General features: G+C 69.3%; 38 protein-coding genes and 1 pseudogene. 19 read left to right on the top strand and 20 right to left on the bottom strand.

Features of this window, described 5'->3' with window-relative positions:
• Nucleotides 1-948: polysaccharide pyruvyl transferase family protein (locus ACLD7X_RS08305; protein ID WP_411423084.1), on the bottom strand; the 948-nt coding region annotated here is incomplete at its 3' end.
• 197 nt (nt 949-1,145) lie between these two features.
• Here ACLD7X_RS08305 and ACLD7X_RS08300 point away from each other — a divergent pair.
• The 7 genes from ACLD7X_RS08300 to ACLD7X_RS08270 all read left to right on the top strand — a co-directional run bounded on the left by ACLD7X_RS08300 (nt 1,146) and on the right by ACLD7X_RS08270 (nt 11,615).
• Entirely contained in the window at nt 1,146-2,198 is a 1,053-nt protein-coding gene (locus tag ACLD7X_RS08300) for a polysaccharide biosynthesis/export family protein (protein WP_412006691.1), read from the top strand.
• A 7-nt stretch (nt 2,199-2,205) separates the two neighbouring features.
• On the top strand, nt 2,206-3,723 hold the full coding sequence (locus tag ACLD7X_RS08295) for a GumC family protein (RefSeq protein WP_412006692.1): 1,518 nt from the start codon (nt 2,206-2,208) through the stop codon (nt 3,721-3,723).
• Nucleotides 3,724-3,904: 181 nt separating this feature from the next.
• Complete coding sequence (locus ACLD7X_RS08290; RefSeq protein ID WP_412006693.1) at nt 3,905-5,077, top strand: O-antigen ligase family protein; 1,173 nt, start codon at nt 3,905-3,907, stop codon at nt 5,075-5,077.
• Nucleotides 5,078-5,148: 71 nt separating this feature from the next.
• Nucleotides 5,149-5,715, top strand: a complete 567-nt coding sequence (locus tag ACLD7X_RS08285) for a heme NO-binding domain-containing protein (protein WP_425625129.1) — start codon at nt 5,149-5,151, stop codon at nt 5,713-5,715.
• A gap of 15 nt (nt 5,716-5,730) precedes the next feature.
• Nucleotides 5,731-8,289 carry a response regulator gene (locus tag ACLD7X_RS08280; protein ID WP_411423078.1) on the top strand — a complete coding sequence of 853 codons (2,559 nt, stop codon included), beginning with the start codon at nt 5,731-5,733 and terminating at the stop codon, nt 8,287-8,289.
• Between the two features lie 45 nt (nt 8,290-8,334).
• Nucleotides 8,335-9,528, top strand: a complete 1,194-nt coding sequence (locus ACLD7X_RS08275) for a PP2C family protein-serine/threonine phosphatase (RefSeq protein WP_411423077.1) — start codon at nt 8,335-8,337, stop codon at nt 9,526-9,528.
• The gene (locus ACLD7X_RS08270; protein WP_411423076.1) at nt 9,525-11,615 is read left to right on the top strand and encodes a hybrid sensor histidine kinase/response regulator; all 2,091 of its coding nucleotides are present in this window, start codon (nt 9,525-9,527) and stop codon (nt 11,613-11,615) included. The genes ACLD7X_RS08275 and ACLD7X_RS08270 overlap by 4 nt, the downstream gene beginning before the upstream one ends.
• Before the next feature lie 90 nt (nt 11,616-11,705).
• Here ACLD7X_RS08270 and ACLD7X_RS08265 read toward each other — a convergent pair whose 3' ends face one another.
• Entirely contained in the window at nt 11,706-12,020 is a 315-nt protein-coding gene (locus tag ACLD7X_RS08265) for an STAS domain-containing protein (protein WP_411423075.1), read from the bottom strand.
• 288 nt (nt 12,021-12,308) lie between these two features.
• On the opposite strand from ACLD7X_RS08265, the gene ACLD7X_RS08260 reads away from it, so the two are divergent.
• Nucleotides 12,309-12,656 carry a PAS domain S-box protein gene (locus tag ACLD7X_RS08260; protein WP_411423074.1) on the top strand — a complete coding sequence of 116 codons (348 nt, stop codon included), beginning with the start codon at nt 12,309-12,311 and terminating at the stop codon, nt 12,654-12,656.
• 6 nt (nt 12,657-12,662) lie between these two features.
• Nucleotides 12,663-12,851 (top strand): annotated as a pseudogene (locus ACLD7X_RS08255) (PAS domain-containing protein); the annotation flags it as partial.
• Nucleotides 12,852-13,010: 159 nt separating this feature from the next.
• Here ACLD7X_RS08255 and ACLD7X_RS08250 read toward each other — a convergent pair.
• Nucleotides 13,011-13,265, bottom strand: coding sequence for a hypothetical protein (locus tag ACLD7X_RS08250; protein ID WP_412006707.1), 255 nt, complete (start codon nt 13,263-13,265; stop codon nt 13,011-13,013).
• Between ACLD7X_RS08250 and ACLD7X_RS08245 the strand changes: the two genes are divergently transcribed.
• Entirely contained in the window at nt 13,182-14,303 is a 1,122-nt protein-coding gene (locus ACLD7X_RS08245) for a response regulator (protein ID WP_412006706.1), read from the top strand. The two genes, ACLD7X_RS08250 and ACLD7X_RS08245, sit on opposite strands and share 84 nt — an antisense overlap.
• On the top strand, nt 14,300-14,953 hold the full coding sequence (locus ACLD7X_RS08240) for an HAD family hydrolase (RefSeq protein ID WP_411423072.1): 654 nt from the start codon (nt 14,300-14,302) through the stop codon (nt 14,951-14,953). The genes ACLD7X_RS08245 and ACLD7X_RS08240 overlap by 4 nt, the downstream gene beginning before the upstream one ends.
• An 83-nt stretch (nt 14,954-15,036) precedes the next feature.
• Here ACLD7X_RS08240 and sds read toward each other — a convergent pair whose 3' ends face one another.
• From sds to ACLD7X_RS08215, 5 genes are all read right to left on the bottom strand, one after another.
• Complete coding sequence (sds, locus tag ACLD7X_RS08235) at nt 15,037-16,008, bottom strand: solanesyl diphosphate synthase (RefSeq protein ID WP_411423071.1); 972 nt, start codon at nt 16,006-16,008, stop codon at nt 15,037-15,039.
• 23 nt (nt 16,009-16,031) lie between these two features.
• A complete protein-coding gene (gene murI, locus ACLD7X_RS08230) occupies nt 16,032-16,856 on the bottom strand; it encodes a glutamate racemase (protein ID WP_411423070.1) in 825 nt (274 codons plus the stop codon).
• Nucleotides 16,856-17,938, bottom strand: coding sequence for an N-acetylmuramoyl-L-alanine amidase (locus ACLD7X_RS08225; protein ID WP_411423069.1), 1,083 nt, complete (start codon nt 17,936-17,938; stop codon nt 16,856-16,858). The genes murI and ACLD7X_RS08225 overlap by 1 nt, the downstream gene beginning before the upstream one ends.
• A 4-nt stretch (nt 17,939-17,942) precedes the next feature.
• Nucleotides 17,943-18,761: a carbon-nitrogen hydrolase family protein gene (locus ACLD7X_RS08220; protein WP_411423068.1), complete on the bottom strand. Its 819-nt coding sequence runs from the start codon at nt 18,759-18,761 to the stop codon at nt 17,943-17,945.
• A 61-nt stretch (nt 18,762-18,822) separates the two neighbouring features.
• On the bottom strand, nt 18,823-19,578 hold the full coding sequence (locus tag ACLD7X_RS08215) for a 2-phosphosulfolactate phosphatase family protein (RefSeq protein ID WP_411423086.1): 756 nt from the start codon (nt 19,576-19,578) through the stop codon (nt 18,823-18,825).
• 117 nt (nt 19,579-19,695) lie between these two features.
• On the opposite strand from ACLD7X_RS08215, the gene ACLD7X_RS08210 reads away from it, so the two are divergent.
• From ACLD7X_RS08210 to glmU, 5 genes are all read left to right on the top strand, one after another.
• Nucleotides 19,696-21,282 carry a UbiD family decarboxylase gene (locus ACLD7X_RS08210; RefSeq protein WP_411423067.1) on the top strand — a complete coding sequence of 529 codons (1,587 nt, stop codon included), beginning with the start codon at nt 19,696-19,698 and terminating at the stop codon, nt 21,280-21,282.
• A 12-nt stretch (nt 21,283-21,294) separates the two neighbouring features.
• Complete coding sequence (locus tag ACLD7X_RS08205; RefSeq protein ID WP_411423066.1) at nt 21,295-21,729, top strand: Rrf2 family transcriptional regulator; 435 nt, start codon at nt 21,295-21,297, stop codon at nt 21,727-21,729.
• An 82-nt stretch (nt 21,730-21,811) separates the two neighbouring features.
• Nucleotides 21,812-23,137, top strand: coding sequence for a 3-phosphoshikimate 1-carboxyvinyltransferase (aroA, locus tag ACLD7X_RS08200; protein WP_411423065.1), 1,326 nt, complete (start codon nt 21,812-21,814; stop codon nt 23,135-23,137).
• Nucleotides 23,112-24,050 (top strand): tRNA (5-methylaminomethyl-2-thiouridine)(34)-methyltransferase MnmD, encoded by a 939-nt coding sequence (locus ACLD7X_RS08195; protein ID WP_411423064.1) that lies wholly within the window; start codon nt 23,112-23,114, stop codon nt 24,048-24,050. Before aroA ends, ACLD7X_RS08195 begins: the two co-directional genes overlap by 26 nt.
• Nucleotides 24,051-24,076: 26 nt before the next feature.
• The gene (gene glmU, locus ACLD7X_RS08190; protein WP_411423063.1) at nt 24,077-25,465 is read left to right on the top strand and encodes a bifunctional UDP-N-acetylglucosamine diphosphorylase/glucosamine-1-phosphate N-acetyltransferase GlmU; all 1,389 of its coding nucleotides are present in this window, start codon (nt 24,077-24,079) and stop codon (nt 25,463-25,465) included.
• Here glmU and ACLD7X_RS08185 read toward each other — a convergent pair.
• The 6 genes from ACLD7X_RS08185 to menD all read right to left on the bottom strand — a co-directional run bounded on the left by ACLD7X_RS08185 (nt 25,462) and on the right by menD (nt 32,490).
• Nucleotides 25,462-26,871 (bottom strand): UDP-N-acetylmuramoyl-tripeptide--D-alanyl-D-alanine ligase, encoded by a 1,410-nt coding sequence (locus ACLD7X_RS08185; protein ID WP_411423062.1) that lies wholly within the window; start codon nt 26,869-26,871, stop codon nt 25,462-25,464. The genes glmU and ACLD7X_RS08185 overlap by 4 nt on opposite strands.
• Nucleotides 26,871-27,605 carry a hypothetical protein gene (locus tag ACLD7X_RS08180; protein ID WP_411423061.1) on the bottom strand — a complete coding sequence of 245 codons (735 nt, stop codon included), beginning with the start codon at nt 27,603-27,605 and terminating at the stop codon, nt 26,871-26,873. Before ACLD7X_RS08180 ends, ACLD7X_RS08185 begins: the two co-directional genes overlap by 1 nt.
• 9 nt (nt 27,606-27,614) lie before the next feature.
• Nucleotides 27,615-29,087, bottom strand: a complete 1,473-nt coding sequence (glgA, locus tag ACLD7X_RS08175; RefSeq protein ID WP_411423060.1) for a glycogen synthase GlgA — start codon at nt 29,085-29,087, stop codon at nt 27,615-27,617.
• 90 nt (nt 29,088-29,177) lie between these two features.
• Nucleotides 29,178-29,852: a L,D-transpeptidase gene (locus ACLD7X_RS08170; RefSeq protein WP_411423059.1), complete on the bottom strand. Its 675-nt coding sequence runs from the start codon at nt 29,850-29,852 to the stop codon at nt 29,178-29,180.
• 5 nt (nt 29,853-29,857) lie between these two features.
• A complete protein-coding gene (menB, locus tag ACLD7X_RS08165; RefSeq protein WP_411423058.1) occupies nt 29,858-30,703 on the bottom strand; it encodes a 1,4-dihydroxy-2-naphthoyl-CoA synthase in 846 nt (281 codons plus the stop codon).
• Entirely contained in the window at nt 30,700-32,490 is a 1,791-nt protein-coding gene (gene menD / locus ACLD7X_RS08160) for a 2-succinyl-5-enolpyruvyl-6-hydroxy-3-cyclohexene-1-carboxylic-acid synthase (RefSeq protein ID WP_411423057.1), read from the bottom strand. Before menD ends, menB begins: the two co-directional genes overlap by 4 nt.
• Nucleotides 32,491-32,532: 42 nt before the next feature.
• Here menD and lepB point away from each other — a divergent pair, with 42 nt between their 5' ends.
• Both lepB and ACLD7X_RS08150 read left to right on the top strand, forming a co-directional pair.
• Nucleotides 32,533-33,171, top strand: coding sequence for a signal peptidase I (gene lepB, locus ACLD7X_RS08155; RefSeq protein WP_411423056.1), 639 nt, complete (start codon nt 32,533-32,535; stop codon nt 33,169-33,171).
• A 6-nt stretch (nt 33,172-33,177) separates the two neighbouring features.
• Nucleotides 33,178-33,567 (top strand): DUF760 domain-containing protein, encoded by a 390-nt coding sequence (locus tag ACLD7X_RS08150; protein ID WP_412006694.1) that lies wholly within the window; start codon nt 33,178-33,180, stop codon nt 33,565-33,567.
• Between the two features lie 22 nt (nt 33,568-33,589).
• Here ACLD7X_RS08150 and ACLD7X_RS08145 read toward each other — a convergent pair whose 3' ends face one another.
• The 6 genes from ACLD7X_RS08145 to ACLD7X_RS08120 all read right to left on the bottom strand — a co-directional run bounded on the left by ACLD7X_RS08145 (nt 33,590) and on the right by ACLD7X_RS08120 (nt 40,292).
• Complete coding sequence (locus tag ACLD7X_RS08145) at nt 33,590-34,771, bottom strand: DUF4336 domain-containing protein (protein WP_411423055.1); 1,182 nt, start codon at nt 34,769-34,771, stop codon at nt 33,590-33,592.
• Nucleotides 34,771-35,592 carry a metal ABC transporter permease gene (locus ACLD7X_RS08140; protein ID WP_411423054.1) on the bottom strand — a complete coding sequence of 274 codons (822 nt, stop codon included), beginning with the start codon at nt 35,590-35,592 and terminating at the stop codon, nt 34,771-34,773. The genes ACLD7X_RS08145 and ACLD7X_RS08140 overlap by 1 nt, the downstream gene beginning before the upstream one ends.
• Nucleotides 35,593-35,610: 18 nt before the next feature.
• Entirely contained in the window at nt 35,611-36,384 is a 774-nt protein-coding gene (locus ACLD7X_RS08135; RefSeq protein WP_411423053.1) for a metal ABC transporter ATP-binding protein, read from the bottom strand.
• Nucleotides 36,381-37,301: a metal ABC transporter substrate-binding protein gene (locus ACLD7X_RS08130; RefSeq protein ID WP_412006695.1), complete on the bottom strand. Its 921-nt coding sequence runs from the start codon at nt 37,299-37,301 to the stop codon at nt 36,381-36,383. The genes ACLD7X_RS08135 and ACLD7X_RS08130 overlap by 4 nt, the downstream gene beginning before the upstream one ends.
• A gap of 238 nt (nt 37,302-37,539) precedes the next feature.
• Nucleotides 37,540-38,628, bottom strand: a complete 1,089-nt coding sequence (gene psbA, locus ACLD7X_RS08125) for a photosystem II q(b) protein (protein ID WP_411423051.1) — start codon at nt 38,626-38,628, stop codon at nt 37,540-37,542.
• A 251-nt stretch (nt 38,629-38,879) separates the two neighbouring features.
• Nucleotides 38,880-40,292, bottom strand: coding sequence for a DUF697 domain-containing protein (locus tag ACLD7X_RS08120; protein ID WP_411423050.1), 1,413 nt, complete (start codon nt 40,290-40,292; stop codon nt 38,880-38,882).
• A 93-nt stretch (nt 40,293-40,385) separates the two neighbouring features.
• Between ACLD7X_RS08120 and ACLD7X_RS08115 the strand changes: the two genes are divergently transcribed.
• Nucleotides 40,386-40,753 (top strand): cation diffusion facilitator family transporter (locus ACLD7X_RS08115; RefSeq protein ID WP_411423049.1); only part of this gene is annotated, 368 nt, incomplete at its 3' end.

Below are 40,753 nucleotides of genomic sequence, written 5' to 3'. Positions count from 1 at the left end.
GGGGTCGAATCCGCCGAGGTCACAGCCGGGCAGCTCCAGCCGCTCGCAGAGGTCCCGGCCCTTGTTGGAGTAGTGGAGATGGAAGGGCACCCGCCCGGCCGCCAAGGCCAGCACCGCCGTGTGGTACCGCACGGCAATGATGTGCCGCGCCCGTTCGAACACCGCCATGGCCAGCTGCCAGCTGGGGATCGGCGAAGCGTCGAGGAAGGGATCCACAATGGCCGTACCGGGCACCCGGCTGACCAGCGCACGGGCCACATCCAGGTCGTGGTCGGCACCGTAGGCCCGCGACTGAATCAGCACCACCGGCGTCAGACCGGCGGACACGACATGCCGGCAGAGCCCTGCCATCCGCTCCACGAAGGAAGCCGTGTCATGCAGGTACATGCTGTCGAAGGCCCGCACCGACAACACGGCTGAGCGCGCCAGGTCGAGCCCCTGGGCCTCACAGAGGCTCTGGGCTGCCTGGCGGGCGGCATCACTGCCTTCCAGCACGAAGGCCGTGTCGAAGGACAGCCTCACGTCAACGCCGGCCTGGCGGAGCCTGCGGTGGCTCTGGGCATCGCGTACACAGACCGCGGCAAGGTTCAGGAAGCACTGGCGCAGGGCCAGGAAGCTGAGACCATGGCAGGAGCGCGGAATCGACTGCCCGAACAACACGGTCTGCCGCGAATGCCGGGTGAGCTCAGCAAGGTTGAGCAGAAAGTTCTTGGTGATGAACCATTCCCTGGCGTTGTTGAAGATGTCCCCTCCGACGCTCACGTAGCCATCACAGCCACTGGGCCGCCGGTTCTGAAACTGGATCCCTGCAATCGGCTCAGGCCGCTCGTCTCGAACAGAGGCGGTGATCTGGGCTGCAGGCAGGAGCTTGCGAAGAGCGCTGTAAATGGCGGCATCGCCAAGATTCAGGGTGCTGTAGGCATTGATCAGCCCGATGTGCACGGTCATGCCGCCGCTTCGCTGCTCCATTGTGCGGCACTGCTCCGTGGGCACCCACCGGGTCCAGCAGGGGGCGATCCGGCGAGCCCCCAGCCAGGCCGAGCTCCCCGGTTCAGCAGCGCTAAAGTGCCCGCCAGGTGGACGGCCGGTGATGCGCGCCCTGGGGTTGAACTGGCTGGGGCATGCCGCGTGAACGGTGAACGGTCGTGAGCAGCCTCGCAAGGGTGTGTGCAGGAGTCCTGGCGCTGTTGGCGCCACTGGGCCTTCCCTTCACGGCGTTCGCGCTGCCCCTCTCCAGTGGTGATCGTGTCAAGGTCACTATTCCTGAAGGCGAGGAGTTCAGTGGGATCTTTGAAGTCAATCTTTCCGGAGAACTAGAACTGCCCTATGTGAGGGGCCTTCAGGTCACCGGCCTGGAGCCCCACCAGGTGGAGCAGCGCATTCACCAGGCCCTTGTCGGCCAGGGATATTTTCAGCCCTCGTTTCTCAAGGTCAGTGTCAATGTCGTGCAGTGGGCACCGGTCGAGGTCTTTGTCAGCGGTTCCACCTTTCAGCCGGGGAGGGTGCTGATCAATGAATGGAGCGATGCCGAGCAGACCCAGACACCGGTCCAGCAGTCCGGTCAGGCACCGTTCAACCGCCTGCTCTCATCGGCCATCCGTCAGGCGGGGGGCGTCACCCCGACAGCGGATGTGACGGAGATCGCCCTGATTCGAGCGGGCAGACGGCAGACGGTGGATCTCTCCGGCATCCTGACTGGACAACCCTTCAAGGACATCCCCCTGATCGCCGGCGATCAGGTGGTCGTACCCGACAGTGGGAGCATCAATCCACTGCTGGTGCGCCCCTCCCAGATCACACCGGTTGGCGTGAAGATCTTCATCTCCAATCTCACCGTGCCGGCAGCCGGAAACGCGGTTGCCGGCATCGGCAGGGATGCCACATCCTTCCCCTATGGATCCCGGTTCTCCCAGGCTGTCGTGTCGGGCAACTGCGCCGGGGGGGCCCTGTGGACCAACGCGAGGCGGAAGGCTGTGCTGGTACGAACGAATGCGGAGACCGGTGAGACCAAGGTGCTCGAACGGCCCGTCGAGGATCTCCTGAGGCGCTCCACGGACAACGACAACAACCCCTACCTGATGGCCAATGATGCCGTTGCCTGTTATGACTCCGGGGTCACCAATTTCCGCGATGTGCTGGGTGTGATCAGGGATTTTGTCGTTCCGGGCGCCCTGCTCTACGACGTCATCTCGCCTTGAAGAGCCAGTGAAGCGCGGTTTTCTCAAGGACAGACCATCGGCTGACAAGGGGCGCTTTCCGATCATCCCTGTCGACAAGGCAGCGCGGCTGTTTGCCGAGCAGATCAGAAACATCCCGCTGCCCCGGGTGTTTCATCCGAAGACCTGGTGGAGCAACCTCGACCGCAGGGACAAACGGCGCTGGAGCCGTTACATCGTGGTCAGTGGGGGCACCAACCTGTTCATCTGGGGCTCGACACTGCTCATTCTGGCCACAGCAAAACCGAGCTACACGAGCACATTTGCCCTCATTCTTCCCGGCAGCATCAACTCGGTCAACGTCAATCTCCCCGAGATCGGGCAGACGTCAGCGTCCAGCGGATCAGCCGGCGTCGCCACATCAACCTATGACCCCAGAGCCAACTACCAATACATTTTCACGAGTGAACAGGTTCTCAAACGTGCCGCCAAGCTGGCCAGGATTGGCCCCAAGGACTTCGACAAGCCCCGGATCAAGAGCCTCGATAACACCACCCTGATGGAGATCGAGATGAATGGTCCATCGGCAGCAGTGGCCAGGGAGAAAGCCTTCGCCCTTTACGACGCGATCGTGGAGCGGCTCAACCAGCTGCGCGTCAGCGAGATGGACCAGCGTGAGGGCCCCACCCAGAAGATTCTGCTGCAGACCCAGCTCAAGCTGGAGGAGGCCCAGAAAGCTGTTTCGGCCTACAAGCTCCGGTCGGGTCTGAATTCCACGGACCAGGTGGAGACCATCTCCACCAACATTGAACAACTCCGGCGCCAGCGGGCCGAGTTCGCCGCAGCAGAGTCGGCCGCCACCGGACGCCTCAGCACACTCCGCTCGGACCTGGGCCTCAGTGCCAACGAAGCCGCCGAGGCCTTCAAGCTGCAGGCAGACCAGATTTTTCAGAAGAACCTCACGGATTACAGCGAGGCCACGGCCATCCTGGAGGTCCAGTCCTCGAAGTTCGGGCCCAACCATCCGCGCATCACCAAGGAGGTCAAGCGCCAGAAGGCGGCTCGAACGGCCCTGCTCGCGCGGGCCCGCAACCTGCTGGGCCGGGAACCTTCCGGGACCACGCTGATCAAACTGGCGCTCTCCACATCCGGGAGCGGACGCGACACCCTGTTCCAGAACCTGGTGACCCTCCAATCCGATGCCACGGGGGCCGCCTCACAGGTTCGACGCCTCGATCAGCAGATTCAGGAGCTGGAGGCCAGGTTGCAGCGGATGTCCCAGCGGCAGCCGACTCTGGAGAGCCTCAAGCGGAATGAAAAGATCGCCGAGGCCGTCTTTGCCTCCACCCTGGCCAAGCTCGACCTGGGCCAGGCTGATGTCTTCGCCGCCTTCCCGCTGATCCAGATGGCCGTCGATCCCAGCCTGCCGGCACGGCCCACGACGCCGAAGAAGGGCCTGCTCCTGGCCGGGGCAGCCTTTGGATCGGTGCTCACCAGCGTGGGGCTGTGGATCCTCTGGATTCGCAAGCCCTGGATCCAGAGGCTTTCCAAGTGGATCTCGACCTGATCAGAACCTCGGAGCGCGCATGATTCGCCGATGGCTCAAGCGGTTCGAGGATTCTGATCTGAAGCCGGAGAATCTCCCTGAGAGATTGATCTGGTATTCGATTGTGTTCACCTATCCAGTCTGGGTGATTGGTGGCCTCTATGTTGTTGGATCCGTTCTTGGTTGGCTCCTGCTGGCGTGTGTGCTGATCAAGTGGCTGGCACGGCTGGATCACCCCGAAGAGAATGAGCCCCTGGCCATCTCTCCTGTCATCTGGCTTTGGATCGCCGGCATGCTGGTGATGGAGGTGTCGCTGGTGATGGGTCACGTGGATTTCAACCTTGGCGTCGCCATGATCATCAAATCCTCGATTGGCTGGGCCAAAGGGTGGGCGGCCCTGGCGCTCTATCCCCTGGCGGGCTGTCTGCCGATCCGCAGCAAGATCATCAGCAGAGCCATCTGCATCGTTGGCCTGCATACCCTGATCATCACCCCCCTTCTTCTGCTGACTCCGAATCTGGGGCTCCCCCAGGTGCTCTATGTGTCCCCTCTGCGGGCCATCGGCGGTCCAGGAAACGAATTCTTCGATGTCCCCCTCTATGAAATTGATGGCAGCACGGGTGATCTGCGCTGGCGGCTCTTCACGCCCTGGGGCCCTGCGCTTGGCTTTGTCGGCAATGTGAACTTCATGATCAGCCTCCTGGAGAAGAACACCAGGTGGAGGATCTGTGGAATCACAGGCTCAATTCTGATGTGCCTGATCTGCAAGTCGCGCCTTGCCCAGGTGAGCATCGTGCTCATCCCTGCCATCATCTTCCTCGTCTCCCGCATCCGCAGACCCCTGACCCTGATCCTGCTGGGGTTCAGTGCCTACCTGGCGGGGATCATTTCGCCGATGCTGCTCCAGTGGCTGAGCGACTTCTGGGATGGCTTCAAGGGCGCCCGCGCCGGTTCGACGCGTGTGCGCATGGCCCTCAAGCGGATCGCCATCGATCGCTGGGAGCGGGAAGCGCCCATCTGGGGCCATGGCATCGTGGAGCCGGGTCCCCATCTGGTCGAGGCCATGCCGATCGGCTCGCACCACACCTGGGCGGGCCTGCTGTTCGTGAAGGGGATCACCGGGTTCGTGGCTCTGGCCGTGCCCATGGCGGCCACCCTGCTCGACCTGCTGCGAAGAGCCTCCAATCCGCGCTATCAGCTCGGCGCCACGGGGCTGGCCATGATCGTGATTCTGCTCATGTACACCTTCGGGGAGAACCTTGAGATCCTCGTGTACCTCTACTGGCCGGGCATGGTGATCATGGGCATGGCTCTGCAGGAGCGGAAGCAGCCCCTGGACGAACCGGGGGCAGCCGCCGAAGCCCAGCCTGCCTAGCCTCGCCGGCCGCAGGGGGACCCCAGGAGGAGCTGCCGTGGGTAGCTTGAGACTGACCTGCCCTGGCCTCGATGTACGGACTGGTGAACCGGGCCATCCAGCAGATGGTCTGCACCCACCACGGAGAGGAGCTCTGGCAGCGGATCAAGGAGAGGGCGGATCTGGCCGACCTCGATTTCTTTTCCACCTACCAGGCCTATCCCGACGACGTCACCCACCGTCTGGTGGCGGCGGCGTCCGAGGAACTCGGGTTGACCCCAGCCGAGATCATGCAGGCCTTCGGTGAGTACTGGATCACCTACACCGCCAGCGAGGGCTACGAACAGCTGCTGGAGAGCACCGGTGAAACGCTGCCGGAATTCCTCGACCACCTCGACACCCTCCACGCCCGCGCCGGACTTGCCTTTCCCGAACTCAAACCCCCTTCCTTCCGCTGCCAGCACGGCGAGGACCAATCCCTGGATCTCGAATACCGCTCCAGCCGCCAGGGCCTCGCGCCCATGGTCGTGGGCCTGCTGCATGGCCTGGGGCGACGCTTCCGCACCCTGGTGACCGTGGAGCAGACCGCCGCCCGCGCGCAGGGGGACCAGCAGGACCTCTTTCACATCCGCTACCACGACGACAAGCCCGAGGGCTGAGTTCAGAATCAGCTGATGGGTGCCCCCCTCGAACTCTCCGACGATCTCCTCCACCGCCTGTTTCCCTTCCACCTCCTGGTCGATGCGCGGCTGCGGCTGCTCAGCATCGGCAGGGTGCTGGGCCGTCTGCTGGGGCAGGCCTCCCTGGAGGGATCGCCCCTGCACGAGCATTTCAGGCTGCAACGGCCCGAGGCGGGCCTGAGCTACAGCTCGCTGCAGGAGAGTGTGGGCCAGTTGGTGATCCTCCAGGCCCAGGCCCTGCCTCTGCAGCTGCACGGGCAGGTCTGCGCCCTGGACCAGGCGGGCAGCCTGCTGTTCGTGGGCACCCCCTGGCTCACCGAGATCGACGATCTGCGCCGGCTGGGCCTGAAGGTGAATGACTTCGCCCTCCAGGACTCGCTGGTGGATTACCTGTACCTGCTGCAGGCGCGCAACGTGGCCCTGGCCGAAAGTCAGCAGCTCAATGCGATCCTCACCACGCAGCGGGCCGAGCTGCGCGAGGCGAAGAAAGCTGCGGAGGAGGCCAGCTCGGCGAAGGATGCCTTCATGGCCACCATGAGCCACGAGATCCGAACCCCCATGAACGCGATCATGGGCATGGCGGGACTGCTCCAGGAAACAACCCTGGGCCCGGTTCAGAAAGAGTATGTGGACATCATCAACAGCAGCACCGATTCCCTGCTGACCATCATCAACGACATCCTCGACTTCTCGAAGATCGAGGCGGGTTCGATGGAACTCGATCGCCAGCCCTTTGACCTCGCCATCTGCCTGGAGGAGGCCCTGGATCTGATGGAGGCCAGGGTGATGGACAAGCAGGTGGATCTCATCCTGGACCTCGACCCGGCCTTGCCCACGGCCGTGATCGCCGATCGCACCCGGCTGCGCCAGATCCTCTGGAACCTGCTCAGCAACGCCACCAAGTTCACCGCCCGGGGAGAAATCGTGGTGACCGTGGCCCTGGCCGATCCCCCAGGGACCGCATCCGCCGCCCCCAGCCTCACCTACCGCATCGATGTGCGCGACACGGGCATGGGGATCCCTGCGGAGCGGCTGTCCCGTCTATTCGAGCCGTTCAACCAGGGCGATCCATCCATGGCGCGGCGCTATGGAGGCACCGGGCTGGGACTGGCGATCACCCGGCGGCTCTGCGAGCTGATGGGTGGCACGATCGAGGTCACCAGCCTGGAGGGCGAAGGCAGCTGCTTCAGCCTCCGGCTTCCCCTGGAGCCCGATTCAGCGGCCGCTCGTGGGGCCGCCCCCTCCCTCCCGGCCGGCGGGGCGCCGCTGCCGGCCGGTGCGCCCATCCTTCTGCTGGCCCCCAGCGCCACGCTCCGCCGCGTGCTCCAACGCCAACTGGAATCCCTGGGGCTCCGGGTCATGGCAGCCGATCCGACCCAGCAGGATCCCGCGGGTCTGCCCCCGCTCCCCGGCGCGGAGGGGTATGCGGCCGTCGTGGCCGACGGCCAGCCCTTCATCGCGAGCGGCGACCCCCGGCTGCAAGCCTGGCGCGAGGATCCCCGCGCCACCAGGGCACCCTGGATCCTGCTGCTCAACCGCCTCGAGCAGGGTGCCGGTGGGCAATGGCCCGGTGGGGCCCGAGCGCAGATCATCTCGAGGCCACCGCGCTTCCATCAGCTCCAGCGGGCCCTGGCGCGGCAACTGCTCGCCGATCCGGCCCCCCCGCCGGCAGTGCCGCATGGCTCAGCCGGGGGGCTCGTGTCTGCCGAGGCTCTGCTCTCTGGAGCCAGCCGGGCCGAGCGCCAGCCGTTGCGGATCCTGGTGGTCGATGACATTCCGGTGAACCAGAAGCTGGCCGTCCAGCTGCTGAAGCGCCTGGGTTACCAGGCTGAGGTGGCCAGCAGCGGAGACGAGGCGATCAGGACGGTGCAGGATCATGCCGTCGACCTGATCTTCATGGATGTGCAGATGCCGGGGATGGATGGCTACGCCACCACACGGACGATCCGCGCCCTCGACACCCTGCCGCGGCGGCCCTGGATCGTGGCCATGACAGCCCACGCCCGCGCGGAGGATCGGCAGGCGTGCCTGCAGGCAGGCATGGATGACTTTCTGAGCAAGCCGATCGCCCCAGCCGATCTCGCCCACGCCCTCGATCACTACTGCCCCCCCAGCGGAACCCCAGCCCCAGCCCCGATGCCCCTCCCCCTCCGCCCCACAGGCAGCTCCCCGGCCAACGATCCAGGGCCGGATCCGTTCCGGACCATTGACCCTGACGCCTGGGAGGAGCTCCGCAGCGTGCTCGGCGACGAGGCCGATGCGGGCCTGCGCGAACTGATCGATCTGTTTCTCGAGGATGCCCTCGAGCTCGTCTCGGCCGTGGTGGTGAGCCAGCAGAACAGCGATGCCACCGGGATGATCAGGGCCGCCCACGCCCTGCGCTCACCGAGTGCCAGTCTGGGAGCCAAGGAACTGGCCGCTCTCTGCAGCCGCGTCGAGGATGGACTGCGAGCCGAGAGCGCCCCATGGCCCCAGGAGAGCATCGACAGCCTGTTGCTCGAGGCTGGCAGGGTCAGTGAAGCCCTGCGCCGACTGCGTCCAGCGGAGAGCTAACACAGCCCCCTGGCCATCCCACCGCCGATTCCCCGCTCGTCCCTGATGGCGTCGTCCGCCCCGATCCCGATCCTCCTGGTGGACGACGACCGCATCCACTCCCGCCTGCTGCGGGCGAGGCTCGAGCGCGAGGGGTACGCCGTGCGGATGGCGTCATCCGGCGAGGAAGGGCTGGCCCTGGCCCGCCAGGAGCGACCGGTGGTGATCCTCTGCGACTGGCAGATGGAGGGGATGGATGGCGTGGCGGTCTGCCGGGCTGTGCGGGCCGAGCCTGAGCTGGCCTCCATCTATTTCATCCTGCTCACCTCCCGGAGCCGGGTCGAGGATCGGGTGCAGGGACTCGACTCGGGTGCCGACGACTTTCTCAGCAAACCGGTGGACCAGGAAGAACTCCTGGCACGGGTGCGCTCCGGCGTGCGGCTCCACCAGGCCAACGAGCGGCTCCAGGCGACCGCCGACGAACTGCAGCGTCAGAAGAATCGCCTCGATGCGGAGCTGGCCGAGGCAGCCGGCTATGTCCAGTCCCTTCTGCCCGCACCCATCCCCCGCGAATCCCAGGCGAGCATCACCGTGCAGACCCACTTCGTTCCCTGCCATGAACTCGGGGGCGACGTGTTCGATTACTTCTGGATCGATGAGGATCACTTTGCGATCTATCTCGCCGATGCTTCGGGTCATGGCCTGGCGGCGGCCTTTCCGACCATTTCGGTGCACAACGTTCTGCGCTCCCGCTCCCTCGGGGTCGATCTGCGCCGGCCCGCTGCCGTTCTCGCGGCCCTCAACGGAACCTTCGAAATGGAGCGTCAGCAAGGGCGCTACATCACGATCTGGTACGGGGTCTATGCCAGGCGCGCCGGGATCCTTCGCTTCGCCAGTGCAGGCCATCCGCCGGCCCTGCTCTGGTCTGAGGACTCGGAGCTCCTCCTCAGCAAACTGTCAGGCCACGGCATGGGACTGGGACTGTTCGAAGATGCCAGGTACGTCGCCACCAGTGTGGAGCTGAAAGGGCAGGTGTCTCTGCTGCTCTACAGCGATGGCATCTATGAAGTGCCCACGTCGGATGGATGCATGTGGTCCCTGCCGGAGTTCATCGCGCTCGTCAACGAGTGCCGTCCTCTGCTGGGCTCGGATGCAGGCCTGGGCCATCTGGTGGAGCAGGTGAGCCTCCGGACGGGTCACCAGGGTTTCGCCGACGACTACGCCCTGGTGCAGGTGACCTTCAACCCACCGTGCGCATGAACCGGGCCGACCCCCTGGAGTGCGGCGCCAGGGCCAGCCAGGACGACACCGTGCTGCTCTCGACCCAGCGCATCCGCCGGGAAGCGCTGCTCACGGGACTGGCGATCTTCGCCATCAGCGCCACCGCCCTGGCGGTGACCTACACCGCGGCCCAGCGCTCCCTGATCAGCCAGGTCCGCACCCACCTGCGCGATCTGGCCGGCCTGGCGGCCACCACGCTGGAGACCGAGGCCGAGGAGAGCGCTCTGGCTCCGGGGCTGCTGGGGAGTGCCAGCTATCGCAGGGCCACCGAGCCCCTGCTGCGCCTGCGGCGCCGGGTACCGGATCTCTACTACGCCTACACGTTGGTTCCCTCCGACACGGGATTCCGCTTCGGCGTCGACAGCTCCGCCTTCATCCGCAACCCGGGTGATGACACCCCGATCGCCCTCCCGGGCGAGCTCTACGACGATGCGCCGCCAGGCGTTGAGAAGGCCTGGCGCAGCCGCAAGGTGGTCGTCAGTGCCACCCCCTACACGGACAAATGGGGCACCTTCATCAGCTCGTTTGCCCCCCTGCAGGACCGCAACGGGAGGGTCGTGGGGCTGCTGGGCCTCGACCTGTCCATCGCCAGCCTGGATGGCTACCTGCGTCCGCTGCGCGTCACCATGGGCCTGGCGCTGCTGGCCAGCGGTGCCCTCGCCTCCGTGGTGGGCTTCAGCACCTGGCGTTCTCTGCGCGCCCGGAGCACCGCCTTCGCCAACATCGCGGCGGCGGAGCGCAAGGCCCGTGAGGCCGCTACCGCCTCGGAACTGGCCAACCGCGCCAAGAGCAGCTTCCTCGCCAGCATGAGCCACGAGCTCCGAACGCCGCTCAACGGTGTGATCGGTCTCTCCGACATCCTCCTGGGCACCGCCCTGACGGACCGCCAGCGCGAGTGCGTCGAGACCGTGAAAGGCTCAGGCGAATCGTTGTTGCGGCTGGTCAGCGATGTGCTCGACATGGCACACCTCGACTCTGGAGCCCTGGAGCTGGAGAGCAGACCGTTCGACCTCACCGGGCTGCTGCGGCAGGAAGTGGACCGGCTGCGCCCCATGGCGGCAGCCAAGGGGCTCACGCTGACCCTGGCGGCCAGCGCCGATCTCCCCGTCAGCGTGATCGGCGATCCCCTGCGCCTGGCCCAGATCCTGCGGCATCTGCTGGCCAACGCGATCAAGTTCTCTGCCCACGGCGCGGTGCGGATCAACGCCACGCCAGCCGAATCGGACCAGCCGGAAGCGACAGCGCTTCTGCTGGCGGTCGAGGATTCAGGTCCCGGCATGGCCCCAGAGGCCCTGGAGCAGCTGTTCCAGCCCTTCGGCCAGCTGAATGGGGATGGGGCCACCACAACGCGGACGCAACAAGGGGCCGGACTCGGTCTGGCCCTCTGCCGCGGACTGGCCGAAGCCCTCGGCGGTGTGCTGCGCGTGCGGAGCACACCCGCCGCGGGCACCACCTTCACCCTGGAACTGCCGCTGCGGCCATCGGATCCGGCGCCCCAGCGGCATCCAGACCAGCCCAGCACTGCCCTGGAGCCGGGCAGAACGGCCAGGCCCCTCGCCGTCGGGCATCCCCTGCGCATCCTGATCGCCGAGGACAACAGCGTGAATGCCCGGGTGTGCACCCTGATGCTCGAGCGCCTCGGCTACACCGCCAGCCTGGCCTGCGACGGCGAACAGGCGGTGCTGCTGCAGGGCCGGCTGGATCCCGACGTGATCCTCATGGATCTGCGCATGCCCCATCTCGATGGCCTGGAGGCGACGCGACGCATCAGGGCAAGCGGAGCAGCATCGCCGGAGCAGCCCAGCCGCCGGCGCAGACCATGGATCATCGCGATGACGGCGAACACCCAGAGCAGCGACCGCGAGGCGGCGATGGCCAGCGGCATGGACGACTTCCTGACCAAGCCGATGGTGCTGGATGACCTGGCGACGGCCCTGAGCCACGCCCATGGGGCCTTGGCGATGCCGGAAGCCTTGGCGGTGCCGGAAGCCTTGGAAAAACCAGGATCGGTACCGGAATCAGGTTCTGGGGCAGCGGAGGGGGGAGGGGCTGCTCATGGGGTGTGAGCGTTGCGGGCGGCCCTCAACAGCGGCCGTGGCGGCAGCGGGAGCTGATCGCAGACTGAACCTGGGGAGAAAGCACCCCTCGAAGCACACCTAGGAGAGATGGGCAAGGGCGTCGTCGAGGGTTGGGAAGATCGGAAAGACACGATCGGTGCCTGTGAGCTCGAAGACAGCACGCAGCTGGCTGTTGATCCCGCTCAGGCAGAGCTGATGGCCCTGTTCACGCACCCGCTTCAGGGCCGATACCAGACAGCCGAAACCACTGCTGTCCATGAATTCGACATCCTTGCAGTCGATCACCACATCACGGGGTTGCTCAACCAGAATCGAGATGATCCGATCCCTGAGGTCAGAGCCGTTCTGGGCATCAATGAAGCCACGGGGAGAAAGGATGTAATAACTGCTCATCGAGATGGGCTCGGCCGGGCAATTGAGAGCTTGGCAATCAGCCTATCACTGGCTGACAATCACACCAACAATCACATCATCGATCTGAGCTGGCCACGGAGCGATCTGAGCTGGTCACGGAGCGATGGGCCCAACCCCAAGACCCCTGGCCCCCACCGACCCACCGGCAGCCATCGCCAGCCGCGCTGGACTGCGCGGTCCCACCATCCCGGGATGCAGACGGCAGCGGGCCCAAGGAGACGCCCATGGCTACAGTCAACACTCAAGCGGATAGCGAGGTCCGGCGCCATGATGAGCATCGAGGATCTGCGTCAGCAACCGCTCCCGTTCGTCGCTGCCGATCGGGAAGGCTTGATTGTGGAAATCAATGATCATTTTCAATCTGTGTATGGCTGGGACATTGAGGACCTCAGGGGTCAGTCAATCTCCATGATTCTGCCTGAAAGCTTCAGAGACTCACACCATCTCGGATTTTCACGCTTTCGAATCACCGGTGAGTCACAGATTCTCAACCACCCCCTGAAACTGGCCACGATCTGCAAGGATCAGCGTCAGGTGATGTCCGAACATTTCATCGTTGCACAGCGCCAGGGTGAGGCCTGGATCTTCGCGGCAACCCTTCGACCTCTCGAGTAGGAGGGCATGAGCGAAGAGAACCTGGTCAACCAACTGCGGCATACCCTTGGCCGCATGGAAGCGGCTCTCGGAGCCGTGGAAGAAGGCCTTGCCGTGACGAACGAGCAGGGGATCGTGGAGTGGACCAACCGGTCCTTTGAGCAGTTTGTCGGCAAGAACCGCCTGCAGTGCCTGGGCCGCTCTCTGCCGGATCTACTGCCGACGCGCTATCAGGATGGCAAGATCGCACCAAAAGATTGCATCCAATTCTGGTCACACCTCTTTCCAGGCAGGGCCATCTGGGAGCTGTCTGCCGCACCACCGAGAGCTGTTGTCGAGATCAGCTGGGCAAGCGTCGCTGCATCCAATCCACCATCACTCATCTTCACTTTCAAGGATCAGAGTGCCATTGTGCAGGCTCAGGACAGCCTGATTGAAGCGCGCGATCTGCTTGAGCAGAAGGTGAAGCAACGCACAGAGGAGCTGCAGCAAGCCAGGGACGAAGCCCTTGCCGCGAGCGAAGCGAAGACTCGCTTTCTCGCCAACATGAGCCATGACATCCGAACGCCTCTGAATGCCATCATTGGCATGATCGACCTGCTGAAGGACAGTCATCTCGATGCCGGTCAACGAGAGATGGTCAGCACTGTTCAGTCGAGCGGCAAACACCTCCTCGGGTTGATCAATGACGTGCTGGACATCGCCCAGATCGAGACGGGAGTCGCCTCACTGAACGAGACCAGATTCAACCTCACGACACTTCTCGAGGCCTGCGTGGCCCAGTTTCAACCCGAGGCACGGCGCAAGGGGCTCAACCTCCAGCTGCAGGCACCACCAAAGGATTCGGCCTGGCTGACGGGTGATGACCTGAAGCTCTCCCAGATCATGAACAATCTGGTGGGCAATGCCCTGAAGTACACCGTGGATGGCTCGATCCACATCGCGGTGGAGCTCGCTCCAAGGTCGGATGCCACGGTCGAGGCGACCATCGCGGTGGCCGATACGGGGATGGGGATCGAGGCCGACTTTCTCCCCAAAGTGTTTGAGGAGTTTTCGCGCGTCAGGCCCTCGGAGCGGTCGGTCGAGAGCACCGGCCTCGGGCTGGCCATCTGTGCAAGGCTCTGCAAGACGCTGGGCGGCGCGATCGCTGTGGCCTCCAGGGCGGGCGAGGGAAGCCGCTTCACGGTGCGGATCCCCTTCACCCCCGCCGCTGAAGAGCCCAGGGAGGCCACGGCAGCGCCCCGTGCGTTCAGCGGGGATGGCCAGCTGCGCATCCTGATCGCGGATGACAACCGGGTGAACCAGCGGGTGCTCCAGCTGATGCTCGAGCGGCTCGGGCTTCACGCCGACGTGGCGAACGACGGCCAGGAGGCCGTCGACCGCATCAGCCAGGGGGAGTCCATGGATCTGGTGTTCATGGATCTCGAGATGCCGAGACTGGATGGGCTTGCGGCCACCCGCACGGTTCGGGCCCAGGGCCTGCACCGCCCGTACATCATTGCGCTCACGGCCTACTCGTTTGACTCCCAGCGACGGGACTGCGAGGAGGCCGGCATGAATGACTTTCTGACCAAGCCCCTGCGCAGGGAGGCTCTGACGGCAGCCATCACCCGCTTCGAGGCGTGGCGGCAGGACGGCGCAAGCCAGGGCCAACCGGAGCAGCCATGACCCGGACACCGCAACGCCCCGCCGCCTGCCTGTTCGACCTCGACGGCCTGCTGCTCGACACCGAGCCCCTGCAGGGGCGGGCCTGGCAGGAGGCCGCCCGCCAGTTCGGCGCCGAGCTGAGCCCGGGGCAGTTGCGGGCCTTGCGGGGACGCCGGCGGCTGGACTGTGCGGCGGAGGTGCTCCGGGTGCTGCCCGACGGGATCAGCGTGGAGGACCTGCTGGCGGTGCGGGAGCCGATCGCCGCCAGGCTGCTGCCCCAGGCCCCGGCCATGCCGGGAGCCCGGCACCTGGTGGAACGCTGCCGGGATCTGGCCATCCCCACCGCCCTGGCCACCAGCAGCGCGGCGGCGGCCGTGGCCATCAAGGCGGCCCCCCATCCCTGGCTGGACCTGATCACGCTGCGGGTAATGGGGGATGATCCCGAACTCCTGAAGGGCAAACCGGCCCCGGATATCTTTCAGATCGCCCTGGAACGGCTCGGCGTGGAGGCCCCAGGGGCCTGGGCCTTCGAGGACTCCGTGGCGGGAAGCCAGGCCGCCCACGCGGCGGGGTGCCGGGTGCTCGTGCTGGCCCCGCCGGATGCCGACCGCGCCGCCTATCCCGCCGGCGTGGTGTGGCTGACCTCGCTGCGCGAGATCGACCTGGGCTGAACCCCGGCGGACCTCACCGCCAGTCTCTCGCTGCGCCGTGAAGCCGGCGCTTCGTCGAGGCGGGGCTTCGTGGAGGCAGCCGATCAGTAGAGGCGACTGAGCACGAAGTCGGGCAGTGCCCGCAGCCCACTGCGGGGTTCCGATGGGGGCAGCCACTGCAGGGCCTGGGCGGCCTCGCGGGCGAACTGTTCCGCCAGGGCCCGGGAGCGGGGGATGGCCTCACAGCCCCGCACCAGCTCCAGCGCCTGCTCGAGATCACCGGCCTGGTTGAACTCGCGCTCGATCAGTCCCGCCAGGGCGGGCCGCTCCTGCAGGGCGTAGAGCGCGGGTGCGGTGAGGTATCCGGAAGCCAGGTCGCTGGCGGCGGGCTTGCCGAGCACCTGGTCACTGCCGGTGAAGTCGAGGATGTCATCGACCACCTGGAAGGCGAGCCCGAGCTGGCGACCGAAGCGGTAGAGCTCGTCGAGGTGGGGCCGTTCCAGGCCCGAGAGCACGCCGGCCGCGCGGGCGCTGTTGGCGATCAGGGAGGCCGTCTTGCAGTAGCTCTTCTCGAGGTAGGTCTCGAAGCTCTGGGTGGTGTCGTAGCGGAACAACCCCTGCTTCACCTCGCCGTCCGCCAGATCCATGATCACCCGGCTGAGCAGCTTCACGACCTCGAGGTCATCGAGGTTGGCCAGGTGCCAGCTGGCCTGGGCAAACAGGAAATCCCCGGCCAGGACGGCCACGCGGTGGTTGAAGCGGCTGTGCACCGTGTCCACCCCGCGTCGGGTGGCCGCCTCATCGACGACGTCGTCGTGCACGAGGGAGGCCGTGTGGATCATCTCGGTGATCTCGGCCAGACGGCGATGCCGCGGGCTGAGCTCCCCATCACTGGACACCGCACGGGAGAGCAGCAGCACGATCCCGGGGCGCAGGCGCTTGCCGCCGGCCGCGAACAGATGCTCGGCGGCGGCCTGGAGGATCGGATGGCCGGCGCCGATCAGGCTGCGCAGGTCGGCCAGCAGGGCATCCAGATCAGCCTCCACGGGCTGGAGCAGCTCTGCAACCGTTGCCACATCACCTCCGCCGTGACGCGATCCTAGAAGGCGCAACACTCCGACCGCAGCGCCACATGCTCGACCACGGGCTGGTGGCCCAGCCAGCTCCGGGCCCCGGCCGCGAAGGCCTCCGGGCAGCCGGTCACACACAGGCGTGTGCGACGGCCAATCGGCTCGATGGCCTCGCTGCGCCGCTCCACTTCCGGGGCCTCCCCCAGGCTGCCGAGCAGAGGCCCGAGCCGCTCCACGGTGGCTTCGGCAGGATCCACGAGGGTGATGTGGGCCGGCAGGAGCTCCGTGAGCAGGGGGCGCAGCATCGGGTAGTGGGTGCAGCCCAGCACCACCGTGTCCACACCGGCGGCCAGCAGGGGGGCGATGTAGGCGAGGGCGACCTCCCGCAGCTCGGGGGAGGTGCGATGGCCGGCCTCGATCAGCGGCACGAAGCCCGGACAGGCCACCTCGGTCACCGTCGCTGTCGGGCGGCTGGCGTGGATCGCCCGCCGGTAGGCCCCACTGGAGGCCGTGGCCGGCGTGGCCAGCACCCCGACATGGTCGCTGCCGAGCACGGGCGCCACGCTGTCGATCAGCCCCAGGACGGGCACGCCGGCCTCGGCCACCGCCACATCGAGGGCCAGGGCATTGGAGGTGTTGCAGGCCATGACCAGCACCCCGACGCCCTGTTCCCGCAGCCAGTGCACCACCTCGGCGGCGATGGCGCGGATGTCCTCCGGCGTGCGGGTGCCGTAGGGGACGCGGGCCGTGTCCCCCAGGTACAGGCAGGGGGAATGGGGATACCGCTGGATGAGCTGCCGCAGCACCGTCAGCCCTCCCAGGCCACTGTCGAACAGGCCGACCAGCAGGCTCATCAACGCCCCCCCAGGTACTGGAGCACGCCCGCCGCCAGGGCGAGGGCGAGCCGGCGCCGATGGGCCGGATTGGCCAGACGCGGCGAATCGAGCCCGCCGGTGACGAAGCCCATCTCCACCAGGGCCGAGGGCATCACCGTGCGGCGGATGACGAAGAAGCGCCCCGCCTTGACCCCCCGGTCCGGACTACCGGGCGAGACGGCCAGCATCTGGCCCTGCAGCGAACCGGCCAGGCGGCGGGAGGAGCTGCTGGAGAAGTAGAAGGTCTCGATGCCGTTGACGTCCGGACGGGCCATGCTCAGGGCATTGGCATGGACGCTGACGAACACATCCGCCCCCACCCGGTTGGCGAGGGCGACCCGGGGCGGCAGGTCCACATCCACTTCCGAGGTGCGGGTCATCACCACCTGCACGCCCCGGGCCTGCAGCAGCCGGGCGACCTGCAGCGACACATCGAGCACCACATCGGTCTCGCGCAGGCCGCCGATGCCCACCGCTCCGGGATCCGGCCCGCCGTGCCCCGGATCGATCACCACCTTGAAGCGGTCGCGGGGCACCACCGGCAGCCCATCGGCGGACAGCGGGGCGCCGGAGGTCGGGAATGGGGCGGGAGGGCTGTAGGCCACCGTCGCACTCCCCTCGATGTCGCCCTCGCCGAGGCCCAGCAGCACCGGCCGGCTCAGTCCCCTGAGATCCATGCGCCAGCGGTCGGCCGCGGTGCCGACCAGCCGCAGATCCGCGGGGTTGAGCTCCGTGCCGGGGCGGAATTCGAGCACCAGGCGGGTCGTGTCCGGGGTGGGGCGGCCGATGCGCACTTCGCGCACATCGCCACTCCCCCGGATCGAACGGGTGCGCGAGGGGGCTCCGGGCAGGTCCACCCAGACCCGGGGACCGCGCAGGCGGGTGCCCGCCTCGAAGAAGGCCTGCAGGGACACGTTCGGGCTGGTGCGCAGCTCCAGGGCCCCCTGGCGGGTGATCCGCCAGGCCGCCAGGCTCGAGGCCAGGGCCGGCAGGTCGGCCAGCAGCAGCGCCAGACCCACCAGGCCATGCAGCAGCAGTCGTCGGCGAGGCCTGCGCTCCATCGAATCAGAACAGGGCCGGACGCCGGTGCTGCAGGCTCGGCATCTGGGCCCGCACCCGCTGGACGTGGCTCGTGTCGATGGGAGCCACCGCCAGCCCCGGGGCATCGCCCGCATCGGCCAGCACGGTGCCCCAGGGGTCGATCACCAGGGCGTGGCCATGGCTCTGGCGGCGGCCGTAGTGGAGCCCGGTCTGGGCCGGAGCCACCACGTAGGCGGTGTTCTCGATCGCCCGGGCCTGGAGCAGCACCTGCCAGTGGTCCTTGCCGGTGAAGGCGGTGAAGGCCGCCGGCACCATCAGCACGTCGGCGCTGGCGCCGGCCAGATGGCGGTAGAGCTCCGGGAAGCGCACGTCGTAACAGATCGAGAGACCGATCCGTCCCAGGCCCGGCACCTCCACCACCGGGGGCAGCTCGGTGCCTGGCTGCACGGTGGCGGACTCGCGGTAGGTGTTGCCATCCGGGAGGTCCACGTCGAAGAGGTGGATCTTGTCGTAGCGGGCCAGAAGCTGGCCCTCGGTGCCCACCAGCTCGGCCCGGTTGACCGTGTGGCCCTCCCCACCCGGCACCGGGAAGCCACCGCCGAGCAGGGTGACCTGATAGCGCCGCGCCATGGTCACCAGGAACCTGCTGCAGCGGCCGGCCAGGGCCGGAGCCAGCTCCAGCCGCAGCGCGTCCTCGCCCATGAAGGCGAAGTTCTCGGGCAGACCGACCAGATCGGCACCGCGGCGGGCGGCCAGTTCGATCTGCTCCTCGGCAGCGGCGAAGTTGGCGTCCGGGTCCGGCGTGCTGGTGATCTGCACCGCTGCTGCCAGAAAACTGCTCACCAGTGGCCAAAAAACAACCGGCGAACTGTAGGGGACCTGCCAAGGCCTACCCAGTCCCGACTCAGGCCGCCTTCAGGACCCCCGGCTCGGTCTGCACAGGCACGAGCGTGAGGGTGTCCACGGCGCTGCAGCAGCGGAAGTCGGAGTCGTGGTCGCCGAGGCCGATCAGCCGCTGGCCATGGCTGGCGGCGCGCAGGCATGTCTCCGTGTCGGTGTGCCACTGCTGCCACAGGGCCAGGGCCGCGAGCATCTCGTCGTTGCCGAAGCTCACCCCCCGGTGGGGGGCCACGGCCAGTTCCGTCGCCGCCGAGGCCACCGCACCGGCCGCCAGGCTGTCCTCCAGGGAGTAGTCCCCCTCCCAGCCGCTGCCCACGATCCACACCCGCTCCGCACCTCCCTGCACCAGCCGCCGGGCGACGGCGGTGCGGTTCGGCAGACAGGCGGTGAGCAGCAGCGGCACGGTGCGCACAGCCTGGAGCGAGCGGGTGCCGTTCGTGGTGCTCATGAAGATGCGCTTGCCCTTCACCCGCTCCGGCGTCACGGCCAGGGGGGAGTTGCCCAGGTCGTAGCCCTCCACGCGCTCCCCGCCGCGCTCACCGGCCCGCAGGGTGCGTGCGGCGGGCCAGGCGGCGGCCGCCGCATCCAGGGCGGCCAGGTCGGCGAAGGCCTCGATGGCCTCGGCGCCGTTCTGCAGCGACCAGGCGATCGTCGTGGTGGCCCGAAGCACATCGATGACCACCGCCGCATCGGGACCTCCCTCCTCCGGGGAGCGCACCGCAGGCACACATTCCGAGGTGTGGAAGTAGGAGATCTGCACGGACGCCGCAGCGCTGGGAAGATCAGCGTAGGGAGCGGTTCGGCAGCGGTTCGGCTGCGGTTCCGGCAGCGGTTGGGTGGGCGCCTGCGTCACAGTGGCGCCAGCACGGCAGCCGTGATGTCCCAGTCCGAGGCCCCCACCGCCATGGGCCGCCGCAGCCGCCGCGATCTTCGCGGTTTCCTGGCGTTGCTCGAGGCCCGCGGTCAGCTGCGGCGCGTCCGAGCACCGGTGGACCCCGACCTCGAACTGGCGGCGATCGCCGATCGCGTGCTCAGCAGCGGCGGGCCGGCCCTGCTGTTCGAGAACGTGATCGGCTCGCCGATGCCGGTGGCGATCAACCTGCTCGGCACCCAGGAACGGGTGCTCTGGAGCATGGGCATGGAGCGGCCGGAGGAACTCGAAGCCCTGGGGGAACGGCTGGCGATGCTGCAGCAGCCCCGGCCCCCCAAGGGCCTGCGGGAGGCGACCCGCTTCGGGGGGGTGCTCTGGGACGTGGTGAAGGCCCGCCCGGACCTGGATCTGCTGCCCCCCTGCCACCAGGAGGTGTTCCGCGGCGACAGCGTGAATCTGGACAGCCTGCCGCTACTGCGCCCCTGGCCGGGCGATGCGGGCCGGATCATCACCCTGGGCCTGGTCATCACCAAGGACCCCGAGACCGGCACGCCGAACGTGGGGGTCTACCGGCTGCAGCAGCAGTCGCTGAACACCATGACCGTGCACTGGCTGAGCGTGCGCGGTGGTGCCCGCCACCTGCGCAAGGCGGCCGCCATGGGCAGGAAGCTGGAGATCGCCATCGCCATCGGCGTGCACCCGCTGCTGGTGATGGCGGCCGCCACGCCGATCCCCGTGCAGCTGAGCGAGTGGCTGTTCGCCGGCATCTACGCCGGCGAAGGGGTGCGGCTGGCGAAGTGCAAGAGCGTGAACCTGGAGGTGCCCAGCCACAGTGAGGTGGTGCTGGAGGGCACGATCACCCCCGGCGAGGAGCTGGCCGATGGGCCCTTCGGCGACCACATGGGCTTCTACGGCGGTGTCGAACCCTCGCCCCTGGTGCGCATCCAGTGCGTCACCCAGCGGCGCGACCCGATCTACTTCACCACCTTCAGCGGCCGGCCGCCCAAGGAGGACGCGATGCTCGCCATCGCCCTCAACCGCATCTACACCCCGATCCTGCGGCAGCAGATCCCCGAGATCGTGGATTTCTTCCTGCCGATGGAGGGCCTGAGCTACAAGCTGGCGGTGATCGCCATCGACAAGGCCTACCCGGGCCAGGCGAAGCGGGCGGCGATGGCGTTCTGGACGGCGCTGCCCCAGTTCACGTACACGAAGTTCGTGGTGGTGGTGGACAAGGCCATCAACATCCGTGATCCGCGCCAGGTGATCTGGGCGATCAGTGCCCTGGTGGATCCCCAGCGGGATCTGTTCGTGCTGCCGGACACCCCGTTCGACAGCCTGGACTTCGCCAGCGAGCGCCTGGGCCTCGGCGGGCGGCTGGCCATCGACGCCACCACCAAGCTCGGCCCCGAGAAGCGCCATCCCTGGGGCGAGCCCCTGGCCAGGTCGGCCGAACTGGAGGCCCGCCTGGATGCCCGCTGGGCCGAGCTGGGCCTGGCGGACCTCGACAGCGGCAGCCCCGACCCCGCCCTGTTCGGGTACACCCTGGAGCACGTGCTGGAACGCCTGAGCCAGGCCTCGGCGCGCCCCTGAGCGACGGGCGCGATGCTGCAGAAGAGCACCACCGATGCCCTCAAGGCCCTGCTGGAGCTGGCCGGTGCCCCCCAGCAGTGGCGCTCCACCCGGGAGCTGGCCCTGGCCCAGCAGCTGCCGGAACCGCGCCTGGAGCAGCTGCTGCTGCGGCTGCGCCGGGCCGGGGCGCTCGAGGCCAGGCGGGGGCGGCTGGGGGGCTACCGGCTCGCCCGCACCCCCCGGCAGATCCGGGTGGCCGAGGTGATGGCGGCGGTGGAGGGGCCCGCAGCACCATCGCCACCCCCGCCGGCGCCCTCCGCGGCCGATCAGGTGACCCGGGCCCTGGAGCAGCGGCTGCAGCGCTCGATCCGCCAGACCCTGGAGGAGCTGAGCCTGGAGGACCTGCTCTACGACCTGCGCAGCGCCGAGGCCTGCCGCGACGGTGACACCGGGCTGCTGCTGGGCTAGCGGCGCAGGTCCTGCCGGTTGTTCTCCTCCCGGCGCGATCCATAGGATCGACCGACTGGGAGACGTCCCCTTGGTTTCGCCCATGGTTTCGAACAGCGCCCCGTCCACCCCGCGCCTCCTGCCGTCCGGGGGAACCCTGCGGGGCACGGTGCGGGTGCCCGGGGACAAGTCGATTTCCCATCGGGCGCTGCTGTTCGGCGCCATCGCGGAAGGGGAGACCCGGATCGAAGGCCTGCTGCCGGCGGAAGATCCGCTCAGCACCGCCGCCTGTCTGCGGGCCATGGGGGTCGGCGTGTCGGCGATCGAGGTCGGCCGCACCGTGACCGTGCAGGGGGTGGGACTCGATGGGCTCAGCGAGCCGGGGGATGTGCTGGACTGCGGCAACTCCGGCACGACCATGCGGCTGATGCTGGGGCTGCTGGCGGGGCGGAGCGGCCGCCACTTCGTGCTCAGCGGCGACCGCTCGCTGCGGGGACGGCCGATGCGGCGGGTCGGAGCCCCGCTCGGGGAGATGGGTGCCCAGATCCACGGGCGCAAGGGCGGCAACTTCGCGCCCCTGGCGGTGCTGGGCCAGCCGCTGCGCGGCGCCACGATCCACACCCCGGTGGCCTCCGCCCAGGTCAAGAGCGCCATCCTGCTGGCGGCCCTCACCGCCAACGGCGAAACCACGGTGATCGAGCCGGCCCAGAGCCGCGACCACAGCGAGCGGATGCTGAAGGCCTTCGGGGCCGATCTGGAGGTGCAGGGGGAGGAGCGCAACCGCGTGTGGGTGCGCCCCGGGTCGCGGCTCAGCGGCCAGAGCGTGGTGGTGCCGGGGGACATCAGTTCCGCCGCCTTCTGGCTGGTGGCCGCCGCGATCACCCCCGGGGCCGAGCTGACCGTGGAGAACGTGGGGCTCAACCCCAGCCGCACCGGCATTCTCGAGGTGCTGGAGCAGATGGGGGCGGCGGTGAGCGTTCACAACCGGCGGGATGTGGCGGGAGAGCCGGTGGGGGATCTGCAGGTCCGCCACGGCCCCCTGCGCGCCTTCGAGATCGGCGGGGATCTGATTCCGCGCCTGGTGGATGAGATCCCGGTGCTGGCGGTGGCCGCCTGCTGCGCCGAGGGCACCAGCCGCATCCGCGATGCCGCCGAGCTGCGGGTGAAGGAGACGGACCGGCTCACGGTGATGGCCCGCCAGCTGGGGGCCATGGGTGCCCGCATCACCGAATACGACGACGGCATGGCCGTCAGCGGTGGCGTGGAGCTGCATGGGGCCGAACTGGACAGCGAGACCGACCACCGCGTGGCGATGAGCCTGGCGGTGGCGGCCCGGATCGCGCGGGGGGACAGCACCCTGCACCGGCCGGAGGCGGCGGCGGTCTCCTACCCCGGCTTCTGGGATGACCTCCAGCAGCTCGGCACTTGAGCCCCAGGCCGGCGCCGACGGCAGTTTCAGCCTCTACAGCAGCGGCTTTGGCGAGGGATTCCACAGCCCGCGCGGGGCCCGCACCGAGGCCCGCACCACCTTCGTGGAGCCCGCCGAGCTGGCGGCCCATCCCGCGCCACTGCTGACGGTCGTGGATGTCTGCTTCGGGCTGGGCTACAACAGCGCCGCCCTGCTGGAGGCGCTGCCGCCGGCCGGCCTGAGCCTGGACTGGTGGGGTCTGGAGCTGGATCGGCGGCCGCTGGAGCTGGCCCTGGCCCAGCCCGCCTTCCGCCGCCAGTGGTCGGCGCCGGTGCTGAGGGTGCTGGAGCAGCTGCGCAGCGGGTCCGGCTGGGAGGGCCCCCAGGGGCATGGGCGGATGCTCTGGGGGGAGGCGCGGCGCCACCTGGCCGAGGTGGAGCAGGCCCGCAGCGGTCGCTGCCACCTGCTGTTCATGGATGCCTTCTCCCCCCGGCACTGCCCCGAGCTGTGGACCGCGGAGTTCCTGCAGCGCCTGGCACGGCTGCTGGCGCCGCAGGGGCGGCTGATCACCTACTGCTCGGCCGCCGCCGTGCGGAACGCCCTGGCACAGGCGGGCCTGCATCTGGCCGCCATCCGCGCCCCTGCGCAACCGGAGGGGGCCGGCGGACGGGCGTGGAGCCAGGGCACGGTCGCCAGCCCATCGCCCCTGCCGTCCTCACGGCGGCTGCGTCCCCTCTCGGCCATGGAGCGGGAACACCTGCAGACCCGGGCCGCCGAGCCCTACCGCGACCCGAGCCAGGCGGCCAGCGCCGCTGAGATCCTGGCGAGCCGCGAGCGGGCCCAGGCGCGCAGCGGCGCCCCCTCCACGGGAAGCTGGCGCCGGCGATGGGGCCTGGAGCACCGCCGCGTCGATGGCCCAGGCCACGCCACGTAGATTCCGCCCCAGCCGCCGCTCCGCCCATGCTCGCCGTTGCCGTGTTGGCCGCCGGGAAGGGCACGCGCATGAGGAGCGATCTTCCCAAGGTGCTCCAACCTCTGGCGGGCAGCACCCTGGTGGAGCGGGTGCTGGCCGGCTGCCGCCACCTCGAGCCCGAGCGCCAGCTGCTGATCGTCGGTCACCAGGCGGAGCGGGTCCAGGCGTCGCTGGCCGCCTGGGACGAGCTGGAGTACGTGCTCCAGCAACCCCAGAACGGCACGGGACACGCCGTGCAGCAACTGCTGGAGCCGCTTCGGGACTTCAGCGGGGAGCTGCTGGTGCTGAACGGCGATGTGCCCCTGCTGCGGCCCGAGACCCTGGAGCGGCTGCTGCGCCTGCACCGTGAGCGCGCTGCGGCCGTGACCCTGCTCACCGCCCGGATGGAGGACCCCAGCGGCTACGGGCGGGTGTTCGCCGACGCCGACGGGTCGGTCAGCGCGATCGTCGAGCACCGGGACTGCTCGGAGGAGCAGCGCCGCAACCCCCTGATCAACGCGGGGATCTACTGCTTCGACTGGCAGCGCCTGGCGGCGGTGCTGCCGAGGCTCTCGACGGACAACGACCAGGGGGAGCTCTACCTGACCGACACCGTGGCGATGCTCAGCCCGGCCATGCACCTGGAGGTTGCCGACGGCGAGGAGATCCACGGGATCAACGACCGGCTGCAGCTGGCCCACTGCGAGGCGGTGCTGCAGGAGCGCCTGCGGCGCCACTGGATGGCGGAGGGGGTGACCTTCGTCGATCCCGGCAGCTGCACCCTCAGTGAAGGCACCCGTTTCGGCCGCGACGTGATCGTCGAGCCCCAGTGCCACTTCCGCGGCAGTGCCGAGATCGGCAGCGGCTGCCGCATCGGGCCGGGCACGCTGATCGAGGACGCCCGGCTGGGGGATGGCGTGCAGGTGCTGTACGCGGTGGTCCGGGATGCCGAGGTGGGGCCGGACTGCTCGGTGGGGCCCTTTGCCCAGATCCGTCCGGGATCGCGCCTGGCGGCCCAGTGCCACGTGGGCAACTTCGTCGAGGTGAAGAACAGCAGCCTCGCCAGCGGGGTGAAGGTCAACCATCTCAGCTACATCGGTGATGCCGACCTGGGCGAGCGGGTCAACGTGGGCGCGGGAACGATCACCGCCAACTACGACGGCGTGCGCAAGCACCGCACCGTGATCGGGGCCGGCAGCAAGACCGGGGCGAACTCGGTGCTGGTCGCGCCGATCCAGCTGGGGGAGAACGTGACGGTGGGTGCCGGCTCCACCCTCACCCGCAACGTGCCGGCGGGTGCGCTGGCCCTGGGTCGGGCCCGGCAGCTGGTGAAGGAGAACTGGTCGGGACCCCAGAACGGCCGCCCGGAGACCCCTGCCCCCCCGCCGGCCCCCTAGAGCGCCCCCACCGCCGAGGTCGGCAGCAGGGGGATCAGCCGCTCCAGGGCAACCCCACGGCTCGCCTTCAGCAGCACCGTGTCCCCCGGGGCCAGCCAGCCCCGCAGCACGGCGGCGGCCTGCTCGGGCGTCGCGACCCGGGCCAGGCGGGCCATGCCGGCGGCGGCCTGCTCCATTGCCGCGCCCTCGGCGCCGGCATCGACGATCACCAGCCCGTCGAGAGCCAGCTCGCCGGCCCGCTGCGCCACGCCCCGGTGGAGCTCGAGGCTCTGCTCGCCAAGCTCGAGCATGGTGCCGAGCACGGCGAAGCGTCGGCCCCCGTTCTGGCGGGCCAGCAGGTCGAGCGAGGCGAGCACCGCCTCGGGGGAGGCGTTGTAGGTCTCATCGAGCAGCCGCACGCCACCACAGTCGAGCCGGCGGCTGCGGCCTCCCGGCAGCTCCACCTGCAGCTGCCGCAGGGCGGTGAGCTCCACCCCCAGCTCGCGCGCCACGGCCAGGGCGAGCATCAGGTTGCGGGCGTGGTGGCGGCCCTCGAGGGGGAGCTCCAGCTCCTCCCCATCCACGACCAGGGTGTGGTTCGTCTCATCGAGCGCGCCAAGCCAGTCCGCCTGGTGGGCGGCGGGCTCGTCAGCCAGGGCGATCCGCACCACGCGCCCCGCCCAGCCACCGGCCAGCGCCCCATCCAGGAGCGGATCGCCGGCCGGAATGACGACCACCCCGTCGGGCGCCAGGGAGCGGGTGATCTCGCACTTGGCCTGGGCGATCGCCTCGCGGCTGCCCAGCCGGCCGATATGGGCGGTGCCGATGTTGGTGATCACGGCCACGTCCGGCCCGGCGCAGCTGCTGAGCCGCTCGATCTCGCCCAGCCCGCGCATCCCCATCTCCACCACCACGGCGCGATGCTCGCGGCCGGCCTGCAGCAGGGTAAGCGGCACCCCTACGTCGTTGTTCTCGTTCCCCCGCGAGGCCAGCACGGGGCCCAGCGACGCCAGCGCCACGCGGATGAGCTCCCGGGTGGTGGTCTTGCCGGCCGAACCGGTCACCGCGACCACCGCCGCCTCCAGCTGCCGGCGCCAGAGCGTGGCCAGCTGCTGGTAGGCCAGCAGGGTGTCGGCCACGACCCAGACGCTGCAACCGCAGCGGCCGGCCTGATCCAGCAGCGCCTCGAGCCGGCCGGGTGCGAGCCGCTCCGCCTGCAGCACCACGGCACGGCTGCCGGCGGCGATGGCATCGGCCAGGAAGGCATGGCCATCGAAGCGCTCGCCCACCAGCGGCAGAAACAGGCCTCCGGCCACGGGGCGGCGGCTGTCGGTGCCGATGGCGGCGAGGGGCGGATCCGACGCCGCGATGCCGGCCCCCAGCGGTTCACCCCAGAGCGGCTGCAACTGGCTGAGATGAAGGGGCATCAGGGCGCTGGCGGTGGCGTCAGCAGGATCATGCCTGAACCCACCCGGGCGGAGCGGGCCAGGGGGCGACCCTGCTCATCCACCAGCTCGAGCCTTTCGTAGCCGAGGCCGCGGGCGCGCTCGAGCCAGCGCTCAGCCCGGCGCTGCTGGTCGGCGGGCGGCAGCTCCGCGAAGCCGGAGCCCAGCACCAGCTGCAGACGGGCGCGGTCCGGCTCGGGGGCCCCACGGCGGATCAGGCCGCTCGGGGCCTCGGGCTCCAGCCCCTCGAGGAGCGGATCGGCTATGGGCTCGGGCTGGACCGGATCGGGCTGGGCAGCTTCGGGCCTGGTCGGCGGGGGCGAGGTCGGAGCTGGCGGTGCGGGGAGGGGCGCGACAGGAAGGGGGCCTGGGGGCTGGACCGCTGGAGCCGGCGCAGGGCCGGAAGCGGCAGCGGGGGGAGCCTGCGGATCCGGCCAGGCGAGCCGCAGCAGACCTGCGGCCAGCAGCAGCACCAGCGCCAGGACCAGGGGCCAGAACCAGCTGGCGAAGGAGCCGGGCCAGAAGGCCGGCAGCGGCAGGTCACCCTGGCGGTTGCGGCGCCCGAGCTCCTGCAGCTTCAGACGGGTGCTGGCCAGCACCGCCTCCAGGTCGCGCCGGAGCAGGGACCAGGGATCGACCCAGGGGGCGGGCAGCTCGGTGCTCTGCTCCGCAACCCTGGGCTCCGGGCCTTCGCGGAGCCCCCCGGGGTCAGCCACCGGCGGGCCTCAGCGTCGCTTGAGCAGAGCGGCCAGGCCGCGACGGCTGGGATCGGCATCCTGCCCCTGGGAGAACTGCTCCACCTCCTCGGCCGTCGGGGTGGGTTCCTTCACCCCGCAGACATCGCGGTACATCGCGTCGTACTCCAGGGCCGAGCGGGCCCAGCTGAAGTCCATCGTCATGCCCCGGCGCTGCAGCTCCTGCCAGCTCGCCTGGTTGCGGTAGGCCTCCCAGGAGCGCACGATCCCGGTGTAGAAGTCGATCGGCTCGTAGCGGTCGAAGCCGTAACCCGTGCCCGTGCCCATCAGCGGGTCGTTGGGGGGGACGGTGTCCACCAGCCCGCCGACCCGCCGAACCACCGGCACCGAGCCGTAGCGCATCGCCAGCATCTGGCTGATGCCGCAGGGTTCGAAGCGGCTCGGCATCAGGAAGGCGTCACTGCCCCCGTAGATCAGGCGGGAGAGGGCATCGTCGTAGGTGAGAAACACCGCAAAACGTCCCGGGTGGCGCGCCGCCATCTGCCACAGCCCCGATTCGTAGGTCCGGTCGCCCGTGCCGAGCACCACGATCTGGCTGTCGGTGTAGGCCAGCACCCGATCGGCCACCTGCAGCAGCAGATCGACGCCCTTCTGGTCCACCAGGCGGCTCACCAACCCCATCAGGTAGGTGCGGGGATTGGGGGTGAGGCCGAACCGTTCCTGCAGGGCCTGCTTGTTGCCGGCCCGGGGGGCCAGATCATCGGCGGTGAAGCGGGCCGGCAGGCAGGGGTCGGTGGAGGGGTTCCAGTCCTCGGTGTCGATGCCGTTGAGGATGCCGCGCAGCTTGCCGCTGATGAAGTTCAGCAGGCCCTCGAGCTGCTCGCCGTACTGGGGCGTGCGGATCTCCATCGCGTAGGTGGGCGACACCGCGTTGACCCGATCGGCGTAGAGGAGGGCCGCCGCCATGGTGTGGTCCCCCTGCATGTACCAGGGGCACCAGGTGATGCGGTCGAGCTTCCAGCGCCAGGGGCCCTGGTACTTGAGGTTGTGGATGGTGAAGACCGTGCTGATCTCCGGGTCCTGATGCATCCACACCGGCAGCATGCCGGTGTGCCAGTCGTGGCAGTGCAGCACCTGGGGCTTCCAGTGGTGCCAGCAGAATTCCGCCGTGGCGCTGGCGAAGAAGGTGAACCGCCAGTCCTCGTCGTCGCCGCCGTAGATCCGTTCCTGGTCGAACACCGGATGGCCGATCAGGTACAGGGGAAGGCCGGAGGTCGGGTGGCGGGCCTCGAAGACGGCGAAATCGTTGCCCATCGTGTGGCCGCGCCAGACCGGATCGGCCGGGATCGTCAGCCGTGACCAGAGCCGGCCGTAGCCGGGCATCACGATCCGCACGTCATGGCCGAGCTGGGCCAGGGCAGGGGGAAGGGAGCCCACCACATCCCCCATCCCACCCACCTTGATCAGGGGGGCGCACTCGGCAGCAGCAAACAAGACGCGCATCCAGGCCGCCCAGAGGTGGGCGCAACTTTAGGGGTGGGCTTCAGGACTGACTTCCAGCGATGGACGCCGAGCTGGCATCCAGGCCGCTCCTCAGGGCAGCACCGTGACCGGCGTCCCCATCTGCACGAGGGCGAACAGCTCCCGCACGTGCTCGTCGAAGAGGCGCACGCAGCCGTGGGAGGCCGCCTGACCCACCGTCTCCCGGTTGGGGGTGCCGTGGAAGCCGGCGCTGACGCAGCCCTCCACCACCAGGTTCTCGCGACCGTTGAAGCCCCTGCGGCCCTGGCAATCCCGGTGGAAGCCGATCCAGCGACTGCCCAGGGGGTTGGCCGGCCCGGGCTGCACCCGCTGGCCGGTCGCCGGGTGCTCCCAGACCGGATTCGCCACCAGCTCGATCACCTGGAAGCGGCCCACCGGTGTCTCCCAGCCTGGACGCCCCACCGCGACCGGGAAGCGGCGCAGCTCACGTCCGCCCTCCAGCACCAGCAGGTGACGGCGGCGCCGATCCAGCACCAGCTCCCGCTGGCCCACGGTGGCGGGCCGGGATGGCACGGGGGCGGTGGTCAGGCTGGTCGTGGAGAAGCTGGCCGTGGGCAGAGCCGTGGTGGAGGGGACCCGGGGCCCGGGGGCCCCCAGCTCAGCGGAGAGCGCCCTGCCCGGCAGCACTGCCGCACCGGCCAGGGCGGTGGCGATCAGCAGGCCAAGGGACCTGCCCAGGGGCGCCTGCTGCCGTCTCTCCACCGTGGCCGGACATCTGCGTCTCAAGGCCCTCAGGGTAACCAGGGCGCATCGGAGAAGTCGGGAGGCCGCTTCGCCAGGAAGGCGTCGCGCCCTTCCTGGCCCTCCGCTGTCCGGTAGAAGAGGTGGGTGGCCTGGCCGGCCAGTTCCTGGATGCCGGCCAGCCCATCGGTCTCGGCATTGAAGGCGGCCTTGAGGCAGCGGATGGCCGTCGGGCTGTGCTGCAGCACCTCCCTGGCCCAGCGGACCCCTTCCGCCTCGAGCTGCTCGAGCGGCACCACCGCGTTCACCAGACCCATCGCCAGGGCCTCGTCGGCACCGTACTGGCGGCAGAGGAACCAGATCTCCCGGGCCTTGCGCTGGCCCACCACCCGGGCCAGGTAACCCGCCCCGAAGCCGCCATCGAAGCTGCCGACCTTCGGGCCGGTCTGGCCGAAGCGGGCGTTCTCCGCAGCGATCGACAGGTCACAGAGCAGGTGGAGCACCTGGCCGCCGCCGATGGCATACCCCGCCACCAGGGCGATCACCACCTTGGGCAGGCTGCGGATCAGGCGCTGCAGATCGAGCACGTTCAGCCGGGGCAGGCCGCTGGCATCGACGTAGCCCCCGTCACCCCGCACGCTCTGGTCACCGCCGGCGCAGAAGGCCCACCCGCCATCGGCGGCGGGACCCGCTCCGGTGAACAGCACCACGCCGATCCGGGGGTTGTCGCGCACCCGGGCGAAGGCATCGCAGAGCTCCTGCACGGTCAGCGGCCGGAAGGCGTTGCGCTTGTGGGGCCGGTCGATCGTGATCCGGGCGATTCCCTCATCGCACAGATCGAAGCGGATGTCCTCGTAGCTGCCGGCGCTGCGCCAGCTCACGGAGGCAGCGGTCATGGGCAAGCGGCCAGGGCGCTGGCCATTCTGCGCAGGGCCTGGCGACGGGCGGCATCGCGGCGCCGGTCGGTGGGCACGTGCAGCAGGGCCATCGGCTGCGCCAGGGCCCAGGCCAGGTCAGCGGCCAGGCTCGCGGGGCCGCTGACGGAGCGGGCGGGCACCCCATGGGCCGCCGCCAGGGCCACGGGATTGACGGCCTGGGGCATGGCGAACAGCCGCTCGAAATCCAGGGGCCCATCGCCCTCGGGCCGGATCGGCAGCTGCTCGAAGATCCCCCCACCGCCGTTGTCGATCAGCACCACCACCAGCCGGCCGGCGAGCTGGCCGTGCCAGAGCCAGCCATTGCTGTCGTGCAGCAGGGCCAGGTCACCGGTGAGCAGCACCGCGCGGCCCTGGACCTCGGCGACGCCGCAGGCCAGCGAGAGGGTGCCGTCGATGCCGGAAGCCCCCCGGAAGGCGTGCACGGCGCGCGCCGTGCCGCCCGGGACGGCGAAGCTGTCCCAGTCCCGCACCGGGGAGCTGTTGGCGATCACCAGCGGCACCCCCTCCGGCAGCAGGCGGCTGAGCTGGCGGGCCAGGGCCGGCTCCCCCCAGTCCTCCCCCACCAGTTCCCGGTCCAGCAACTGCTGCACGGCCTGGTCCAGCCGCCGCCAGCGGCGGGCCAGGGCCATGCTCCCGGCGCCGGGATGGCCTGCCAGGCAGCCCGGCGGCAGCTGATCGAGCCAGCCGGCCAGCCCCCCGGCCCACTGCAGCGCTGCGGTGCCGAGGGGGTCGAGCCGGCGGGGCTCCTGCTCGCTGATCAGCACCTGGTGTCCGCCGCAGGCCTGCAGGAACTGCTGAATGCGGCGGCTGGCGGGCATCGGCCCGAGGCGGAGCACCTGGCCCACCAGCAGGTCGGCAGGCACGGGATCGAGGGCGAGATCGGCCCCGCCGACGAGCGCGAGGCCGGCGGCGCCCCGGAGGCCGCTGAGACCGTCAGCCAGCACCGGCCAGCCGCTGCGGACCTGCCAGCGGCGCAGGGCCTCCAGAAAGGCTGGCCAGTGCTGGGGGCGCCCCCGCCAGGGTCCGGCCACCACCACACCGGACTGATCGGGGTCCAGCCCGGCGGCCCCGATGCGGGGCCAGGGCGGCCGGGCCATGGGCACGGATGCGGCAGCTGGGACCGAAGCTGAGGCGGGGGAGGAGGAGGCCATCGCCAGCCCGGATGCGACCGCCTGCAGCCCCGGACCATCGAGATGCAGGGGTTCCTCGAGCGGCAGGTTGAGGTGCACCGGACCGGCGGGGGCCGCGGGCCCGGCGGCTGTGGCCGCCATGGCCCGCAGCCCGAGCTGATCCAGGGCTTCGGGAGCCATCACCGCCAGGCCCCGTCCATCCCCCTGCAGGACGGCCCGCACGCTGCAGGCGAGGAAAGCCTCCTGGTTCACGGTCTGGTTGGCACCGCACCCCTTGAGGCGCTGCGGCCGATCGGCGCTGATCAGCAGCAGGGGGATGCCGCCGAGGTCAGCCTCCACCGCCGCCGGCAGCAGATTCGCCACGGCGGTGCCCGAGGTGGTGATCACCGCGGCGCAGCCATCGCCGGCGCGGGAACAGCCCAGGGCCAGGAAGGCCGCCGAACGCTCATCCACGGCCGTGAGCAGGCGCAGCCCCCGACGCTCGAGCATCCCGGCGGCGGTGGCCAGGGGGCCGGAACGGCTGCCGGGGCAGAGCACCACCGGTCCGGCCCCCTGGCGAATCAGGGCCTGCAGCAGCCGCAGGGCTGCCTCGAGATTGCGGCGGGCCAGATCCACGCGAGGACCTGCAGGATGGGGCGACCATCTTCCCCGTCCGCCTTGCCCGACGTCCTGCCCGATGCCGCCCCGGGGTCCGGGACAGCGGCCCCCGGCACACCCTCCCGCCTGGCCGACCTGCGGCGGCAGCTGCTGCCCCTGCTGGCCTGGGTGGCCGTGGCCCTGCTGCTGCGCTGGGCCCTGGTCGAACCCCGCTGGATCCCCTCGGGCTCGATGCTGCCCACGCTGCAGCTGCAGGACCGGGTGCTGGTGGAGAAGGTGCGGACCCGTCTGCACCGGCCCCTGCCGGTGGGCACCGTGGTGGTGTTCCACCCGCCGCAGCTGCTGCAGGAGGCGGGCTACTCCCCCCGTGCGGCCCTGATCAAGCGGATCGTGGCCCGCCCCGGTGACCGGGTGGAGGTGCGCCAGGGCCGGCTGTGGCGCAACGGCACGCCCGTGGCCGCGGACTGGGCGGCCGAACCGATGGACTATGCCCTGCCACCGCTCGAGGTGCCGACCGGGCATGTGCTGGTGCTGGGAGACAACCGCAACGCCAGCCTGGACTCCCATCTCTGGGGTCCCCTGCCGGAGGAGCATCTGATCGGCGCGGCCGTCTGGCGCTACTGGCCCCTGGGCAGGTTCGGAGCGATTCGGTTCTCCCCCCCCGAGGGCGCCCCTGGTGCCTCCCGGCAGCTGGGTTAAGGTTCGATGGTGACGCGGAGCACACCGGAAATGTTCAACCCGGAGTTCCTGACGACGGACACTGAAGCGATCAGCGGCAATTCCCTGATCCAATACCTTCAGGAGCAGTCTCCGGATGTGCTGCAGCGGGTGGCTCGCTCGGCCAGCGGCGACATCCAGGACATCATTCGTCACAACGTCCAGGGCCTGCTGGGCATGCTCCCCGGCGAGCATTTCGAAGTCAAGATTCAGACCAACCGCGACAACCTGGCCGGCCTGCTGGCCTCGGCCATGATGACGGGGTACTTCCTCCGCCAGATGGAGCAGAGGATGGAGCTGGAAACCAGCCTGCTCGGTACCGACGACGCCGGGGACGACCCCTGCCGCGATGCCGATCCGGGCGAACTGCGGCTCTGAGCCGCCCGACGCGGCTGGTCGCTCAGCACTGAGGCGGCACCCCCGGCGAGCGGGGAACCACCCCGAGCCTGAGCAGGTTCCGATCGATCCCGGCCAGATAGGCCCAGCTGCCCCCGTCCGGCGCCCAGGTGCCGACCTCGAGGCTGTCGGCCAGGTCCGCCAGCTGGGAGGCCCTCACCGCCACCGGGGCCTCGTAATGGGCCGGGATCACCCAGCCGATCTCCCAGTCGCGGGCCATGGCCCGCAACCAGTCCAGCAGCGCCGAGCGGCAGCGGGGGAAGACCAGCCGCTCGAGCACCGGCGCAACCCGGAGAGGGGCGGACGGTGTCGGGAGCAGCGCCTGGAATTCCTCCTGCCAGCCGGGCAGCCAGCGGAACGGATAGAGGCCGAAATAGCAGCGCAGTGAGCGGAGCCCGGGGGCCAGGGCCTGGCTGAGCACCTCCCCCCAGGGGGGCACCGCCAGCCGGTCGGGGCGCAGGTAGCTGGCGAACAGCACGAGCCGCTGCCACCCCCGGCGGCGGTTCTCCGGGCCATCCTGCAGGGGCTCATCGCCCCGATCCCGAGCGTGGAACAGCAGGGGGGTGGGATCGGCGCCGAACAGCTCGGGAGGCTCTCTGCCGATGGCCACCAGGGCATCGGTGATCAGCACACTGGCGCTGGCGCGATGCAGGCAGGCCACCTCCAGGAACGTTCCCAGGCCGAGATCCAGCGGGCCGAGGGCTTTCCAGTCCAGCTCCTCGGCATGGGGCACGCCCTGCTCGAACAGCACGCGGGTGCGCCTGGCCGGGAAGCCGAGCCAGCTCAGCGGCAACGCCATCGGAAAGCTCCACTGGCGGGGCGTGACCCACACGGTGGCCATGGGGAAGGCCCGGGCCATCGCCGGCACCGCCACCTTGTGCTCCAGGCCCGAGGCGGTGGGCAGCACGATCGTCTGCACCGGGCCGAAGCGCTGCTCGAGATCGGCGAGGGCGCGGCGCACCTCGACGGTGGGGGCCACCGGGGCGTAGAGCAGCAGGCCCCGGCGGAGCCGCAGCACCGTCATGCGGATCGGCACGGCCACATAGAGCACCCCCTGGAGCTGCTCGAAGCTCCACACCTGCGCGGGGATCAGTTCCCGGATCAGGGTCTGGCGGCGGCCATAGGGGTAGAGCGGCAGCAGTGGCCACCAGGGCCACGACTGGCTCCGGCCGGTCGCCTCGGCCATCACCGGCGCACCTGGGCCAGCAGCCCATGGCGGGGGGCCAGCACGAAGCTGAGCATGAACAGGCCGGTCTGCACCAGCACGATGCAGCCGGCGGTGGAGGCATCCATCCAGTAGCTCCAGTAGATGCCCAGCACGCTGGAGATCACCGCGGAGGCCACGGCGATCCAGCTCATGCGGTCAAACCGGTCGGTGAGCAGATAGGCGGTGGCGCCAGGTGTCACCAGCATCGCCACTACCAGGATGATGCCCACCGTCTGCAGTCCGGCGACCGCGGCCAGGGAGAGCGCCGTGAGCAGGAGGTAGTGCAGCACGCCCGTGCGCAGACCGATCGAACGGGCATGGGTGGGATCGAAGCAGAACAGGATCAGGTCGCGCCGGAACACCAGCAGCACCACGAGCACCAGCGCGCTGATCAGCAGCGTCTGCACCACGTCCGCGTCGCTGATTCCCAGCACGTTGCCGAAGAGGATATGGGTGAGATCGAGGTTGCTGCGCACCTTGGAGATCAGGGTCAGCCCCAGGGCGAAGAAGCCTGTGAACACCAGGCCGATCACCGTGTCCTCCTTGATCCGGGTCATCTGTTTGATGACCCCGATCAGGGTCACGGACCCGACGCCGAACACGAATGCCCCGAGGGCGAAGGGCAGGCCGAGCGCGTAGGCGATCACCACGCCGGGCATCACCGCATGGGAGACCGCATCCCCCATCAGGGCCCAGCCCTTGAGGGTCATGAAGCAGGACAGCAGGCCGCACACCACGCCCACCACCATGCTGATCAGCAGGGCCCGCACCATGAACTCATGGCGGAGGGGCTCGGTCATCCAGAGGAGGGGCTCCATTCAGCCCTCCACCGTGAGACCGCCGAAGGTCCGGGCCAGGTTCTCCTCGGTGAAGACCTCACTGGTCTCGCCGTAGGCCAGCACGGTCTTGTTGATCAGCACCACCTGGTCACAGAAGCCCCGCACATGGGCCATGTCATGGGTGGAGATCAGCAGGGTGCGCCCGTCGTTGCGGAACGCCTCGAACAGATCCACCAGCAGGCACTCGGTGCGGATGTCGACGCCGTTGAACGGTTCATCCAGCAGCAGCACCGAAGCCCCCTGGGCCAGGGCACGGGCCACGAAGGCCCGCTTGCGCTGGCCGCCGGAGAGCTGGCCGATCTGCCGGTGCCGCAGGGGCCAGAGATCCACCCGCTCGAGGCTGTCCTGCACAGCCCGGTGGTCGCTGGGGCGGGGGATCCGCAGGGGATTCATCCGGCCGTAGCGGCCCATCATCACCACATTGGCCACATCGACCGGGAAGTTCCAGTCCACGCTCTCCATCTGGGGCACATAGGCCACCGACTGGTCCCGGCGGGCCTGGTTCAGGGACGCCCCATTGATCGTGATGCTGCCGCGGGAGGGCCGCACGAAACCCATCAGGGCTTTGAAGAGGGTCGACTTGCCGGCCCCGTTCATGCCGACCAGCCCGCAGATGCTGCCGGCGCGCACCCGCAGGGAGGCATCGTGAAGCGCCACGGTGCCGTGGTAGTCGACGCAGAGGTGCTCCACCACGATGCGGTCGGCGGCGCTCAGGAGCGCGTCCGAGGGAGCCGCTGGGGGCAGCACGCTCACGAGCCCGACCCCTGAAGTCCAGCCACGAGGGTGCTGACGTTGTGGCGTTGCAGGTCGATCAGGGTTGGCGCCGGACCGCCGGGACCGGAGAGGGAATCAACGTAGAACACCCCCCCGAAGCGGGCGCCGGTCTCCCGGGCGACCTGCTGCTGCGGCTCGGCACTGACCGTGCTCTCGCAAAACACGGCCGGCACCCGGCGCTCCCGCACCAGCGCGATCAGTCGGGCCATGCGCTGGGGTGTGACCTGGGATTCCGCGTTCACCGGCCAGAGGTAGGCCTCGGTGAGTCCGTAGTCGCGGGCCAGGTAACTGAACGCCCCCTCGCAGGTCGCGAGCACCCGCTGGCCGGGGGGCAGGGCATCCAGCGCCGTGCGCAGCTGCCGGTCCAGCTCCCGGAGCTGGGCGCGGTAGGCGTCGGCGTTGCGGCGGTAGGTGTCGGCGCTGGCCGGGTCCAGGCGGGTGAAGGCCTGGCGGATGTTCTCGATGTAGACCTCGGCGAGCCGGGGCGACATCCAGGCGTGGGGGTTCGACCTGCCGGCGTAGGCGTCCTCCGCGATCGGCAGGGGCGTGATGCCCTCGGTGAGGGTGGCGGTCTGGAGCTGCCGCTGGCCGGCATAGAAGCGGCGGGCCCACTGATCCACCCCGAAACCGTTCTCGAGCACCAGCTGGGCATCCGCGACCCGCTGGAGATCACTGGGGGTGGGCTCATAGCCATGGATCTCGGCCCCCAGCTTGGTGATCGATTCCACCCGGAGGCGGTCGCCGGCCACATGGCGGGCCATGTCGGCCAGCACGGTGAAGGTGGTGAGCACCAGCGGCCTGCCATCCGCTGGCTGGCTGGACTGGGGCGGCTGGCAGCCCGCCAGGGCCATGGCGAGCACCAGAAGCCCGGCGGCCGCCCTGGACTTCAGAGGCACGGGCGCCGTGGAGGAGCCGGAGGAGGCGTGCCTGCGGACGGCTGCTGACTGGGACCGGGTGGCACCGGCAGGGAATCGGAGAGTTTGCCCTGGCTGGCCCTGATCCGAGGTCATCCCGAAAAGCTAAACGAAAGCCCCCGCCGAAGCGGGGGCTGGAAGGTCTGCGAAACCCGTCGACATTCGGGGGCGAAGCGGTCGACGGGGGTGCTGATCAGCGAAGCTTCAGCGGAGCTGAGGATCAGCCGATCACCGGGGCGGTGATGGGGGCCGTCATGGCCACCGGGGTGGTCTGCACGGCCGCCAGGTCGAGCGGGAAGTTGTGGGCGTTGCGCTCGTGCATCACTTCCATGCCGAGGTTGGCACGGTTGATCACGTCAGCCCAGGTGGGCAGCACCTTGCCCTGGGCATCCAGGATCGACTGGTTGAAGTTGAAGCCGTTCAGGTTGAACGCCATCGTGCTCACGCCCAGGGCGGTGAACCAGATGCCCACCACCGGCCAGGCAGCCAGGAAGAAGTGCAGGCTGCGGCTGTTGTTGAAGCTGGCGTATTGGAAGATCAGGCGACCGAAGTAACCGTGGGCAGCCACGATGTTGTAGGTCTCCTCCTCCTGGCCGAACTTGTAGCCGTAGTTCTGGCTCTCGCTCTCGGTGGTCTCCCGCAGCAGCGAGGAGGTCACCAGCGAGCCATGCATGGCCGAGAAGAGGCTGCCTCCGAACACACCGGCCACGCCCAGCATGTGGAAGGGGTGCATCAGGATGTTGTGCTCGGCCTGGAACACCAGCATGAAGTTGAAGGTGCCGCTGATGCCGAGGGGCATGCCGTCGGAGAAGGAGCCCTGACCGAAGGGGTAGACCAGGAACACAGCGAACGCGGCTGAGAGCGGAGCGCTGTAGGCGATGCAGATCCAGGGACGCATGCCGAGGCGGTAGCTCAGTTCCCACTGACGGCCCAGGTAACAGGAAATGCCGATCAGGAAGTGGAAGACCACCAGCTGGTAGGGGCCGCCGTTGTACAGCCACTCATCGAGGGAGGCAGCTTCCCAGATGGGGTAGAAGTGCAGGCCGATGGCGTTGCTGGAGGGCACCACAGCACCGGAGATGATGTTGTTGCCGTAGAGGAACGAGCCGGCCACGGGCTCGCGGATGCCGTCGATGTCGACAGGGGGAGCGGCGATGAACGCCACGATGAAGCAGATGGTCGCAGCCAGAAGGCAGGGAATCATCAGCACACCGAACCAACCGACATAGATGCGGTTGTTGGTGGAGGTGATCCACTGGCAGAAGCTTTCCCAGCTTTCTGCACGGCTGCTGCGCGCAGCAGTGGTCATGGAAGAAGCCCTTGAAAGGAGGATGAGAACAGGAGCCCATTCAGGAAAGACGCTTCCCGGGGGAGGCCGCTTGCCTGAGCTGAACCAACAAAACGCTACGTAAAAAGCGCCGGAAGGCACGGTCTGGACATCAATCGTCGAGCAGCTTCAGGTTCCTTTACATGCCACTGCGGCCGCCCACCGTCCCTTCAGCCGTCCATTCAGACGACCCTTGAGCACGACCTGGAACCCAGGTAGGGGGCCTAACGCCTTCAGGTCCGGGCCGGCGAGACCGCCGCCTGGGTCGCCAGCCACTGCCGCCCCTGCTGCAGGAAGGCCCCCCAGTCCAGCTTCTCGGCATCGGCGGCCTGGGCCACCAGCAACGGGGCCTCCCGACGGAGACGTTCGAGGTCCGGCTCACTGACGCCGGCGGAACGGGCCAGGGTATCGGCCATGGCACGGCCGACCACGCGGGTGAGGTAGGCCGCGCTGAGGGCCTGGATGGCACTGCCGACCAGCCAGGTGGCCCCATGCCAGCGAATCAGGGAGGCCAGGGCCTGGGTGCTCCACTCCACCACCCCGAGGGCCAGGGAGGCCTTGGCCAGCTCGGTGGCCGTCGCCCGCAGCTGCTCGGGTGTCCAGGAGCAGTGCCAGAGGCGGGCCATCTCCTGCACCATCAGGCCGTTGGCCACCGCGAGCACGAGCAGATCCAGGCTCGGCAGGGGGGCGGCCACCACGGCGGCGGCCACCACCCACTGGGTGCGTTGCTGCAGTCCCTGGAAACGACGGCGGCGCATGGCCTCGAGCTCGGCCTGCCAGTGGCTGTGCAGGCCCTGGAGACAGCGCAGCTGGCGTTGCCGGCGCAGCTGGGCGGCCTCGCGGCTCAGCCGCTCGGCCAGGGGCATGAGCAGGGGTTCCAGGGTGCGCCGGGGCTCGAGACTGCCGGGCCCGGGGTGCCAGAACAGCACCTCCCGGTCCGGCCGGCGTGCCAGTTGGGCTTCCAGTTCGGCCCGCAGGCCGGTGGGATCGGCGCCGGCGCCGCCATCGACCAGCAGGCAGACCGGCAGGGCGGCGGGCAGGGCCTCGAGCCAGCGCAGGTCAGCCGCCGAGAGCGGCGTGCTCAGGGCATAGACGAGAAAGTCGCAGGCCGCGAAGGGTTCGGGCCATTGCCAGTCCTCGCTCCAGCTCGGCAGGGGCCTGCCCCAGAGCAGGGTGAGGGTCTGGGCGCCGCGCAGGGCCTCAGCGAACTGCTGCTGCCAGGGCTCGGCGATCGCCGAAGTGCCCGCCACTCCCACGGTGAGTCCGGCGCGCTCCAGCAGGCGGCGCTGGTCCGCCAGGGTCAGGGCACGTTGCTGGGAGGCCGCGTGGCCCTCGGGGTCGAGGTCCTGGAACTGCTCCTGGAGACCTTCAAGGCGCTGGAGCCAGCCGGTCACATCGGTGGGGGGGGGACCGGCCGGGGGGCGGGGGCGCCGCAGGAACCACCAGCCGGCGGCGAGGGCCAGCACGCCGGTGGAGGCGGAGGCCAGGGGGAGGTGGAGCAGATGGCCCAGGCCGTCGAGGGCCACACCGCCGACCAGGACGGCCGCGCCGGCGGGCCACCAGCGGGAGATCCCTGCGGCGAGCAGGCGTCCGGGAATCGGCAGGGCTGGAGAGGAGGACGGGGGCTGGCCGGACGGCGGCGTCAACGCGGCACCAAAGCGCTGAGCATCTTTAGCTCACCCAGCCCTGCACGCCCACCCGGATTGCCAATAGCGTGGGGGCAGATGCAGGCTCCAGCGGTGACGAGCCCAGGCCCCGGGTCGCCGGACGCCCGGTCACGGGTCCGTTCCGATGGGCTGACCGGTGGCCTTAGCGGCGAGCTCACCCCCAGCGTGGTGGGAAGCCTGGCCATCAGCGTCGTGAGGTTCGCCGTGGGCCTGGGGAGCGGATCGCTGGCCCTGCTGGCCGATGCCCTGCAGAGCGGCCTGGACGCCCTGATCGCCCTGGCGGGGGTGGCGGCCGGCGGTCTGTCCAATCCCCGTCCCGACCGGGACCATCCCTACGGGCACCAGAAATTCCGCACGGTGGGGGCCCTGGCCAGCGCCGCCCTGGTGCTGTTCGCCGGCGTCGAGATCCTGCAGGCCGCCACGACGCGGCTCATCGCCGG

Origin of the sequence: Aphanothece microscopica RSMan92, from assembly GCF_046613545.2 — a bacterium.
In the GTDB taxonomy this organism is placed as follows: Bacteria; Cyanobacteriota; Cyanobacteriia; order PCC-6307; family Cyanobiaceae; genus NIES-981.
Note: the sequence above shows the minus strand (reverse complement) of the source record. Positions and strands in the feature narration are given on the sequence as shown.

What these genes read in the sequence shown, in the direction of transcription:
- ACLD7X_RS08210 (WP_411423067.1), top strand. Translation starts at nt 19,696, where the DNA reads ATGTCCCAGTCCGAGGCCCCCACCGCCATGGGCCGCCGCAGCCGCCGC.
- glgA (WP_411423060.1), bottom strand. Translation starts at nt 29,087, where the DNA reads ATGCGCGTCTTGTTTGCTGCTGCCGAGTGCGCCCCCCTGATCAAGGTG.
- murI (WP_411423070.1), bottom strand. Translation starts at nt 16,856, where the DNA reads ATGAGCCTGCTGGTCGGCCTGTTCGACAGTGGCCTGGGAGGGCTGACG.
- ACLD7X_RS08280 (WP_411423078.1), top strand. Translation starts at nt 5,731, where the DNA reads ATGGGTGCCCCCCTCGAACTCTCCGACGATCTCCTCCACCGCCTGTTT.
- ACLD7X_RS08140 (WP_411423054.1), bottom strand. Translation starts at nt 35,592, where the DNA reads ATGACCGAGCCCCTCCGCCATGAGTTCATGGTGCGGGCCCTGCTGATC.
- ACLD7X_RS08150 (WP_412006694.1), top strand. Translation starts at nt 33,178, where the DNA reads ATGGTGACGCGGAGCACACCGGAAATGTTCAACCCGGAGTTCCTGACG.
- ACLD7X_RS08265 (WP_411423075.1), bottom strand. Translation starts at nt 12,020, where the DNA reads ATGAGCAGTTATTACATCCTTTCTCCCCGTGGCTTCATTGATGCCCAG.
- menB (WP_411423058.1), bottom strand. Translation starts at nt 30,703, where the DNA reads ATGACCGCTGCCTCCGTGAGCTGGCGCAGCGCCGGCAGCTACGAGGAC.
- ACLD7X_RS08185 (WP_411423062.1), bottom strand. Translation starts at nt 26,871, where the DNA reads ATGCCCCTTCATCTCAGCCAGTTGCAGCCGCTCTGGGGTGAACCGCTG.
- ACLD7X_RS08270 (WP_411423076.1), top strand. Translation starts at nt 9,525, where the DNA reads ATGAACCGGGCCGACCCCCTGGAGTGCGGCGCCAGGGCCAGCCAGGAC.
- psbA (WP_411423051.1), bottom strand. Translation starts at nt 38,628, where the DNA reads ATGACCACTGCTGCGCGCAGCAGCCGTGCAGAAAGCTGGGAAAGCTTC.
- ACLD7X_RS08195 (WP_411423064.1), top strand. Translation starts at nt 23,112, where the DNA reads ATGACCTCCAGCAGCTCGGCACTTGAGCCCCAGGCCGGCGCCGACGGC.
- ACLD7X_RS08260 (WP_411423074.1), top strand. Translation starts at nt 12,309, where the DNA reads ATGATGAGCATCGAGGATCTGCGTCAGCAACCGCTCCCGTTCGTCGCT.
- ACLD7X_RS08145 (WP_411423055.1), bottom strand. Translation starts at nt 34,771, where the DNA reads ATGGCCGAGGCGACCGGCCGGAGCCAGTCGTGGCCCTGGTGGCCACTG.
- glmU (WP_411423063.1), top strand. Translation starts at nt 24,077, where the DNA reads ATGCTCGCCGTTGCCGTGTTGGCCGCCGGGAAGGGCACGCGCATGAGG.
- ACLD7X_RS08285 (WP_425625129.1), top strand. Translation starts at nt 5,149, where the DNA reads ATGTACGGACTGGTGAACCGGGCCATCCAGCAGATGGTCTGCACCCAC.
- ACLD7X_RS08240 (WP_411423072.1), top strand. Translation starts at nt 14,300, where the DNA reads ATGACCCGGACACCGCAACGCCCCGCCGCCTGCCTGTTCGACCTCGAC.
- ACLD7X_RS08245 (WP_412006706.1), top strand. Translation starts at nt 13,182, where the DNA reads ATGAGCCATGACATCCGAACGCCTCTGAATGCCATCATTGGCATGATC.
- aroA (WP_411423065.1), top strand. Translation starts at nt 21,812, where the DNA reads ATGGTTTCGAACAGCGCCCCGTCCACCCCGCGCCTCCTGCCGTCCGGG.
- ACLD7X_RS08205 (WP_411423066.1), top strand. Translation starts at nt 21,295, where the DNA reads ATGCTGCAGAAGAGCACCACCGATGCCCTCAAGGCCCTGCTGGAGCTG.
- ACLD7X_RS08225 (WP_411423069.1), bottom strand. Translation starts at nt 17,938, where the DNA reads ATGGAGCGCAGGCCTCGCCGACGACTGCTGCTGCATGGCCTGGTGGGT.
- ACLD7X_RS08275 (WP_411423077.1), top strand. Translation starts at nt 8,335, where the DNA reads ATGGCGTCGTCCGCCCCGATCCCGATCCTCCTGGTGGACGACGACCGC.